Here is a 55,242-nt window from a genome sequence, read left to right as displayed (position 1 = left end):
GCAGCTTTTCGCCCTGGCCCAGGCCCGCATCGCCGCCGGCGTGCCGCGCCCGCGCATCGAGCAGATCATGCGCGACGCCGGTCCGGTGCGCCAATGCGACGGCCGCCCGACCAGCCGACGCTTCGCCGTCGCCTACGGCCCCCGCGTGCCGGAGAATGCCGGCATCGACCTCCTCGACGGCCTGGTCCGCGTCGTGATGAGCGCGCCGAACCAGACCGACGACCTGGCCCGCGCCGCGACCGTCGTCGTCACCGTCTTCGGCCAGGAGCCGGTGACCCTGACCGGCCTGCCGCAGCGCGTGGCGGTGACGCTGGGCAATGCCGAGCTGACCCTGAACGTGACCTCCGAGATCCGCGGCTTCGGGACCGCGGCGATCTCGACCTGCGGCTGATGCGCGCGCTGTTCGCCCTGCCGATCCTGCTCGCCGCCTGCGCGGGAGAGGATCGCGCGACCGTCGCGCAGGGCCAGCAGATCGCCGAGACCCGCTGCGGCGCCTGCCACGCCACCGGCCGCACCGGCACCAGCCCGCGGGCGGGCGCGCCGGCCTTTCGCGACCTGCACAGCCGCTATCCGGTGGACAACCTCGCGGAATCCCTTGCCGAGGGCATCGTCACGGGCCACCCGGAAATGCCCGAGCAATCCTTCAGCGCGGAGGAAGTGACCGCGCTGGTCGCCTACCTGAAGAGTCTGGAGCGGCCGGCGCAGTAGCGGCTGCTGGGAAAAGGCTGGCCCATTTCGCCGCTGTTGGTTGGAGAGGGGCCCTGCCCCTCTCCAAGCCTCTCCCCGCCAAAGGCCGAAAGGCCTTTGGAAACCTCCACTTGGCGCCGTGCGTCGCTGCCGGAATGGCGCCGAAAGCTGCTCATGTGCACGAAAGGCGCTTGGATGGGCCGGCAAGGACGCTGCGCCCAGCGCCAGAAGATTGCGTTCCAAATGCTCCAGGCACACCCATGGGCGTAGCGAAGCAATGTCAATGGGACCCCGGTGGTGGGGTGGTTTGGAGGGGCAAAGCCCCTCCAATTCTTCGCGCGTGGATAGGGCGCCTAAACCCCCAACTCCGCGAGCAGGATCGCCTCCACCTCCGTCCCTTCCGGCGCGGCGGGCGCGTGTGGCGCGCGCAGCACCAGCGCATCCGCTCGGGCGAGGGTGGCGAGCATCGACGAATCCTGCTTCGCCGCCGGCGTCACCAGCAGCCGGCCATGCGCATCGACCGATGCCGTGGCGCGCAGGTAGTCCGCGCGGCGGTCGTTCTGCCGCAGCGCCTCGGTGGTGAAGGCGCGGCGCGTCGGCGGGGCGGCGCCGGGCAGGCCGGACAGCTTCTCGATGGCCGGGATCAGGAACAGCACGCTGCACACCAGGGCGGAGACGGGGTTGCCCGGCAGCCCCAGCACCGGCGTCCGGCCGAGCCGCCCCCAGATCAGCGGCTTGCCCGGCCGCATGGCGATCTTCCAGAAGCCGAGCTCGAAGCCCTGCTCGCCGAGGGCGCTCTGGATCAGGTCATGCTCGCCGACGCTCGCGCCACCGGTCGTGACCAGCAGATCGAAGGCGTGGGCGGTGGTGGCGACCTCGGCGATGGCGTTGCGGTCGTCGGGGGCGATGGGCAGGACCAGCGGCTCACCGCCGGCGCCGCGCACCATCGCGGCCAGCGCGTGGGCGTTCGACGACACGATGCCACCCTGCGGGATGGGGTCGCCGGGCAGGGCGATCTCGTCGCCGGTCGCGAGGATGCCGATGCGCGGGCGGCGGTGCACCGCGAGCCAGGGATTGTTCGATGCGGCGGCGAGGCCGATGTCGCGCGGCGTCAGCCGTCGACCGGCGGGCAGCAGCGCGTCGCCCTCGGCGAAGTCGAGGCCGCGTCGGCGGATGTGCTGGCCGGCCCGCACCGCCTCGTTCACGCGCACCGATCCGTCGGCGGCGGTCGCGTCCTCCTGCAACAGGATGCCATCCGCGCCGGCGGGGATGAAGCCGCCGGTGAAGATGCGCACCGCCTCGCCGGGCCGGAGCAGGCCGGCGAAGGGCCGGCCGGCGGGGGCGGATCCCGTCACGGCGAGGCTCGCGCCTTCCACCGCGTCCGCCGCATGCACGGCATAGCCGTCCATGGCCGAGACATCCGCCGGCGGCTGGGTGAGCCGCGCGATGACGGGCCGCGCCAGGACGCGCCGCGCGGCCTCGGGCAGCGAGACGGTCTCGGCGGCGGTGGGCGTCAGCGCGGCGAGGATGCGCGCGCGCGCCTCGTCGACGGGCAGGAGGTCACTCGCCACGGAATTCGCCCGACTTGCCGCCGGCCTTGTGGACCAGGCGGATATCCTCGATGCGCATGCCGCGATCGACGGCCTTGACCATGTCGTAGACGGTCAGCGCGGCGACGGTGACGGCGGTCAGCGCCTCCATCTCGACGCCCGTTCGGCCGGACAGCTTCACCGTCGCTTCAATGGCCACGGCGTTGTCGCCCTCGGGTTCCAGGTCGACGGTGACCTTGGACAGCATCAGCGGGTGACAGAGCGGGATCAGCTCGGAGGTCTTCTTCGCGGCCATGATGCCGGCGATGCGCGCGACGCCGAGCACGTCGCCCTTGCCCGCACGGCCCTCGCGGATCAAAGCGAGGGTCGCGGGTTCCATGACGATGCGACCACGGGCGGTCGCGGTGCGGGCGGTCTCGTCCTTGGCCGAGACATCCACCATCGCGGCCCGGCCGGCCGCGTCGAAATGGGTCAGCGCCACGGGGCCGCGCTCAGCGCGCGTCCACCAGGGCGCGGGCGGCGGCGGTCACGTCGTCCTGGCGCATCAGATGCTCGCCGACCAGGATGCAATGCGCGCCGGCCATGGCCATGCGACGGACATCGGCCGGGGTGCGGATGCCGCTCTCGGCGACGGGCAGCTTGTCGGCCGGGACCAGGGGGGCGAGGTCCTCGGTCGTCGCGATGTTGGTCTGCAGCGTGCGCAGGTCGCGGTTGTTGATGCCGACCAGGCGCGTTTCGAGCGCCATGGCGCGATCAAGCTCGCGCCGGTCATGCACCTCGGCCAGCACGGCCATGTCGAGGGAGCGGGCGATGTCTTCCAGCTCATGCGCGCGCTCATCCGTCAGCGCGGCCATGATCAGCAGGATGGCGTCCGCACCCATGGCCCGGGCCTCGAAGACCTGCCAGGGATGGATCATGAAGTCCTTGCGCAGCACGGGCAGGGAACAGGCCGCGCGGGCGGCCTCGAGGTGCTCCCGCGCGCCCTGGAAGTACGGGCCGTCCGTCAGGATCGACAGGCAGGCGGCGCCGCCCGCCTCATAGGCCTTGGCCAGCGCCGGCGGGTCGAAGGGATCGCGGATCAGCCCGCCGGAGGGCGAGGCGCGCTTGATCTCGGCGATCAGGCCGGTGCGGCCCTCGCCGATGCGGGTGCACAGCGCGCCGATGAAGTCGCGCAGCTTCGGCGCATTGGCGGCGGCCTTCTCGATCTCGGATTGCGAGGTGGCCTCCATACGTTCGGCCACCTCCTTCTCCTTGTCGGCGAGGATGCGGACGAGCACGTCGGGGACCGAGGCGGTATCCGCCTGGGCGGTCAGGATGGTGGGCGCGTTCATGCGGCAGCGTCCTTGGGGGGGCAGGCGGCGCGAAGGCGGGTGAGGACACCCTGCGCGGCGCCGGAATCGATGGAATGGGCGGCGATGGCGGCCCCTTGGCGAAGATCGGCGGCTTTGCCGGCAACGATCAGGGCGGCGGCCGCATTCAGCAGCACGACGTCCCGATATGGGCCGCGGGCCCCCTGAAGCAAGGCTTCGAGGGCGGCCGCGTTATAGGCGGGGTCGCCACCCTTCACCGCCTCGGTTGGCGCGCGGGGCAGGCCGGCATCCTCGGGGGCCACGGTGAATTCGCGGAAGGAACCATCGGCTTCGAGCGAGACCACCTGGCTCTCGCCGGCCAGCGTCAGCTCGTCGAGGCCCTGGCCGTGGACCAGCCAGGCGCGCTCGGTGCCGAGCCGGGACAGGGTCTCGGCCATGGGGCGCAGCCATTCGGGCGAGAAGACCCCGGTCATCTGGCGCTTCACCCGGGCCGGGTTCGCCATGGGGCCGAGCAGGTTGAATATGGTCCGCGTGCCGAGCTCGACGCGCGGCCCTGCGGCATGGCGCATCGAGGCGTGGTGGCGCGGCGCCATGAGGAAGACCATGCCGGCCTCGGCCAGCACGGAAGGCAGGCGGTCGATCGGCACGTCGAGCGAAATGCCGAGCGTCGAGATCGCATCCGCCGCGCCGGATTTGGACGACAGGTTGCGGTTGCCGTGCTTGGCGACCGGCACGCCGCAGCCGGCGACGACCATGGCCGCCGCGGTCGAGATGTTCAGCGATCCCGAACCGTCGCCGCCGGTGCCGACGATGTCCATGGCATCCGCAGGGGCTTCGATGCCGGTCATGCGGGCGCGCATGGCGCGGACGGCGCCGGTCAGCTCCGCGACCGTCTCCCCGCGCACGCGCATGGCCATCAGCAGGCCGGCGATCTGCGCAGGGGTGGCCTCGCCCCCCATGATGATGCCGAAGGCCTCCTCGGCTTCGGATTCCGCGAGGCGCTCGGCATTGGCCAGGCGCGCGAGGATGGGTTTGAGGGACATCGGCTCAGGCCGCGGCCGGAGCCGCGACCCGGGCGCCGGCCAGCATCAGGAAGTTCCGCAGCAGGTCATGGCCATGGGCGGAGGCGATGCTCTCCGGATGGAACTGCACGCCCGAGATGGGCAGCGTCTTATGCTTCAGGCCCATGATGATGCCGTCCTCGGTCCAGGCGGTGGGTTCGAGGCAGTCCGGCAACGTCGCGCGGTCCACGATCAGCGAATGGTAGCGCGTGGCCGCAAACGGCGAGGGGATGCCGGCGAAGACGTCCGCGCCCTTGTGGTGCACCTGCCACACTTTGCCATGAACCGGCTCCGGCGCACGGATCACATCGCCGCCGAAGGCCTGGCCGATCGCCTGGTGACCGAGGCAGACGCCGAGGACCGGCAGCTTCACCTCGGCGGCCAGGTCGATCAGCGGCAGGCAGATGCCGGCCTCGTTGGGCGTGCAGGGTCCGGGGGACAGGACGACCGCGTCGGGCTTCATGGCGAGCACGCCCTGCGGGTCGATGGCGTCGTTCCGCCGCACCTCCACGCTCGCCCCCAGGTCACCCAGGAAGTGGAAGAGGTTGAAGGTGAAGCTGTCGTAGTTGTCGATCAGGAGGATCATGGCAGCCGATCCTTGGACCGGAGGGCGGGGGGAATCAAGGCCGCTGGGCAGGCGGTGTGGCATTGCTGCCGCGCGCAATCCGCTCGTGGATGGCGGCGCGGCCGCAGGCGGCACGGCGCTTCCCGTGCATGGGGGTGGTTCGCGGCGCCCACGCAAGCTGGTATCGCCCAGGCCTGACGACGATGCCATGCAGGGGATGTGGGCGATGATGAGGGCGGAACGGGACACGGTGGCCGGAAGACAGCGCGCATGATGGTCGCACTGGACGTGATGCCCTGGGCGGCGCCTGCGCTGCTGACGCTGTTGGTGGGCACCGGGGTGATCCTGCGGCGTGGGCGGCATGCGCGGGCGGCGTCGGTCGTCCTGGGCGCGGCGGCGGTGCTGGCCGCGGCATGGGTGCTCTCCTCCGTGGTGATGGCGCTGCGCGCCGTCGCATGACGGATGGCGCCGTGCTTGCCGCCGCGCTGGTCGCGGGGCTGGCCGGGCTGGCGCGCGGCTTTTCCGGCTTCGGCGCGGCGCTGATCTTCATCCCGCTGGCGAGCGCGCTGGTCGGGCCGCGGGTCGCGGCGCCGTTGCTGCTGGTGGTGGACAACATCCTGGCCGCCCCGCTGATCCCGGCGGCGTGGCGGCGGGCGTCGCGGCGGGAGGTCGCGACGCTCGCGGCCGGCGCGCTGGTGGGTGCGCCCCTCGGCGGCTGGGTGCTGCTGCATGGGGATCCGATCGCGCTGCGTTGGGGGATGAGCGGGCTGGCGCTCGCGATGCTGGGGTTGCTGGTTTCGGGCTGGCGGTATCGTGGGCGGCCTTCCGCCGCAGCGTCGCTGGGCGTGGGGGCGGCGGCGGGGCTGTTCTCCGGTGCCGCGCAGATGGGCGGGCCGCCGGTCGTGGCGTATTGGCTCGGCGGCGCCATCCCGGCGCAGCGGGTGCGCGCGAACATCGTGCTGTTCTTCGCGGTGAGCGGGGCGATCAGCGGCGTGGTCTATCTGGCGGGCGGGCTGCTGGACCAGGAAGTGCTGCGGCTGTCGCTGCTGGTCGGGCCGGCCTATGGGCTCGGGTTGTGGGGCGGCAGCCGGCTGTTCGGGCTGGCGAGCGACAAGGCGTTCCGGGGGATCTGCTTCCTGCTGATCGCGGTCGCAGCGGTGCTGGGGGCGCCGGTGTGGGGGTGAGGGGGGTTGGAGAGGGGCGCCGCCCCTCTCCAAACCTCTCCCCGCCAAGTGCTTGGAGCACTTGGAACGCAGGAACCTGGCGCTGGGCAGACAGGGCATGCCGTCGCCCTCAAAGCGACTTGCGGGCGCCAATGCGGGTTTCGACGCCTTTTCTGCCAATGGCGCACAGCGCCAGGTATCGGTTTCCAAAGGCCCTGTGGCCTTTGGTGGGGTGGTTTGGAGGGGCAAAGCCCCTCCAACGGCAACAGCGGAAGAATGAGAGCCGTCGTGCCCTACGGCCCCACGATCCCGAACAGCCGCGGGTCCCATTCGACCCGCACCGGATCGGTCACCGCGATCCGCGCCGCGGCCGGATGGGCAGGGTTGACCAGGTAGTTCGGTTCCTCCGGCACGATGGCCGAGGGCACGCGCAGCACCGCTGTCCGGCCGGAGACGGCCCATTCCGTGCCGGCCGCCATCGCCGCCGGGCTGTCGATCTCGCGCCAGCCTTCGGGCAGCGGGGAAAGCTCCTCGATCGCCACGGTGTCGGGGATGATCGCGGCCACGGCGTCGCGCGGCGCGGCCATGTCGCCGCCCTGGACCAGGACTTCCAGCATCGACAGGGCCTTGCTCGATGCCGCGTAGATCACGGGCACGCCGACCGCGTTCCAGCGGCCGCCGACCATCGCGGCGCCGATGCCCGACCACACCGGATGCGCTGCGCGCGCGATCCGCACGACGCGCAGGGGCACGTCAGGCCGGCAGGTCGTAAAGGATGTTGGTGAGCAGCCGTTCCACCTGCCGCGCGCCGATCTCGGTGCTGGCGAGTTCGAGCGGCGTGGCCCGGCCGAGCATCGGATGAGCCGTGGTCAGCCAAGCCACGCCCTTGTCCTGGTCGCCGAAGGCGCGTTCGGCGAGGGCCGTCAGCCGGGCGACGCGCTGCACGCGCTCCCCGGCCGCGAGGGGCAGCGGTCCCGGGCGCTTCATCGTCGAGACGGAGGTGAAGAGCGCGGCGAAATCCTGGCTTGGCATGACATCGGCGTAGAGCCGCCCAAGATGCGCCACCGCGGCCTTGGGCACGCCGCCCAGGATGACCTTGTGCAGGTCCAGCATCGAATGGACGGGCGTCTTCAGCACTGTCTCGCCACCCATGGCCTCGGCGATGGTGTGAGGGTCGATGAGGGTGGCTGCGGCGCTCATGTGAGCCAATATGGAAGTCCAGATGAGCTGAAGCAAGGACGATGGTCACGCCGCCGGCGGCAGGTTTCCCGTCCGCACCAGCAGCGCCGCCCGCGCCGCGGCCGCTGCCCAATCGGCCGTGCCGTCCGGGCAGCGCACCAGCCGCACCGAGGGATACCAGACCGGCACATCCGCCGCATTCAGCCAGCGCCAATCCACCGTGCGGCCATGGGTCAGCATCAGCGCCGGGCGGCCGAGCGCACCGGCCAGGTGCAGCACCGCCGTGTCGATGGTGACGACCAGGTCGAGTGCCTCGATCGCCGCGGCGGTGTCGAGGAACCAGTCGGGGCCGGTGTCCAGCTCCGGCCCCAGCCGGTCGAGCGGGAAGGGGGCGTCCTGCTCCTCGCCCGGGCCCTTCTGCAGGGCGAACAGCCGCACGCCGGGCAGGGCGGCGAGCGGGGCGAAGGCGGCGAGCGGCGCGGAGCGGTAGATGTCGACGGGTGCCTTCGGATTGCCCTGCCAGACGATGCCGATGCGCAAGCCCTGGTCGCCGATGCGGGCGCGCAGCCGGGCGACGCGCTCGCGATCCGCCGCGAGGTAGGGAATGCGCCCGCGATACTGCTGCGGCGTCAGGCCGAGGGCGCGCGGCAGGTTCAGCAGCGGCAGCCAGGCCTTGACCGCCACGCGGCCGGGCGTGGTGTTGGATCGCAGGTCGATGCCTTCGGTCAGCGGCGCGAGCAGTTTGTGCAGCCGCGGGTCCAGCACGGCATGGACGCGCATGCCACGCGCGGCGAGCAAGGGCAGGTAGCGGGCGAACTGGATGGTGTCGCCGAGGCCCTGCTCACCCATGACCAGCACCGCCTCGGGCCGGCCCTGGCCGCGCCAGATCGGCATGGGTTCGGGGCCGTTCGCTCCGGGGCGGGTCACGCGGGGGAAGGCGCTGGGCAGCAGGTCGAAGCGGACTTCGTAGGTGTCCCAGGCCTCGTTCCAGAGGCCGGCCTGGAACAGGGTGCGGGCGAGGGCGGCGCGAACCGCCGGATCGCCTGGGGCAAGCGCGGACAGCGTACGCAAGGCCGCCGCGGCCTCGAGCGCTTGGCCGCGGAAGCGGGCCTCCTCGACCACGGCGAGGAGGGGGGTGAGGTCAGGCGTTGCCGCGCTCACGCTTGCCGGCAGCGAAGCGTACCGCCTCCTCCGCGGCGCGGAACAGGGCGCGGGCCTTCTGCTTCGTCTCCTCGTATTCCGCCTTGGGGTCGGAATCGGCGACGACGCCGGCGCCGGCCTGGACATGCATGACGCCGTCCTTCACCAGCGCGGTGCGGAGCGCGATGCAGGTGTCCATGCCGCCATCGGCGCCGAAATAGCCGATGCCGCCCGCATAGAGGCCGCGGCGGGAGGGTTCGAGTTCCTCGATGATCTCCATCGCCCGGATCTTCGGTGCCCCGGTCAGCGTGCCGGCGGGGAAGCCGGCGGCATAGGCGTCGAGCGCATCGAGCCCGTCGCGCAGGCGACCCTGCACCTCGGACCCGATATGCATGACCTGGGAGTAGCGTTCGATCTGGAACTGCGCGGTGACCTTCACCGACCCGATGGCGGCGACGCGGCCGACATCGTTGCGGCCGAGGTCGAGCAGCATCAGGTGCTCGGCGCGTTCCTTCGGATCGGCGAGCAGTTCGGCTTCCAGCGCGCGGTCTTCTTCCGGCGTCGCGCCGCGGCGGCGGGTGCCGGCGAGCGGGCGGACCGTGACCGTGTTGTCGCGGCAGCGCACGAGGATCTCCGGGCTCGCCGCGACGACCGAGAAGCCGCCGAAATCCCCGAAGACGAGGAAGGGCGCGGGGTTGATCCGCCGCAGCGCGCGATAGAGCGAGAAGGGCGGCAGCGCGAAAGGCACCGAGAAGCGCTGGGACGGCACGATCTGGAAGGCGTCGCCGGCGCGGATGTATTCCTTCGCCTTCTCGACCGCCGCGATGAAGCTCGCTTCGGTGAAGTTGCTGTCGGGCTGGGCGAGCTTCGGCAGCACGGCGGGCGGCGCCGGGCGCGGCACGGGGCGATCGAGGGCAGCCTCGGCCTCGTCCAGCCGGGCCTCGGCGGCCTCGATCAGCGCGCCGGGCTCGCCGCCCGGCCAGACCGGGGCGCAGAGCGTCAGCGTGTCACGCACATGGTCGAAGACCGCCATCAGCGTCGGGCGCGTCAGCACCGCGTCGGGGATGCCGAGCACATCGGGATTGGTCTCGGGCAGCTTCTCGATCAGCCGCACCATGTCGTAGCCGAGATAGCCGAACAGCCCCGCGGCCATGGGCGGCAGGCCGGGCGGGACCGGCATGCGCGCCGCCGCGATCACGCGGCGCAGGCTGTCCAGCGCCGGGCCGGATTCAGCTTCGAAGGCGTGCGGGGCGGACAGGGCGTGGCGGTTGATCTCCGCCTTGCCGCCCTGGCAGCGCCAGACGAGGTCGGGTGCCATGCCGATCGCCGAATAGCGCCCGCGCGCGGCGCCGCCCTCGATCGATTCCAGCAGGAAGGCGTTGGCTTGCGCGCCGCCTGTCAGCTTCAGGAAGGCGCCGACCGGCGTGTCGAGGTCGGCGACACGTTCGCGCACCAGGATGGCGCCGTGCCCGGCCTCCAGCGCGGCGCGCGCCGCGGCGATGTCGGATCCGCTCATCGGCCGGTCACCTGGTCCAGAACCTGGGAGTTGATGCGCACATTCGCCCGATCCCGGATGGCCCGGGCGAACTGTTCCTCGAGTTCATCCTGCATCTGCTGCTCGACCTCGGCCCGCACGCGGCCGATCGCCGCCTCGTCGCTGGTCGCGTCGAAGGGCGTGATGGCGGTCAGGCGTGCGACAGCGAAGCCGGCCTGGGTCGGGGCCATGGTGACCTCGCCGACCTTCAGTTCGAAGATCGGGGCGACGAGTTCGCGCGGCAGTTCGCCCGCCAATGCCGGGTCGCGGCTGAAGGGACCGAAGGCCTGGACCGTGAGGCCGGCCTCGGTCGCGGCTTCCTCCATGGTCTTGCCGCCGCGTACCGCGGCCATCAGCGCGGCGGCGCGTTCCTCGGCCTCGCGCCGGCGGGCATCGACCACCCAGGCGTCGCGCACCGCGCTCTCCACGGCCTCGAAGGGGCGGAGCGCGGGGGCGATGACCTGGCGGATCTCGATGGCGACGAAGGCGTCACCCATCTCGCTCATGCGCGGCGGGTCGCCGGGGCGGGCGGCGAAGATGGCGCGCAGCAGCTCGGGCCGCTGGGCCTCGGGCACCGGCAGGGTGGCGGGCTGGCCTTCCTGGTCCTGGCCGGTCGCGCTCAGCGTGGCCGTCGCCAGGGTCAGGCCGAAGCGCTCCGCGGCCTCGGCGAGGCCGGCGCCGCCGGCGAGCGCGTCCTCCACCCGGTTGGCGCGCTCATAGGCGAGGTCGAGGGCGCGTTCATGGGCCAACTCCTGCCGGAGCTGGTCGCGCACCTGCTCGAAGGTCCGCGTCACGGCGGGCTCGATGCGCTCGACCCTGATGACGTGCCAGCCGAAGGGGGACTGGATCGGATCGGTCACGCCGCCCTGGGGCGCGGCGAAGGCCGCATCGCGCACCGCGGCATGCGGCATCTGGGAACGCTCCAGCGGGCCGAGATCGGCGGCGCCCCCATCATCGGCCCGCGCCTGGGCCTCGATGGCCGCGAGGTCGGCCCCACCGCGCCAGGCCTCGGCAATCGCTCGCGCCTGGGCTTCCTGCGGAACCACGGCCTGGTAGATGATGCGCTTTTCCGGCGTGTCGAACTGGGCGCGGCGGGCGTCATAGGCCGCCTGCAGCGCCGCGTCGTCCACCTGGACTTCGCTCGCCAGCGTCTCGGCGTTCAGCACCAGGACCGCGGCCTCGCGGTATTCGGGGGCGGAGAAGCGGGGCGCGTTGTTCTCCTGGAAGCGGCGGAGCTGCGCCTCGGTCGGTGCCTCGGGTTCGGGCATCGCGGCGCGGGCGATCTGCACCACCTCCGCGCTGCGGCGCTCGAAGGCCCAGGCGAGCAGCGGCCCGGACATCGCCTGGGGGGCCGCGGCACCGGAGCGGATGGCGCCGGAAAGCTGCTCGCGCAGGACTTCATCCGACATGACCCGGAGGAACTGCGCCTCCGACAGGTCGTTGTTGCGCAGGAAGCTGTCGAAGACGAGGCGCGAGAAGCTGCCATCGGCCCCGCGCAGGCCCGGAATGGCGAAGACCGCGTCGCGGACGACCGGGGCCGGGGCGGCAAGGCCGAGGTGATTCGCCTCGTTGCGCAGGGCGTATTGGGCGATCAGGCGTTCCAGCGCAGTCGCGGCGACGGCGCGGCGGATGTCCTCATTCGGCTCGAAGCGGTTGCCGAGCTGGCGGGCGATGCGCGCCATCTCCCGCCGCGCGGCGGCCTGGGCCTCGGGCAACTCGATGCTCTCGTCGCCCACGCGCGCGACGGCCGTGTCGCGGCCGAAATTTCGCACGATGTCCTCGATACCCCAAACCAGGAAGGAGGCGAGGAGGAGGAGGAAGAGGAGCCGGGCAGGCCAGGTGCCGGCAAGGCGGCGCATCGCGGTGAGCATGGGGCGCGTGCTTAGCCGGGGCGGGGCGGTGGCGGAAGGGGTGGCCGGGGTGGGTGGCGATCGTGGAGAGGCCCCGGGATCGGCCTCCGGTGTAGAATCGAAGGGGCTTTGCCCCTCCAAGCCACCCCAGCAAAGGCCGAAAGGCCTTTGCAAACCAATACCGGGCGCCGGGCGCCGGCGGCAGAAAGGGCGTCGAGCCCCGCTTCCGTGCACGAAATGGGCTTGGCGGGCGCAACGTGTATGGCGTGCCCGGGGGCAAAAGATTGCGGTCCAGGGGATCCAATCCCCTGGCGGGGTGGTTCGGAGGGGCGGCGCCCCTCCGATGTCCATCGCGGCGGATCCATCAGGTCGGCGCCCTGCGCCGCATCTCCACCGGGCTGGTTAGCTGCGGCCCCTTACCTGCGCGGCAGGCGGCCCGCATAGATGCACAGATTCGCATAGGCTGCCGCGGCGAGCGGTGTGTCGAGGCCATGGCGCTGCGCCCGTGCGACCAGGTCGCCCAGGATCTGGTCCGCTTCCACCGGCAAGCCGGCGACGAGATCGCGATACATCGAGGAGGCCATCGGCGACCCGGGCTGGGTGAGCTGCTTGGTGATCGTCTGCAGGAAGGCCGGGCTGGGCGCGACCCCGTCCGTCGTGATCACGCGCACGACCTCATCCAGAAGGCGCAGCACGAAGTCCCGACCGCCCGGGGCCGCCTCGATCTCGCCGATCGAGCCGCGCATCAGACAGCAGATGCCGCCCATGGTCGCGAGCAGCGTCCACTTCTCCCACATCTCGCGTTCGACAGTCGGCGTGAGCCGCGCCGTGAAGCCCGCGCCCTGCATGGCGGCGTCCAGCGCCGCGGTCCGCTGGGACGGGCTGCCGTCGAACTCGCCATAGGCCAGCTCCTGGAACGGCGCCAACTGCTTGATGCGGCCTTCGGCGTCGACCGTTGTTGCGACCTTGCAGACGCCGCCGATCAGGGCGTTGCCGAAGCGCGCCCGGATCCTGTCGACGTGGCGCATGCCGTTGAGCAGGGGCATCACCATCGTCTCGGGACCGACCGCCGGCGCCATGTCCTGCAACGCCTGATCGAGGCCGAAAGCCTTCACCGCGACGATGACGGCATCGTAGGCGCCGCCGATCGTCTCCGCCGTGACGAGCTTCGGCTGCAGCGTCACGTCGCCATGCGGGCTGAGCAGGGTCAGCCCGCTCCCGCGCAGCCGATCGGCCCGGCCGGCGCGCACCAGGAAGGTGACATCGCGGCCCGCCTGGGCCAGCCGGCCGCCGAAATAACCGCCGGTCGCCCCGGCGCCCACAACGAGAATGCGCATCAAACCACTCCTGTCAGTCCGGCGACGGGCCAGCTGGTTCCCAGTCAGGATGGAGCGTGTGGTCCGTTCCGCAAGTGGCCCGCAGGCGCGGTTCCCGGATGGCCCGCCGGAAAGCGGCCGAACCGCCCGGAGGGCGCCGATCCATCCGGCATGCCCCATGGACAGGCCCCATCCCCCCGGCTAACCCAACCGTCATCTTTCTGAGGGAGCCCACCGTGACGCCTGGACTGCGCCCGCTCATCGCCGGGAACTGGAAGATGCATGGCACCCTGCGCGAGGCCGCGACGCTGGCCGAAGGCGTGCGGGCGGGAGCCGACGGGCTGAAGGCGGAACTGCTGGTCTGCCCGCCCTTTCCTTACATCCATGGCGTTGCCGCGGCGATGCTCGGCCAGCCGGTCGCGGTGGGCGGGCAGGATTGCCACCTGGTGGTGAAGGGCGCCCATACCGGGGATGTCGCGGCCCCGATGCTGCGCGATTGCGGCGCGACCTATGTCATTCTCGGCCATTCGGAACGCCGTGCCGACCATGACGAAACCGATGCCGTGGTGAAGGCCAAGGCGGTCACCGCCATCGCCCATGACCTGATCCCGATCGTCTGTGTCGGGGAGACGCTGGCCCAGCGCGAGGCCGGCGAGGCGGAAGCGGTGGTCCGCGCCCAGATCGCCGGCAGCCTGCCCGACGGCTTCGCTGCGGCGGGTGGCGTCGTCGCCTACGAACCCGTCTGGGCCATCGGCACGGGGAAGACGCCGACCGAGGCCGACATCGCCGCCATCCATGCCGCGCTGCGGGCGGCAGTGGGGCCGGCGACCCGGCTGCTCTATGGCGGGTCCGTGAAGCCCGGGAATGCGGCCGCCATCCTGGGCCTGCCGAATGTGGACGGTGCGCTGGTGGGCGGTGCGAGCCTGGTCCCCGACGACTTCCTGGCGATCGCCAGGGCGGCAGGCTGACCCGTCGCCTCCGGCGCCACACTATGGATGCCGGGGGGGCTTGGGCCGGTTGGGTCCCCGGCGACATTGCATGGCAAGGGCCCCGGGGCCCATGGCGCGGTCATAGGGGGGGTAGCGGCCCTCCCGATTCAGGCATTCCCGTCCTGTTCCCGTTACGCTAGAAGCCGCCGCCATGACCACCGTCCTCCTCGTCCTGCATCTTTTCGTCGCCCTTGGCCTGATCGGCCTGGTGCTGCTTCAGCGCAGCGAGGGCGGCGGGCTTGGCATCGGTTCGTCCCAGGGCATGGGTGCCTTCATGGGCGGGCGCGGCACGGCGAATCTGCTGACGCGGATGACGGCCATTCTGGGCACGGCCTTCTTCGTCATCGCCCTCGCGCTGGCGCTGATGACGCGTGGCGCCGGGCAGCAGAGCCGGTCGATTCTCGATTCGCCGGCACCCGCGGCCGCGCCTGCCGCCCCGGCGGTTCCGGCTCTGCCGGCCGTGCCGAACAACTAAAGCCGTCCTTTCAACCACTTCCGGGCGCGTGGCTGCCCCGCCATCGGCGTGGGTAGCGGCCGCGCGTGCGACTTGTTATGGAGGCCGCCCATGGCGCGGTTCGTATTCATCACCGGCGGCGTGGTCTCCTCCCTTGGCAAGGGCATCGCTTCCGCCTCCCTCGGCGCGTTGCTTCAGGCACGCGGCTACAAGGTCCGGCTGCGGAAGCTGGACCCCTATCTCAACGTCGATCCGGGGACGATGTCCCCGTATCAGCATGGCGAGGTCTACGTCACCGATGACGGTGCCGAGACCGACCTCGATCTCGGCCACTATGAGCGCTTCACCGGCGTTGCCGCCCGCAAGGCGGACAACTGGACGACGGGGCGGCTCTATCTGGACGTGATCGCGGCCGAGCGCCGGGGCGATTACCTGGGCGGCACCGTCCAGGTCATCCCGCACATCACCGACAAGATCAAAGAAGTCATCCAGGCCGAGACGGACCCGTATGACTTCGTGCTGGTCGAGATCGGCGGGACGGTCGGCGACATCGAATCGCTGCCCTTCCTGGAAGCGATCCGTCAGCTCGCCAATGAACTCGGGCCGCAGCGCAGCCTGTTCATGCATCTGACGCTGGTGCCCTACATCCCCTCGGCCGGCGAGCTGAAGACCAAGCCGACGCAGCATTCGGTGAAGGAACTGCTCGGCCTGGGCATCCAGCCGCAGATCCTGCTGTGCCGCTGCGACCGGTCGATCCCGGAGAATGAGCGCCGCAAGATCGCGCTGTTCTGCAATGTCCGGCCCGAAAGCGTGATCCCGGCGCTGGATGCCAGCACCATCTACGAAGTCCCGATCAAGTATCACGAGGAAGGCCTCGACGAGGAAGTGCTGCGCCATTTCGGCCTGTCGGCCTATGGCGAGCCCGGCATGCAGCGCTGGAAGGACATCGTCCACGCGGTGAAGCAGCCGGAAGGCGAGGTCACCATCGCGGTGGTGGGCAAGTACACCAACCTGCTCGACGCCTATAAGTCGCTCGCCGAGGCGCTCGTCCATGGCGGCATCGCGCACAATGTGAAGGTCAATCTGGACTGGGTGGACAGCCAGATCTTCGAGGACGACGCCGAGGCGGTGAAGCGGCTCGAAGGCGTGAATGGCATCCTCGTTCCCGGCGGCTTCGGCGAACGCGGGTCCGAAGGCAAGATCGAGGCGGTCCGCTTCGCGCGCGAACGCAAGGTGCCCTTCTTCGGCATCTGCTTCGGCATGCAGATGGCGGTGATCGAGGCGGCGCGGAACCTGCTCGACATCAAGGGCGCGTCGTCCACCGAATTCGGCCCGTGCAATGAGCCGGTCGTCGGCCTGCTGACCGAATGGCTGCGCGGCAATGAGCTCGAACGGCGCAATTCCAGCGGCGACCTGGGCGGGACGATGCGCCTCGGTGCCTATCCGGCCAAGCTCGTCGAAGGCTCGCTGGTGCGCGAGGTCTATCACGGCGCGGCTGAGATCCAGGAACGCCACCGCCACCGTTACGAGGTGAACATCGCCTACAGGCAGCGGCTGGAAGAGGCGGGGCTGCGCTTCTCGGGCCTGTCACCCGACGGGGTGCTGCCGGAGATCGTGGAATACCCGGACCATCCCTGGTTCATCGGCGTGCAGTACCACCCGGAACTGAAGTCGAAGCCCTTCGACCCGCATCCGCTGTTCTCGGCCTTCATCGGCGCGGCGGTGAAGCAGGCGCGGCTGGTGTGACGCAAACGGGGAGGGGCTCTGCCCCATAAGCGCAAAATGAGGGTGCGGCGGGGGAATGGAGAGGGGCGCCGTCCCTCTCCAAACCTCACCCCGCCAGGCCATGGCATGGCCTGGACTGTCGGATTTTGGCGCTGGGCACGACTGACGTGAGGAACCCCGCCAAACGCGTGCCGTGCGCAGAGGTGGTTCCGGCATCTTTCCTCGCAGCAGCGCCCGGCGCCAGGTGACGGTTTCCAAAGGCCCTGTGGCCTTTGGCGGGGAGAGGTTTGGAGAGGGGCAGAGCCCCTCTCCATTCCCGTCACGGCCCCGTTCTCGCGCCTGTGGAACTGCGCCTCACGCACTCGCCGGATCGAACATCGCCCGCATCCGCGCGAGGTATTCCGTCTCCGAACTCGACCAACGCAGGGCGGCGAGCATCTGCGTGTCGGCGCCGGCGGGGTAGCGCAGCCGCCGGCCATCCTCGGTCGCCGCGGACAGCGTGGCCTGCGCGACCTCGGCCTCGGTACAGAAGGGTGTGGGGTAGGCGGCCATCTTCGCGAAATAGGCCTGGGCGAAGGCGCCGTATGCCTCCGGGATCAGGCCCTGCATGCGGGGCGCACCATTCGCGGTGAAGCGCGTGGTCGGCGCATAGCCGGGCTCGACCAGGCGTGCCGTGATTCCGAAGGGATGCAGTTCGTAGGAAAGGGATTCCGTGAATCCCTCGACCGCCGACTTGCTCGCGGCATAGGCGGCGACGAGCGGCATCGGGCCGATGGTGACGCTCGATGTCACATTGACGATGATGCCGTGCCCCTGTCGGCGCATCTGGGGAATGATGGCGCGGCAGGTGGCGAAGACGCCGAAGGTGTTGGTCTCGAAGAGGTCGCGGATCACGGCATCCGGCGTCACCTCGAAGGCGGAGGCGAGCCCGATGCCGGCATTGTTCACCAGCACGTCGATGGAGCCGAACTGCGCGACGCCTTCGGCGATGGCCGCGTCGATGCTCTGCGCCTCGGTGATGTCGAGCGGCAGGGTCCTGAGCCGCTCGCTGGGTGGGAAGGCCTCGGGATCGGGGCGGCGCATGGTGGCGAGGACGTTCCAGCCGCGTTCGAGAAAGAGCTCGGCCATCGCCTTGCCATAGCCGGACGAGGTGCCGGTGATCAGAACGGTCTTGGTCATGGGGGCCTCCTGTGGGTGCCCCGGTGATATCCAGACAGGACTGGATGGTCTATAATGAGCCAACCTGGATTTGTTATGGATCGTCCAGAATGGACCCACTCGCCACCGTCATCGACCTGCTGCGCCCGCATACGGCGGTTTCCAAGCCGATCACCGGCCGTGGCGACTGGGGGGTGCGCTACGCGGCCCATGACATGCCGGGATTCGCGCTCGTCCTCGACGGCGGCTGCTGGCTTGCCCCTGACGGCCATGCTCCGCTCCGGCTCGTCCGTGGCGATTTCGTGCTGTTCCCCTCGACGCCCGCTTTCGAGATGGTGAGCCGCCCGGGCATCGCCTGCGTGCCGACCGCCCCTTCGGATACCGCCATGCGGCATGGTGACGCCGAGGGCGAGCCGGATTTCCGCATGCTGGGCGGCACATTCGGGATCGAGCGCGTCAACGCGCCTGTGCTGCTCGCGCTGCTGCCGGGCATGGTCCACATCCGCGCCGCCGAGAGCGACACGACGCGCCTCGCCCGCATCGTCGGGCTGATCATGGAGGAATGCGCTGACGATCGGCCCGGCGGAGGCACCATCCTCACCCGCCTCCTCGAGGTGATGCTGGTCGAGGCCCTGCGCCGGGAGACGATCGGAGAGGCGGGATGGCAGGCGGGCCTGCTGGCCGGTCTGCGCGATCCGCCCCTGGCCCGGGTGCTGCGGGCCCTCCATGCCGATGTCGGCGCCGGCTGGACCGTGGGTGAACTGGCGCGCATCGCCGGCCTGTCGCGATCCGCCTTCGCGGTGCGCTTCACGCAAAGGGTGGGCTGCGCGCCGATGGAATACCTGGCGCGGTGGCGCATGGCGCTAGCGAAGGATGCGCTGCATCGCGGCGGCGTGTCGCTCGATCGCCTGGCGGCGGAGGTCGGTTACGAATCGGCCAGCGCCTTCAGCACCGCCTTCCGCCGCCGGGTCGGCTGCGCGCCGGGAGGCTTCGCGCGCGCCGCCCGGCGCGGGCATGGCGGCCCGCCAGTGGCCTTTGCGGCGCCGACGCCCTAAATCCTGCCCAACCTCGCAGCACCGAAGAGCCCCATGCACCACGTCACTGTCGGCCCCGTCACCATCGGCAACGACCTGCCGCTGGTCTTCCTGTCCGGCCCCTGCCAGATCGAAAGCCGCGCCCATGCGCTGGAAACGGCGGCCGCGCTGAAGGAGATGTCGGCCGCCGCCGGCGTGCCGCTGGTCTACAAATCCTCCTTCGACAAGGCGAACCGCACCTCCGTCAGCACGCAGCGCGGCATCGGGCTGAAGGAAGGCCTCGCCATCCTTGCCGAGGTCCGCGAGGTCACCGGCCTGCCCACGCTGACCGACGTGCACACCGCCGAGCAATGCGCGCCGGCCGCCGAGGCCGTCGATATCCTGCAGATCCCGGCCTTCCTGTGCCGCCAGACCGATCTGTTGCTGGCGGCTGGTGAGACCGGCCGGGCGATCAACGTGAAGAAGGGGCAGTTCCTCGCGCCGTGGGACATGAAGAATGTCGCGGCGAAGATCGCCTCCACGGGCAATGAGAACATCCTGCTCTGCGAGCGCGGTGCCTCCTTCGGCTACAACACTCTGATCGCCGACATGCGGTCCCTGCCGATCATGGCGCAGACCGGATACCCGGTCGTGATGGATGCGACGCATGCGGTACAGCAGCCGGGCGGGCAGGGCACGTCATCGGGCGGCCAGCGCGAATTCGCCCCGGTGCTGGCGCGGGCGGCGGTCGCGGTCGGCGTCGCGGCGGTCTTCATCGAGACGCATGAGGACCCGGACCATGCGCCGTCGGACGGGCCGAACATGATCCCGCTGCGGGAGATGCCGGCGCTGATCGCGCGGCTCAAGGCCTTCGACGCCCTGGCCAAGGCGGTCTGATGGCGCGGCCGCCCGGCCTGCCGCCGGTTCCGCGCCGGCCGGTGCCGGCGGCGCTGATCTTCATCATGCTGGCCGCGGTGCTGTGGTTCTCGGTGCCGGCCGGTTTTGCCGCCATGCGCAATTCCGGTTGGCACTGGGAGACGGTGCTGGTGGTGATCGGTGCGCATGCCGTGGTGGTCGGGCCGATCGGCTGGATCGCATGGCTGTTCTGGGCCGGGCGCCGGCCTGGCGATGGCGGCTAAGGCGGGTATGGAGCCGAGAGGGGCTTTGCCCCTCCCGGACCCACCCCACCAAAGGCCGAAAGGCCTTTGGAAACCTCAACCTGGCGCCGGGCGCCTTCGTCGGCATGAATGCCGGAACCCGCCTTTGCGCACGAAGCGCGCTGAGGGGGGAATGGGGCGCCCGTACCGCACGGCGCCAAGTATTGGTTTCCAAAGGCCTTTCGGCCTTTGGCGGAGTGAGGTTTGGAGAGGGGCAGAGCCCCTCTCCAACGGGCCACCCGTCGCCGCGATATCAGGTCCCGAGTTCGAAGCCCGAGCTGACCGCGCGCTGCAGGTCGGCCACCGATTCGGAGAAGCCTTCGCGCCGGGCGATGTTGGTGCCCACCAGCGTGCGAAGCCGGGCGGCGTCCGCGGCGCCGGCCACCGCAGGCACCGAGACGGCGCGCGTCTGGGACGGCGGGATCGAGAAGGTCGCGGCCCGGGCATAGCCCAGGCGCTGGCCGCTCGGCGTTTCCACCGCGACGAAGTCGGGGTTGCGGGTGGGCACGACCTGCACCGGCTGGCTCGCCGCCACCGGGGTCGCCACCGGCGGGGCGGAGGGCAGCGGCGCCGCCTGCAGGGCCACGGCCTGGCGGGGGCGCGTGACGACCGGCTGCGGGCGCGGCGGCGGTGCGGCGCGCGCCCCCGGGGCCACGGTGTCGAAGCCCGGGTCCATCTCTGCCGCGCGGGCCTGGATGCGCTGCTGCACCCCCTGGCTGATGGTGAGGTCGCGCTCCGCCTGCTGGCGCAGGGCGGCAAGGCGCTGCTCCGCCTCGCGGCGCTGGATCTCGCCGGCCTGGGCGGCGGCCTGGACGCGCTGGGCCTCGCGCAGGCGGCAATCGGTCACGGCGTCCAACGTCTGCTGGGACTGCGCGATATGGGCGTTTTCCTGGTCGAGGTCGGTCGCCATGGCGGCGGCCAGCGCGTTGGGGTCGTTGTTGGTGTCCCGCTGCCGCTGCTCGAGGTAGGAGGTGGCGGCAGCGGCCGCGGCGGCGGAACTTGCCGCCCAGACGAGAGCCCCGATGACGCCGGGACGCGTGCCCAGGATACCGCCGGCCCCGATCACGACGGCACCGGCGACGATGGGGGCGGCGAAATAGGCGGCGGTGCTGTCGAACTGCTCCGCCTGGGATCGGCAGGCATCGGTGCCGTCATCGCTTCCGAGCCGTGGCCCTGTCGGTGTCTGCTGCGCCGCGATCTGGGCCGCGACGCAGCCGTTGAGCAGCATGGCCGAGGCCATGGCGACACAGAGGGTGGACCTGAAAGACCGGCGGCCGGGGCGCTGAACGGGCAAGAGTCTCTCCTCCGGAGGCAGGCAAGGCGGGGGACGATACACCCTTCAATCGCGCGGCCAAGCTGGCTCTGGACGTCCATCCGCCCGGCCTAACGCACGCGTTGGCGGACATACGCCGAACGCCACCAATGGGTTGCATATCCGGGTCGTTCCGCGCCGTGCGCCAGCGCGCAGACCGATGGCCTTGGGTCAGATCATCTGGCCGCGCAGGAATCCCAGTGCTGGAAGTGGTGTCCATTTCCGCGGCAGCTCGGAACGGCGGATCGGTGTGACGGAGTAATGCGGCACGGGTTGCTTCGCCCGCACCAGCCAATCCGCATAGGCCTTCACCTGCTGGTCCCGCCAGGCGCGGTCATCGAGGGCCTGGGCGCGGGACCGGAAAACCTCGGCGACGCGGCTCTTTCGCCCGACCGTCGCCACGACGGCCCAGAGCGTATCGTCATCGCCGGCGCGGACACTGACCAGGATCCCCACGGGGTGAACGGTGGCAAATCCCGGGGTGCCGGGTCAAGCGCCGCCGCTTGCCGGTCGCGCTGCGCCGCGCTGTTCTGCACGGGGCAGCGAGGGGGAGATGCGCGTGATCGTGATCGGCCGGGGCAGCGTGCAGCAGGAGGAATGCGACGTGATGGGGCACATGAATGTGCGCCACTACGTCGCGAGGGCATGCGATGCGCTGCAATGGCTGCTGTTCGAGGCGGGGCTGCCGCCCTCCGCCGGCGGCTTTCGGCTGCACGACCAGCACATCCGGTTCCTGCGGGAGATGCCCCCGGGCACGCCCTTCACCATCCTCGGCGGCGTGCTGGAGCAGCGCGGGAAGGTCCTGCGGACCCTGGTTGAGATACGCAACAGCGCGACAGGCGAGCCGGCAGCGACGCTCGTCTCCGACATCGAGCCGGAAGGCCGGCCGCACAGCCTCGATGGGCTGGCGGTCACACTGCCGGACCACGCGGCGCCGCGCGGCCTTTCCTTCGATACGCCGCGACCCGTGCCCGACCGGACGGCCGCCCTCGCCATGGGGCTCGCCGAGGCCCATCGCGGTGTCGTCCGCCCGCAGGACTGCGACGCCCGGGGCGTGATGCGCCCGGAAGGCGTCATCGCCCGCGTCTGGGACGGCGTGCCGAATCTGCGCAACGGCGGCAAGGGACTCGGCGTGAAGGAGGAGGGCATCGGGGGCGCGGCCCTGGAATACCGGCTGCTCCATCTGCGGCCGCTGCGGGCGGGGCAACTCGTCACGGTGACCAGCGGGCTCCGCGCGCTGGGAAGCAAGACCGCCACCTGGACGCATCTGCTGCATGATGGGGAGACGGGCGCTCCGGTTGCGGCAGCGGAGGCGGTGGGTGTGGCGCTCGACCTCGTCGCGCGCAAGGCGATCGCGCTGCCGCCGGATCGGCGCGCGGCGCTGGAGGCCTTGTTGGTGCCGGACCTGGGGCTGTAGGGCCGGGTCCTGATCCTGGCCCGTGGAACCCGAAGAGGGGCGTTGACCCTCTCCGGACCTCTTCCCACCAAAGGCCCTGCGGCCTTTGGTGGGGTGGGGCTCGGGGAGGGGCGAAGGTCTTCCCCGGCCGACATTGCCCGTCTCGTCGTGCGCGCGGGGCGGAACCCCCCTCACGCCATCACAGCACCGGGCTGAACATCGTCAGCGTATTTTCCCACAACCGCCGGGGGATGGTCCGTCGTCGCAGCGTCTCGGGCAGCACTTCCGTCGCACTGCGCAGATAGGTGTCCTGGCGCTCGCGGATCTCGCGCGCGACCTGTTCCGAGCACAGCAGGATGTTGTTCTCGAAATTCAGGTCGATGCTGCGGCGGTCCATGTTCGCCGACCCGACCAGGGCCACCGCGCGGTCCGGTACCAGCGTCTTGGCGTGCAGCAGCCCGCCGTGGAATTCGAAGACCCGGACCCCGGCAGCAAGGAGCTCCGGGTAATACGCCTTGCTGATGGCGCTGACGGCCCAGGAATCGTTGCGGGCGGGCAGGATCAGTCTGGTCTCCACACCGCGCCGGGCACAGGCGACCAGTGCTGCCAGCAGCGGCGCATCCGGCACGAAATAGGGGGTGGAGATCACCACCTCCCGCTCCGCGCCGCCGAGCAGGGCGACGAAGACGTCGGACATCGCGCCCTTGGGTGAATTGGGGCCGGTGCCGAAGGCGATGGCGGGGAAGCCGGTCGGCTGGGACGCTGTGGCCGGCGCGGCGAGAAGCGCCGTCAGGTCCTCGCCGGTTTCGGCCATCCAGTCGGCGGCGAAGAGGAGCTGGTTCTGCACCACGACCGGCCCCTCGAAGGACAGCATGATGTCCACCCAGGGGGCGTACTTCGCTTTCACGCGGAATTCGGGATCGGCGCAGTTCTGGCTGCCGCAGAAGGTCAGGCGGTTGTCGATGACGACGATCTTGCGGTGATTGCGCAGATCGACCCGGTTGCCGAGGAAGACCAGCGGGCCGCGCGCGATGGGCAGGGCGCTCTGCATCCGCACCCCCGCTTCCGCCATGGCGCGCCAATGGCCGGAGCGCACCAGCGGGCGTGACCCGATCCCGTCCGCGATGACCCGGCAGGTGACGCCGCGCCGAGCGGCACGGCACAGCGCCTCGACCACGCGCAGCCCGTTGGTGTCAGCGAGCCAGATGTAGAAGGACAGATGGACCGTGTCGGTCGCCGCGTCGATCGCCGCGACCATGGCGGCGATGGCCGCATTGGAATCGGGGGCCAGGCAGGCCGTGTTGCCATCGACCGTCGGCCCGCGGGCCAGTGCCTCGCACAGGCGGAAGGCGGGGCGGAAGCGTTCCGGGATGGCCTCGCGCGGCGCGGCGGCGGGCAGGCTGGCGGCGCGGGCCTCGCGGGCGAGCAGGTCGAAGACGGCGACCGACCGGGCACGCAGCCGACGCGCCAGCCAGGGTTCGCCCACCAGCAGATAAACGCCGACGCCGATGCCCGGCAGCAGCAGCAGGGCGAGCACCCAGGCCGCGCGCGACATCGGATCCCGGCCATCCACCAGCAGCGCGCGAAGGATCACCAGGACATGAAGCACCGCGAAGGCGGCGGCCAGCAGGAATTCGGTCGAGGGCAGCATCGCGGTCGGGTTGTCCTGGATCGATGGCGTCGTCCATCCCAGCCGCCGCCGGGGGGCAGGATAGAGCGGATGGCCGCTCTCCGTCCCGCTCTCCCGGCTATGCCGGCCCGATCACCTCGTCCACCGTGCCATCCGCGGTGATGCGCCCGCCTTCCAGCCGGATCGCGCGGGTGCACCATTTCCGCACGACATGCATGTCGTGCGTGGCGATCATCAGGATCTCGGCGCCGGTGACAAGCTGGGTCAGGCGCTCCTCGGCCTTGCGCATGAAGTCCGCATCGCCGGCGAGGAACCACTCGTCCATCAGCAGGATATCCGGGGTCATCGCGGTCGCCATGGCAAAGGCGAGCCGGACGTTCATACCAGCGGAATAGCCGCGGATCGGCACGTCGAGGAAATCGCCGAGGCCGGCGAAGCCTGCCACCTCCTCGGCCAGGGCGCGGCCTTCGGCTTCCGACATGCCGCGGAACAGGGCGCGCAGCACGACGTTCTCACGCCCGGTCAGAAGCTGGTCCATGCCCGCCGCGGGGTCGATCAGGGACCCGATCTCGCCTTCCACCCGCAGCCGGCCGGCGACGGGTTCATAGACGCCGGCGATGGTGCGCAGCAGGGTGGTCTTGCCCGCGCCGTTGGGGCCGACCAGGGCGACGCGCTCGCCCCGGCCGATGGTGAAGGTCAGGTCGCGCAGCGCCGCGACGACGATGCGGTTGTCCTCGTCCTTCTTCAGCCGCAGCCCCGAGGAGGCGAGGATACGCTGCTTCAACGAGCGCGCGTTGTGGTGATAGAGCGGGAACTCGATGGCGAGGCCCGTGGCGTCGATGCTGGCCATGGCGATCAGACCCAGAAGGCGATGCGGCCGCGGAAGCGGACGAAGAAGACCCAGGAGATCCAGACCAGCAGCGCCGTCCAGACGATCGCCGCGAACCAGACGACGACGCCCCCCGTGGTGCCCATGATGGGCGCGCGGATCGCTTCCATCACCGCGAAGACCGGATTGATGGGCAAATAGGGTTCCCACCAGCCGAGCATGTCCGGCTTCCAGATCACCGCCGAGACGAAGAAGGCGACCTGCATCAGCGATCCCACGATGGGCGGGATGTCGCGGAATCGGGCGCAAATCATGCCGAGGAAGATCGAGGCGGCGAAACCGCCGATCGCCATCAGCACGAATCCGGGAATGGCGAGCACGACGGTCCAGTGCGGCGCCACGCCGAAGATGAAGAAGATGACTGCGATCAGCGGCAGGTTGTGGGCCGCGACGATGGCGTTGCGCATGACCACGCGCAGGGCATGGACGGTATAGGGCAGGGGCATCTGCCGGATGACGCCCTCGGCCCCCGTCAGGCAGGTGGTGGCGTCGGTGACCGTCTGATTCAACGTGTTCCACAGGATCAGGCTGACCGTCAGCCACGGCAGGTAGTCGGTCATGTCGATGCGGAACAGCTTCGCATAGAGAAAGCCGAGCGCGCCCAGCATCACGCCGGTCGACAGCGTCAGCCACAGCGGGCCGAGGATCGAGCCGCGATAGCGGTGCGTGATGTCGCTGCGCGCCAGGGCCCAGGCGAGCCGCCAGCGCGCCAGGCCGCCCGAGAGATCCTCGAGCGCGATCTCGCGCCGCCGCGGATCGGCGGCATCGAAGGCGTGGACGGGGGTGGTCGTGCTGGACATGGGCGCGGGCTTACACCGGCCGCGCCCGGGCCGGAAGGGCGCCGCGCGGAGCCTGTCCGGAATTCGCAGCGCCGACCCGCGCCCGGCCCGGCTATCCGGCGACAGCGTGCCGGACGGGCGGGCGGATCGGGTCGGCGTCGGCGCCGGGCGCGAAGATGCGCCGCAAGACGCTCTGTTCCGAAGGGGCGCCTACTTCCCGCCCATGGCGTCGACCGGGCCGCCGCCGTAGCCGCCGCGATAGGCTCCCCCGTAGTTGACCGGCGCAGCCCCACCGGCGCGAGACAGGCGCACCCGGTCGGTCTGCGTCATGATCACGCGTTCGCCGACGGCGAGGTTCAGCTCATTGGTCTGGATGACCGAGCGCATCTGCCCGTCATCGTCGCGGATGATGAATTCCATGGCGTTGCCGCGCGTCACGCCTTCCTCGATGGCGCCGCCCGCCAGGCCGCCGGCCAGCGCGCCGATCACGCCGCCCACGGTACGCGCCCGCCAGTCGCCGCCGATGGTGCTGCCGATCAGCCCGCCCGCCACCGCGCCGCCGGCCGCACCCACGCCGCTGCGGGTGCCCTGCACCTGGACGGGACGCATGCCGACGATGGTCCCGGCCGAGACATAGCCCGATGAGCCCAGCGCGCCGCGGCTCACCGTGGAATTGTCGGCCGGGGCGCAGGCGGCGAGTCCGCCGCCGAGGGCGACCACGATGCACAGGGGGGCGAGGCGGCGCAGATCGAACATCGTCTAACTCTCCAGGCGGTTGCGGGCGGCTCTACACGGGATTATCCGGCGATTCGCCATGCTTCGGCCACAGTAAGATGGGTTCCTTCCACCCGTGGCACGGGCGTCAGGCCAGGACACACCACATGCTGCGATGCGTCCGCAATGCTTGACCCGATGCCCGGCACTGGCCTACGCAAGGTTTCAGGATATTGCACTCACGCCCGCTTGGGGGGCTGCCCGGAGGGGCCGGAGGGGGAATTCCGGCATCTCGGCGTTACGGGCGGCGATTTCAGCGGGGTCATGGAGACCAGGGGGAATGACCGGACGCTTGAGGGACGGCGGGAGAGCCGTTCTGGTCGCCGCGGCGCTGTCGATGCTGGCAGCCTGCGCGCAGACGGGTGGCCGCACCGCGGCCAATAACGGTCCCTATTACAACCGTCCCGACAGCACCTCCCCGCCCGGTCCGCCGGGCGACCCTTGGGGGCCGTGGATTCGCGATGCCTCCCGTCGCTTCGACGTGCCGGAGCAGTGGATCCGTGAGGTTATGCGCCAGGAGAGCGGCGGTCGCGCCAATGCGACCTCTCCGGTCGGCGCGATGGGGCTGATGCAGGTGATGCCCGGGACCTATCGGGAGCTGCAGGCACGCTACAATCTCGGCTCCGACCCGTATCATCCCTATGACAGCATCCAGGCCGGCGCGGCCTATCTGCGGGAGATGTACGAGCTCTACGGCAGCCCGGCCTTCCTCGCCGCCTACAATGCCGGTCCCCGGCGTCTCGAGGACTACCTTTGGGGCGGTCGCGGCCTGCCGAACGAGACGCGCAACTACGTCGCCCGCATCGGGCCGCGCATCGTGGCCTACCACCCGAATCGCCGCGCGCCGGCCGAGGTCTATGCGGCGGCGGATATCGGCACGCGCATCGCCGCGGGGCCGCGCCCGATGAGCGCCGGCACGGCGATCGCCCTGCGTGAGCAGCGGGACGCCATGGCGCCGGTGCAGGTGGCGGCTGCGCCGCCCCCGCCGCCCGCCGCCCCGGCGGTGCAGGTGGCTTCGCTCGCGCCGATGGCACTGCCACCGCCGCCCGCTTCCGGCGCGTCTACCTACATGACGGGCGCCGAAAACCCGACCCTGACGGCGAGCGCCCGTGCGGCGCTGGCCGAGGCAGCCCGCCAGTCCGAGGCCGAACGCGCCATGCAGCAGTCCGACGAAGGACCGATGCCGCAGGCGACGCCGGCTGTGATGGCGACGGCGCTCGCCGCGCCGGCCGAACGGCGCGCGCCCTCGGCTTCGCCATTCCGGGGCTTCGGCATAGTCGGCACGGCCCATGCCGGCACGCTGCCGGCACCGTTGCCGACACCGCCGGTGCAGCAGGCGACGCCGGTCTCGGCGCCGGCCCGCACCCAGGTCCTGCCGACGCCGCCATCCTCCTCCGCCGGTGGCGGCAATGGCTGGGCGGTGCAGGTCGGGGCCTTCTCCTCCGAGAGCTTGGCCCGCACCAAGGCGAACCAGGCGCGCGACGTCACCGCCACCTTGGGCTCACGGCCGAGCGTGACGCCGGTCCGTTCCGGCAGCGCCACCCTGTACCGCGCCCGCGTGACCGGCCTGAGCCGGAGCGGCGCGGAGCAGGCCTGTGCCCGGCTGCGCGGCCGCGGCGACTGCACGATCGTGGCGCCGGGCGCCTGAGAGGCTGCTTGGACATGCGCCATCCGGCGCATGTCCAGGGCCGGTGCAGGCCGCTTCAAACGACCCCTCCATCACGAAGCGCTGAGCCACGGCGGTTCGATCTGTTATCGATCCGCGCTCATGCTGACGGATGCGACGGCCGCATCTCGCATCGCCCGGCGAATGTTCGGCGCCATCGGCGCTCTCGACATGCACATCGAAGCTGACAGCGACGCGGCGGTGGCCCTGGCGCCGTTGCGCATGGTCATGAGCGCCGAAGGCCAGGATGAGGACGGCGTCTCGGGCGAGTGGGTCCTTGCGACTGATGCGCGCTGTCTCCGTACCGTGCCCGGCGAGGAGCCGGTCGCCGCGGAAGGCGACCAGGACCAGGCCGACACGCACCCCTGACCGGCATCCGGCGCGGCTTGCCGCGCCGCCGAGCGTCGTCGACCCTGACATGATGGTGCCCCCCTTGCCGCCTGCGGGCCGGGGCGTCACCCTCCGGCTTCTGAACCGGAGAGGAAATGCCCATGCCCGCCGAAGGCGGTTACCCGCGAACATCGTCGTCCCCATCGGGTTTCGCCGCTCTCGACGCCATGATCCGCCCGTCATCCGTCGCCATCATCGGCGCTTCGGACGACCCGACGCGGATCGGCGGGCGGCCGATCGCCTATATGCAGAATCAGGGTTTCGCCGGGACGATCCTTCCCGTGAATCCCAACCGACCGGTCGTTCAAGGGCTGCCCGCCTTCGCCTCGGTCGCTGCGCTGAACCAGGTGCCGGACGTCGCGATCGTCGCCGTGCCGGGCGAGTCCGCCGTACAGGCGGTGGCCGATCTCGGCGCGAAGGGCTGCCCCGCCGCCATCGTCTTCACCGCCGGATTCGCCGAGGTGGACGAGGCCGGAGCCGCGATGCAGGACCGGCTGGTCGCCGCGGCGCGGCAGCACGGCATGCGCATCCTGGGGCCGAACTGCCTCGGGCTGTTCAACGCGGCGGTCGGCTTCTACCCGATGTTCTCGACCAGCTTCGAGCAGGGCTGGCCGCTGCCGGGGAATATCGGCATCGCGTCCCAGTCGGGCGCCTATGGCACGCATCTGTTCGCCACGTCGCGGGCGCGCGGGCTCGGGACACCGGTCTGTGTGACCACGGGCAATGAGAGCGACGTCTCGCTCGGCGAAGTGATCGGCTGGATGGCGCAGGCGCCGGAGGTCGAGGTGATCTGCGCCTATGCCGAGGGAATTCGCGAGAGTGCGCGCTTCATCGCCGCACTCGACCTGGCGCGGCGCAACCGCAAGCCGGTGGTGATGATGAAGGTCGGGCGGTCGGAGCTCGGCGGCCATGCGGCGAAGTCGCATACGGCGTCCATCGCCGGTGACGATGCGGTCACCGAGGCCGTGCTGTCCGAGTTCGGCGTGGTACGCGCGACGACGACCGAGCAGATGCTCGACATCGCCTATGCCGCGTCGCGGCGCATCTATCCGGCGAAGAACACCCTCGGCGTCATCACGGTGAGCGGTGGGGCGGGGGTGCTGATCTCGGACGCCGCCGAGGCCGCAGGCATCCCGATGCCGCCGATGCCGGAGGAGGCCCAGGCGCATCTGAAGGGCCTGATCTCCTTCGCCGCGCCGCGCAACCCGGTGGACTGCACCGCCCAGGCAGTCAACCAGACCGAGACCTTCGAGCATTTCCTCGAAGTCACGGCCGAGGCGGGCGGCTACCAGTCCATGCTGGTCTTCCTGACCCAGACGGGCGGGTCCACCACCATGGCACCGAAGCTGCGGCCGTACCTGAAGCAGGCTCGGGAGAAATTCGCCGACCGGCTCTGGGTGCTGTCGGTCATCGCCTCGCCCGACAAGGTGAAGGGGTATGAGGAGGACGGCTACATCGTCTTCGAGGACCCGACGCGGGCCGTGAATGCCATCCAGGCGATGGGGCGCTTCGGCGCGGCTTTCGCGACGCCGGCGGCCGGGGAATTCGTCGTGCCGCGCGTCACGCTGCCGGCGACGACGCCGACCGAGGCCGAAGGCAAGCGCATCCTCGCCGCAGCCGGCGTGCCGGCGGTGCCGGAGAAGGCCTGCGCGAGCGTGGAGGAAGCCGTGGCCGCGGCGGAATCCTTCGGCTTCCCGGTGGTGGCCAAGATCCTGTCGCCGGACATCCTGCACAAGAGCGAGATCGGCGGCGTGATCCTCGATCTCGCCTCGGCCGATGCGGTGCGGGAAGCGCATGCGACGCTGCTGTCCCGCGCGGCGGAACGCGCGCCGGGCGCGCGCATCGAGGGCGTGCTGATCGCGAAGCAGATCAAGGGTGCGGTCGAGATGGCGCTCGGCGTCGCGCGTGATCCGGTCTTCGGGCCGGTGGCGATGGTGGGCCTCGGCGGCGTCTTCATCGAGATCCTGAAGGACGTCGCCTTCCGCCGCTGCCCCTTCAGCGTGACGGATGCCGAGGTGATGATCCGCTCGCTGAAAGGCTTCCCGCTGCTCGACGGCGCGCGCGGGCGGCCCAAGGCGGATGTGAAGGCCTTGGCGGGGGCGCTCGCCGCGCTGTCGCGCTTCGCGGCCGGGGCAGGGGACCGCCTGCTGTCGGTCGATGTGAACCCGCTGCTGGTGCTGCCGGAAGGGCAGGGCGCCTTCGCCGCCGATGCGGTGATCGAGGTCGAGGAAACCCACGCGTGACCATCAATTACGAGCATCTGCTGAACTACCCGATCCCGGAGATCCGGCAGACCATCCGCTGGCAGGATACGGCGCTGTACAATTTCTCCATCGGCCTGGGGCAGGATCCGATGGACCGGAAGCAGCTCGGCTTCGTCTATGAGCCGGGGCTGAAGGCGATGCCGTCCATGGCGAACGTGCTGGGCTATCCGGGTTTCTGGCTGCGCAACCCGGATACCGGGGTAGACTGGACGCAGGTGCTGCATGGCGAGCAGTCGCTGATCCTGCACAAGCCCCTGCCGGCAGAAGGCGAGATCATCGGGAAGTCGCGCATCAGCGCGATCGTCGATCGCGGACCGGGCAAGGGCGCGCTGCTCTACAACGAGCGCGTCGTGGTCGATGCGAAGACCGGCGAGAAGCTGGCGACGCTGGAAGGGACGACCTTCGCGCGTGGCGATGGCGGCTTCGGCGGGCCGTCGGGGCCGGTGAAGAAGCCGCATGCGGAACCGGAGCGCGCGCCCGACCGATCGGTCGATCTGGTCACGCGGCCCGAGCAGGCGATAGTCTATCGCCTCAATGGCGACCACAACCCGCTGCATATCGACCCGGACGTCGCGGCCAAGGCCGGCTTCAAGCAGCCGATCCTGCATGGGCTCTGCACCTTCGGCGTGGTGTGCCATGCGCTGATGAAGGCGCTGTGCGACTATGATCCCGCGCGCTTCGGGCGGATGGATCTGCGCTTCTCCTCGCCGGTCTTTCCGGGGGAGACGATCCGCACGGAGATCTGGGACGAGGAAGGCGGGGCCGCCTTCCGCGCCCGGGTGGTGGAGCGCGACAAGGTGGTGGTGAGCAACGGGCTGTTCCGGCACCCGTAAGGACGAGAGAGAGACGTGATCAACAAGATCGTTCAGTCCATGGCGGATGCCATGGCAGGCATCAAGGACGGGTCGACCGTGCTGATCGGCGGCTTCGGCGCCGTGGGCCAGCCGGACCAGCTCATCGAGGCGCTGATCGAGCAGGGGGCGAAGGACCTGGTCTGCGTCGCCAACAATGCCGGCAATGGGCGCGTGGGGCTGGCGAAGCTGATGGAACTCGGGCGGGTGCGGAAGATCATCTGCTCCTTCCCGCGTTCCGCCGGGTCCGTGGTGTTCGAGGAACTGTACCGCGCGGGGAAGATCGAGCTGGAGATCGTGCCGCAGGGCACGATGGCCGAGCGCATGCGCGCCGCGGGCGCGGGCGTGCCGGCCTTCTTCACCGCGACCTCGGTCGGCACGATCCTGGCGAACGGCAAGGAGGAACGCGAGTTCAACGGCCGCCGCTATGTGATGGAACACGCGCTGAAGGGCGATGTCGCGCTGGTCGAGGGCTGGGAAGGCGATCGCTGGGGCAACCTGACCTATCGGGCCTCGGGGCGGAACTTCAATCCGGTGATGGCGATGGCGGCCGACCTGACCATCGCGCAGGTGTCGCATCTGCGCGAATTGGGGGAACTGGTGCCGGAGAATGTGCACACGCCGGGCATCTTCGTGCATCGCGTGATCCAGGTGGATCGCGGGCCGGACTGGGCATAGGCATCGGAACAGGAGGGCGAACACATGTCAGGCTTCGACCGCAAGGGCATGGCCGCGCGCCTGGCCCAGGACATTCCGGAAGGCTGGATCGTCAATCTCGGCATCGGCATTCCGACCATGGTCGGCAACTACGTGCCGACCGAGCGCGAGGTGATCTTCCACTCGGAAAACGGGATCCTCGGCATGGGCCCCGCACCCGCGCCGGACAAGGTGGATCCGTGGCTGGTGAATGCGGGCAAGCAGCCGGTGACGCTGCGGCCGGGCGGGTCCTACTGCCATCATGCGGACAGCTTCGCGATGATCCGCGGCGGGCATATCGACCTGTGCGTGCTGGGGGCCTTCGAGGTCGCGCAGAACGGCGACATCGCCAATTGGGCGACGAGCGAGAATGACAGCGCGCCGGCCGTGGGTGGCGCGATGGATCTCGGCGCAGGTGCGAAGCGCCTGTGGGTCATCATGGAACACACGACGAAGGATGGTCGTCCGAAGCTGGTGGAGACCTGTGGCTATCCGCTGACGACGCCGGGTGCCGTGAAGCGCGTCTACACCAATCTCGGCGTCTTCGACGTGTCGCCGGAGAAGGGCTTCGTGGTGGTGGACCTCGCCCCCGGCGTGACGCTGGAGGAGGCGCAGGCGGCCTCCGGCGCGGTGCTGCACACGCAGTGAATTGCTGCGCCTCGCCAGCGGCGGGGCGCCCAGTCAAAAGAAGGAGGGGGGTTCGGGGGGAGTTCATCTCCCCCCGACCTTTGGAAGCGATGAGCCAGGCCTTGGACGAACGATCCGAATCCATCCGCATGATCCGCGACAGCGCGGGCGCGGTCGCGCCGCGCGACGGCGACACCAAGCGCGTGCGCGCGCTGCGCTTTGTCGAACCTGGCTTCTCGCGCGAGGTCTTCGCCGAGATGGGTGCGCTCGGCTGGATCGGCCTGGCGGTGCCGGAGGCGGCGGGCGGTGCGGGCCTCGGCATGTCCGAGGCGGTGGCGCTGCAGGAGGAGATCGGTGCGGGCCTCGCGCCCGAGCCGCTGATCCCGGCGATGCTGTCGGCGCGGGTGCTGGCGGCGGCCGGGGACACGGCGCTGCTTGGCCCGCTGCTGGAAGGCGGGAAAGTCGTGCTGACCGCCTGGCAAGAGAAGGCGGACAGCATCGCCGTGCCGGGCACGGGCGATGCGCCGCGCGTCTTCATCCCGATGGCGGGCGGGGCGGATGCCTTCCTGCTGCCGGTGCGGGAGGGCAACCGCATCGCGCTGGTGTCGCTGGACGCGGCGGGGGCGGACCTCACGCTGGAAAAGGCGATGGATGGCGGCTTCGTCGGCACGCTGCGGCCCGACCTGTCGCGCGCGTCGCATGTCGCGGACGACATCGGCGCCGTGCTGGAACAGGCGCTGGACGAGGCGGCGCTGATGACCGCCGGCCACATGCTGGGGCTGATGGAGAAGGCCTTCGAGCTGACCATCGGCTACCTGAAGACGCGGCAGCAGTTCGGCCGGATCATTGGCACCTTCCAGGCGTTGCAGCATCGTGCGGCGGATCTGAAGATTCATCTCTCGCTGACGCGCGCGGCGGTGGAGAGCGCGGCGGCGGTGCTGGACGACGGTGCGACGGGTGCGGTGCGCCAGGCGGCGGTGTCGAAGGCGAAGCATCGCGCGGTGGAATCCGGGATGTATGTGCTGCGGCAGTGCATCCAGCTTCATGGCGGCATCGGCTACACCGACGAATATGATGTCGGGCTGTATCTGCGGCGCGGCATGGTGGTGATGAACCAGTATGGCTCGGCCGGGCTGCATCGCCGCCGCTTCATGGCGCTGGCGCCGGAGGATGTGGAATGAGCGAGGCCCGCCTTCGCGAGGAGAAGGACGGCGGCGTCCTCGTCCTCACCATCGACTATCCGGAACGCAAGAACGCCATCGCGCCGGCGGTGCGCGCGGCGCTGGAAGACGCGATCGAACGCGCCCATGCCGACCGCGCGGTGCGGTCCATCGTCGTGACCGGCGCGGGCGGCACCTTCTGCGCGGGCGGCGACATCTCGGCCATGGATGTGGGCGATGCGCTGGCGGGGCGGGAGCGCATGCGCCGCACGCACCGTCTGGTGCGGCTGATGGCGCGTGGCGGCAAGCCGCTGGTCGCTGCGGTGGAAGGTTGGGCGGCGGGTGCGGGCATGGCCGTCGCCTGCGCCTGCGACACCATCGTCGCCGCGGAGGACGCCCGCTTCGTCGCGGGCTTCCACAAGATCGGGCTGATGTCCGACATGGGGCTGCCCTATTTCCTGCCGCGCCGCGTGAGCGTTGGCCGGGCGCGGCGCATCCTGTTCTACCATGAGGTGGTGAACGCGCCGGAAGGCGAGCGGATCGGGCTGGTGGACTACCTCGCCCCCCCGGGCAAGGCGCTGGAAGTCGCGCTGGAGAAGGCGCACTTCCTCGCTGCCGAGGCGTCCGGCCCGATCGAGTTGACCAAGAAGATCCTGTCGGAAGGCCTCGACGAGGCGCTGGCCGACGAGCAGACCTTCCAGGGCCTGCTGTTCACCACATCCGACTTCCAGGAAGGCCGTGCGGCGTTCCTTGAGAAGCGCAAGCCCAAGTTCGGAGGCTGAGCCATGGCCGTGTCCATCGCACCGAAGGAAACCGCCGACCTCAACGCCATGGAGGACGAGGCCTTCCGCACCCATGTCCGCGCCTGGATCGAGGGCAACTATCCGGCGGAGCTCCGCAACCCCCCCAAGCGCCTGCATTGGGAGGAGAACAAGCCCTGGTACTTCATGCTGGCCGAGAAGGGCTGGCTCTGTCCCGGCTGGCCGCGCCAGTTCGGCGGGATGGGCCTGTCCCCGGCCAAGCAGATCATCTTCACCGAGGAGGTCGAGCGCTACGGCTGTGCGCGCACCAACGACCACGGCATCGTCATGGTCGGCCCGTTGCTGATCAACCACGGCACGGATGAGCAGCAGCAATACTTCCTGCCGAAGATCCTGAGCGGCGAGCACATCTGGTGCCAGGGCTATTCCGAACCCAATGCAGGGTCCGACCTCGCCGCGCTGCGCACCGAGGCGGTGCTGGACGGCGACGAATATGTCGTGAACGGCCAGAAGATCTGGACCACGCTCGCGATGGACGCGAATTGGTGCTTCCTGCTGGTGCGTACCGACAAGAATGCCAAGAAGCAGGAGGGTATCTCATTCCTGCTGGTGGATATGGCGACGCCGGGCATCACGGTGAAGCCGATCATCAACCTCGAATATCATGACGAGTTCTGCGAGGTCTTCTTCGACAATGTCCGCGTGCCGGCAAAGAACCTGGTGGGCACGCCGAACCGCGGCTGGGACATGGCCAAGGCGCTGCTGTCCTTCGAACGCATCTATCTCGGCTCGCCGCGCCTGTCGGCCTATGCCTTCACGCGACTGCGCCAGCTCGCCGAGCGCATGGGGGTGTGGGAGGACGTCGCCTTCCAGGACACCTACGGCCGCCTGCGGCTGGATCTGGAGGATCTGAAGTCGCTCTACGGATCTTTCGTCGACAAGCTTCGGCGGGGCAAGACGCTCGGTCCCGATGTGTCGATGCTGAAGGTGTTCCAGACCGAGCTGTTCCAGCGCATCACCGATACGATGCTGGAGATCGCCGGCGAGAACGCCGGGCTGCTGGAGCCGATGGAAGGCAACCGCAACCTCAACCCGACCGGGCTCTACATCCAGGCGCGACCGGCCACGATCTATGGCGGGTCGAACGAGATCCAGAAGAACATCCTGTCGAAGAACGTGCTGGGGCTGCCGGGATAGGGAAAATTGTAGAGAGACATCCTGGAGATATCCCGGCTGAGGAGACGCGCCAAAGGGTCAGGCGTATCCTCCGCGCAGCCTTCCGAATGCCGCGCGCCGTCGACATTCGGAGGGGGCGCCCCTTCGCCTGTCACCACCGCGCCCTGGTTCGGTCAGCAGCCGGCTGTCCCGGAGCATGTCGCTCTGCATTCTCCAGCCGGCGGCACGATCTGGTCGGCCTGAAGGCGGGCCTTCGTGGCGTTGTGCGCCCCGTCGCTGAAGTGTCCGTGACCCTGTGCGACATCTCCGCCCGCCTTTCGCGCAACCGAGCGCCGCTCTGCGGCGTTGGCGCAGTCGGCAAGGGAGATGTGGACCATGAAGACGATGCTCTCGCGCACTTCGTCGCCGCCGGATCGTCGGGCCGAAGTGGAAGTCTATTGGAAGGCCTGCGCCGAAATCCGCGACGGTGAGATCGCGATAGGCATCGCGGATATGCTTCTGCTCGCCGGGACTGGATCGCCCGTCCTCCGCAGATGCGTCCGGCGGGTGCTTGCGAAGCATGGCACCGTTCTCCATTGACGATGCTCACTGCATCCATCCAACCCTGACGCAACTATTTCTGAATTTGGCAACCACTGGTTCAATGTTTATTATCAATTCGGTCCGTTTTCCGATTGCTTACTTCTGTGAAGGCGATACTCGTTTCCTGAGTCGTCGAAGTGTGCAATACTTGTCAACCAGTAGATCCGATCCGGGAAAAATCCGATGTCAGAAGTGACCGCAAGACCGGCAATGCTGCAGCTCACGGCGTCTATCGTGGCCGCGCATGTCTCGAATAACCCCGTGCCGGCCGGGGATCTTCCGAGTCTCATTTCGGGCGTCTACGCGGCACTGTCCGGTATCGAACAGGCTGCCAAGGAACCGGCCGCGGTGAAGCAGGAGCCCGCTGTTGCCATCAGGAAGTCGGTCCAGCGCGACTATCTGATCTGCCTGGAGGACGGCCGGAAACTGAAGATGCTCAAGCGGCATCTGGCGACCGCCTACGGCATGACACCGGATCAGTACCGGGAGAAATGGGGCCTGCCGGCGGACTATCCGATGGTCGCCCCGGCGTACGCGGAACGCCGTTCGACGTTGGCAAAGGAGATTGGCCTTGGCACCGGCGAGGCGGGGCGCGCGAAGAAGCGGAGGAGCTGACGCGCCGACCGGCACGGCGCGTGGAGGGCAGGACGGCGGCGTACTCACGCGGTGCTGCGTTCGATCAGTTCGATCCGCACGCCGTCCGGGCCCTCGATGAAGGCGATGCGCGTGCCCGGCCGGGCCTCGCGCGGCTCGGTGACGAACCGCACACCGCGGGAACGCAGGTCCGCTGCGGCGGCATCCAGATCGGGGACGCGCAGACCGAGATGCTCGAGCCCGAGATAGGGCGGCTCGGGCGGATGCGGCGTCGCCGGGGGCACCGCCTCGATGAACAGCGTGAGCCCCCCAAGGTCCAGCACCAGTCGCAGCGCACCCCGGATCTCCGTGCGGCCGGTCTCGCGCGCGCCCAGTGCCTCCATGTAGAAGCGCGCGGCGGCATTGGGATCGGTGCTGCGCAGATGCACATGGTCGATGCCGTAGCCCTTCATAACCCGTCTCTCCACCTTGTCGTTGTCTGGTCTCAGCAGGAGCGAGAGACGCCGTCGTTTTCATGACGACGTCCTTCACCTCCATCGCCTGCCGAAAGCCGCGGCCCCGCGCCTCCGGTCGACGCCGTGTGGGCAGGTGCCGGCGAGATTGCTTACCCGGCGCGGCTTCCGGTGAGCCGGCCCTGCGCGGCCAGGGCTTCCCAGCGGCGCGTCTCGGTTTCCAGGTAGCGGCGATATTCCGCCGGACCGAGCGAGGCGGGCTCGATGCTGATCGTGAGCAGACTGCGGCGTGTCGCCTCCTCGCGCGACGCGGCGACCAGCGCGGAGCCGAGTTGTTCGATGATGACAGCGGGTGTGCCGGCAGGCGCCATGACGCCGAAGATGGACAGCATCTCCGCCGTGGGGAAGCCGGCCTCGCCGATCGTTGGCACGTCTGGCGCGGCATGCCAGCGGGAAGGGCTGGTGACCGCCAGCGCCTTGACCTTGCCGGCCGCTGCATTCGACAGGCCGTTGTCGAGATTGTCGAACATCATCGAGACACGGCCGGTCAGCAGATCGGTCTGCGCCGCGGCGGTGCCATTGTAGGGGACGTGGATCAGGTCGATATCCGCCGCCGCCGCGAACAGCACCCCGGCCAGATGGCTCGCCGTGCCGATGCCGGCCGAGGCGTAGCTCAGCGTGCCGGGGCGCGCCTTGGCCAGTGCGGCCAGATCGCGAACGCTGCCGGCGCCCAGCGACGGATGCACCACGAGCACGTTCGGTGCCGTGCCGACCAGGGCCACCGGCGCCAGACTGCGCAGTAGCGGTTCCCGCGTGTCCCCCTCGATCACCGGGCCGACCATGTCGGCCAGGACGTTGGTGAGCAGCGTGTACCCATCGGGTTCCGCGCGGGCGACGGCAGAGGCCGCGACCCTGCCGCTGGCACCTGGCCGGTTCTCGATCACCACCGTCTGGCCGAGCGCCGCCGACATGGTGCGCGCCGCGATGCGCGCGATGAGATCCGTCGGCCCGCCCGGCGCGAAGCCGACGACGAGCCGGATCGGGCGGTTCGGATAGGACTGCGCTCTCGCCGTTCGGGCGGCGAGGCCCAGCATCGTTGTGCCGGCGATGCCGGTCAGGATGTCGCGTCGTTGCATGGTACGTTACTCCCACATGGCCTGTCCCTTTGGCGGGACCTTGCCGGTACTGTTCTCGTGCTTGCTGGCGTCGGACGGTGCAGAATCGCCGGATCGGTGTCCGACCCGATGGGGTTGCCCTGCCTCGATCGCGCTGTGCTTAGAATGACGCGCCATGCCTTCGCGTCAAATCGACGGGTTGCGGCAGTGGTTGATAGGCGATCGCCCGTCGAACTGGCGGCTGCGCCGGATTTCCGGGAAGTGCGGGGTTACACGCCCGGCGCGGCTGTGCCGGCTACCAGGCGTTGAGGCGGCCGAGCCGCCACGCCCGCACCAGTGTCGCTGCCGCACGGGCTGTCATCCGTCTGGCGCGCAGCATGTCGGCCACGATTTCGCATGTTGCTGCGACAGTGGGCGCATCGTGGCGTTGCAGTGCACGGCCCAGCTCCTGCCAGAACGTCTTGCTCGCCGTCAGGGCGCGATACGCAGGATGAAATGCGAGATCTGCCATCGCCTGCTCCGCAAGCATCGCGTCGAGCACTGCGCGCCGCGCATGGGGCGGAAAGGTATAGAGATAGGCAGGATGCTTGCGAGCCACAGGCGCTTGCTTAGCAAAGTGTGGCGCCAGGAGGAGTCGAACCCTTTGTATCATGGCGCGGCCAGTGGTGGTCGCCTTGCTCGCTCGGCGGCGCGGGGCTTCCGAGCGGTTGGCACATGGCGGAGCACAGGCGCCGGGCATGCGGCTCACGAAGACGGGACTGGCTTCAGGCGGCTCACGGATTCAGCGTCGGGGCAGATCTTCGAATCGGGAGGCGCAGATGCGGGAAGCCAACGAGGTGTCGACACCCATCGCGCGTGGCGGCTGGACAATGCAGCCGGACATGGCCGTGTCTCGCGGCAAGGCGGGTGCGGCATGACATACAAGGCGAACCGCAAGCGGCGGCCGCATGTGCAACGTGGCGGCGACGGCCAGCGCAAGGCGAAGCCATCGGCCGCATCCACGGCACAGCAGACGGATAAGGATGCCGAAATCGCGCGCCTGACCCTGGACCTGGCCGACGCGCGGTCGAAATTGCAGGAGATCGAGGAGAAGGGCACCGACGCCTATTCGGCACGCAAGATCGAATCCCTGTTGGAGGCCGCGCAGATCGCACGCGGACAGGCTTTCGATGCGTCGGTGGCCCGGAACCGGGCGGAGGGTGAACTGCGCATCGTTCGACGGGCGATCCTGGAGGCGCGCGGGCCGTCCGGATGGCTCCTCCGCCGCGCCGCGCGGCGCGTGCTGGCGGCGGCCGCGGCCTCGCCCGGCGACTGACCGGCTTTCCCACGAACCGGCGCGGCACGGCGCCTTGCGGCCGCTCTGCCTGCGCGTGAGCAGGCAGATGTTCCGAGGCCCGATGATCCGATGGCCGACATGGTCGGTTTCTTCGGCACCGTCGGCGCCGCTGGATGGTGCGCTTACGGCCACGCTGAGCGCACCGGCGCTGCAGAAGCTGCGCAACGATGCCTCGGCCACACCCGGGGGCATGCCCGCGCCGGAAATCTGCCATTTCATCCGGGCGGAACTCGACCGCGACAAGCGCCTGCTGGCCGGCACGAACATTTCTCTGAACTGACGGCGCCGGACACGCAGGCGTCACCGGCCGGCGATTGACTCCGCCGGCCGGCGGGCGTGGATGGGGGCATGGCGCTCCCCTTCGAATCCACCGTCGATCCCGTCGCGCCGCCGGGGGCCACGGCCAGCCGGCTGTTCGGCAGCGCCGTCCCGTCCGACCCGCCGCCCTCGGGGTTGATCGCCTTCTACTGGTACTTCATCCGGCAGGCGAAGGCGCTGTTCGTGCTGCTGTTCCTGCTCGGCATGACGGTCGCCGTGCTGGATGCGCTGATCCCGATCTTCATCGGCACCGTCGTCACCTTGCTGAATGTTCACGGCCCGGACCGCATCATCGCGGAGGCCTGGCCGCAACTGGTCGGCATGGCGGCGGTGTTGCTGGTCTGCCGGCCGCTGGCCATCACGGCGCAGAACCTGGTCGCGCAGCAGGGCATCGGGGCGAACGTCACCAGCCTGATCCGGTGGCAGAGCCATTATCACGTCGTCCGCCAGGGCTGGGCCTTCTTCCAGGAGGATTTCGCAGGGCGCATCGCGACCCGCGTATTGCAGGCCGGACCGGCGCTGCGGGAATCCGTCGTCCAGGGCGTGAATGCGGTCTGGTACATCCTCGTCTATGGCAGCACGGCGGTGATCTGGCTGACCCAGGCGGATTGGCGGCTCGCCATGCCAGTGATGCTGTGGTTCGTCGTCTATCTCGCCCTGCTGCGCTTCATCGTGCCGCGCATGCGCGACCGGTCGCGCGCGGCCTCGGCGGAACGGTCGCTGCTGACGGGCCGCGTGGTCGACAGCTACACCAACATCCTCACCGTGAAGCTGTTTGCCCGGGCGGAGGAGGAGGACAGCTTCGTCCGCGAAGGCGTGACCCGGCTGACCGAGGCCTTCAAGCGCCAGATGCGCATGGTCACGCTGAACGGCCTGCTGCTGTCCACGCTGAACGCGCTGATGCTGACCGCCATGGGCGCGGTGTCCATCTGGCTGTGGCAGCGTGGGGAGATCGGCGTTGGCGTCGTTGCCGCCGCGCTGCCGATGGGCTGGCAGATCGCCAACATTTCCGGCTGGGTCGCCTTCAACGTCACCGGCATCTTCGAGAATGTCGGCGTGGTCCAGGAAGCCACCAATTCCATCGCCGTGCCGCCGACCGCACCCGATCCGGCCGGCGCGACGCCGCTGGTCGTGACGCGCGGCGAAATTCGCTTCGAGGACGTCCATTTCGGCTATGGCCAGGAACGCGGGGTGCTGAACGGCTTCGACCTCGCCATCGCGCCGGGCGAGCGCGTCGGCCTGGTCGGCCATTCCGGCGCGGGCAAGACGACGGCGATGAACCTGCTGCTGCGTTTCTTCTCCCCCGAGGCGGGGCGCATCACCATCGACGGGCAGGATATCGAGACGGTGACGCAGGAATCGCTGCGCGGGGCGATCGGCGTCGTCACCCAGGACACCGCGCTGCTGCATCGGTCGATCCGCGACAACATCCGCTACGGAAGGCCGTCCGCCTCCGAGGCCGAGATCATCGCCGCCGCACGTCGCGCCGCTGCGCATGACTTCATCGAACAACTCGGTGATTGGCGCGGCCGCACCGGATACGAGGCCCATGTCGGCGAGCGCGGCGTGAAGCTGTCCGGCGGCCAGCGCCAGCGCATCGCCATCGCCCGCGTCCTGCTGAAGGACGCGCCGATCCTGGTGCTGGACGAAGCGACCAGCGCGCTCGATTCCGAGGTCGAGGCGGCCATCCAGGAGCAACTCGCGGGGCTGATGGAAGGCAAGACGGTGATCGCCATCGCGCATCGCCTGTCCACGCTCGCCAGCATGGACCGGCTGGTGGTGCTGGAACATGGCCGTGTGGTCGAGACGGGCAGCCACGCCGATCTGCTGAAGCGCGACGGCACCTATGCGGCGCTGTGGAAGCGCCAGTCGGGCGGCTTCCTGTGATCAGGCGAGCTGCGGCGTGACGCTGGGGCCCTCGGGCGTCTGCCAGGGCAGGTGGAGCCCCGCCGAGCGGCAGAAGGTGCAGTGGAAGGTCGTCAGCGTGGGCATGACCTGTCGCACCTCGTGAATGACAGTCTCCAGCGGAATGCCGGTCCACAGGTCCCAGCGGTTCCGGATCGTCACCAGCGAGGCCACGCTGTCCATCGGCGCGCCGAAGCGCTGGGTCTGCCGCGTGCGGCGATCGTCCTGCGCATCCAGCATCGCTTCGGCACGGGCATAGGTGATGCGCTTGTCGTCCTCGTCATCGCCGAAGGTGTGCGTCCCCCAGGCCTTGGCGAGCAGGTAGTTGTGGCAGGGTTGGCCGCCGGTGATCTCTTCCGCGACCGTGTAGTCGAACTGCGCGACATTCAGCGCGAACTGCCCTTCGTCGATTACCGCGCTGCCATGCGGAGTGTAGAATTTCAGCGTGACGCCGGCGGGGACGGTGAAGGAGCGGTTCTCGAAGACGAAGCCGCCATGGGCGTCGATGACGCAGGTCTGGTCCTCGGTCTGGGCACGGAAGAGATAGATGTAGCGGCCGATTTCCTCGGCGCCTGCGGGTGTGGGCACGCGCAACCCTCCGTTGTTCCGGTCTGGGGTTTCTTCCCGCATTCAGTGTAGGGACATACGTCCCGGCATCGCAACGCCACGCCCCATTGGCGCGGCGGCGCGGGCATGCTGCGATCGGCGTCTTCCCACGCACGAGACCGTACATGACCGATACCTGGCGCCTTTCCGCTGCTGACCTTGCCGCCGCTATCCGCGCGAAGCGGGTTTCCGCCTCGGAGGCCGCGCGCGATGCGCTGGCGCGCCTCGATGCGGCGAACCCGAAGATCAACGCTGTGGTGGACCATCGCCCGGAGGAGGTGCTGGCCGACGCGGCCGCCATCGATGCTGCGATCGCGCGGGGCGAGGATCCCGGTCCGCTCGCCGGCGTGCCGGTGACCATCAAGGTGAACGCCGACCAGAAGGGCTTCGCCACCACAAACGGGCTGCGGTTGCAGAAGGACCTCATTGCCACACAGGACAGCCCGGTGGTGGCCAATCTGCGCAAGGCGGGGGCGGTGCTGCTCGGGCGGACGAACACGCCCGCCTTTTCCCTGCGCTGGTTCACACGCAATTCCCTCCATGGTCACACGAAGAACCCGCGCGATCCGTCGATCACGCCGGGTGGGTCCTCGGGCGGTGCGGCGGCGGCGGTCACCGCGGGCATCGGGGCCATCGCGCATGGCACGGATATCGGCGGGTCGGTGCGTTACCCCGCCTATGCCTGCGGCGTGCACGGGCTGCGGCCGACGCTGGGGCGCATCCCGGCCTGGAATGCCTCGGGCGCCGAACGGCATATTGGCGGGCAACTCATGGCGGTGTCGGGGCCTATTGCGCGGACCATCGCGGATGTGCGGCTCGGCTTTGCGGCCATGGCGGCGCGAGACACCCGTGACCCGTGGTGGGTTGGCGTGCCCTTCGACGGCCCCGCCGCGCCGAAGCGCGCGGCGCTGTGCGTCGCGCCGGACGGGATGACGGTGCAGCCCGCGGTCGAGGCCGCGCTGCGCGACGCGGCGAAGCGGCTGGAGGCAGCCGGTTGGACCGTGGAGGAAGCCGAGACCCCGCCGCTGCGCGAACCCGCCGCGCTGCAGGCCATGCTGTGGCTCGCCGAATCCCGCCGCGGCCTGAATGCCGCCTTGCGGAAGGAAGCCGACCCGGATGCGACCTTCGTCTTCGGCATCATGGAGGAGTTGTGCCCGGTGCCGGACCTTAACGCCTTCATGGACGGGCTGCAGAAGCGCGCGACCTTCGTGCGGCAATGGATGGAATTCTTCGAGCGCCATCCGGTCGCCATCACCCCGGTCTCGGGCGAACTGCCCTTCCGCGACCAGGAGGATGTCGACAGCCCCGAAGCCTTCCGGCGCATCATGGAGGCGCAGCTCACCCAGGTCGGCGTGCCGCTGATGGGGTTGCCAGGGCTGACCGTGACGACGGGGCTGGTCGGCACGGTGCCGGTGGGCGTGCAGCTTCTGGCCGGGCGCTATCGTGAGGATCTACTGCTCGAGGCTGGCGCGGCGATCGAGGCAGCGGGCGTTCCGCCCGCGCCGGTCGATCCGGCGTAAGGCGGGACGGTCGTAAACCGGCCATCATGACGGAACCGGCGTGGGGCTTTGCCCCTCTCCGGACCTTGGCCGCAGTGCCGCCAAGCCCAGCAACGGCCACAGGGCCTTTGCAGACCATCACTTGGCGTCGTGCGCCCGCTCGGCGTCGTGCGCCGCAGCTAGAAAGGTGCCGCAGCCCGCTCGTGCGCATGACGGGTGCCTGGGCAGAGCGGCAAGGGCGCAGCGCCCGGCACCAGAAAATTGCGTTCCGAGTGCTCCAGGCGCTTGGCGGGGTGGTTCGGAGGGGCGGCGTCCCTCCAACCGCAACAGCGGGAGCAGGCCGCTCGTCAGGAAGGCCTTTCGGCCTTTAGCGGGCAGAGCCCGAGAGGGGCGAAGCCCCTCCCGGTTCCATGGTCCAGGAGGAAGGCGCTCAATCCCGCCGCACCGGCGGCACGCTGCCCTGTGGCGGCTGCCCGTAGCCCGGCGGCGGGCCAGCAGGCGGCTGCCCGTACCCGGCCGGCGGCTGGCCGTACCCCGGGGGTGGCGCGCCCGGCCCCTGCGGCGGCGGGTAGCCCTGCGGCGGTGCCTGCCAGCCCTGCTGGGGTGAGGGTTGCCAGCCCTGGGCCGGCGGCGGCTGCCACTGCGGCGGCTGCTGCGGCTGCCATTGCTGCGGCTGGGGCTGCTGCCACTGTTGCGGCTGCTGTGGCTGCCATTGCTGCTGCGGCGGCTGACCCTGCCAGCCCTGCTGCTGCCATTGCGCCGCGGTCCCGCCCAGCGGGTCCGCCCCGAAGCGGTTGGGTCCGGCCGTGCCGCGCAGGAAGCCCAGTTCGATCAGCGCCCAGATCATGCCGATCAGCGGGATGAAGTTGATCAGCACCATCCAACCCGACTTGTCGCGGTCGTGCCAGCGCTTCACCTGCCCGGCGAGCCCGCCCCAGATCAGCGGGATCAGCGACAGCAGCCCGAACGGGCCGATGCCCGCGGTTTCGAAGCCGTAGCCATAGCCGTCGACCGGCGCCGCATCCTGGATCGTCACGAAGCCCAGCGCGATGTCGAGCACCGAGCAGATGATCGAGATCGCCGTCAGCGGCAGCACATAGCCGAGCCACCAGGTCTGTCGTCCGATGCGTCCCTGGAAACCGAACCATTGTCCGATGGTCATCCGCCCGATCCTTCCCGACGAAGCGCTTCACAGCACCATGGCCACGCGCGCCTGCGCAAGCCCGCGCCATCTTGCTCATGTAACCATCGTTGCATACCGTCATTTCATCGAATTACGGGCGGGCCGAGAGGTGCGCCTGCCAAACCCGGGAGATCGCCGTGACTATGCCGCGCCGCCTGCTGCCTGCCATTCTCGCCCTGCTGGGCGCTGCCGCCGTCAGTGCCTGCGCGCCGCAGACGGTCTATGTGCCGACGCCGGTCGGTGTCGCCCCGGTGCCGTCCGGCCCGGGTTGCGATACGCGCTTCCAGCTCGTCAACAACTCCTCCCGCACCATCCTTACCTTCCAGTACAGCCATGCCAGCCTGTCGAGTTGGGGCGTCGATCAGCTCGGCCAGAACGTGGTGGCGCCGGGGCAGGTGTGGAATGCGCGCGCGGCCAATGCCGGCGCCTACGACTTCCGCATCACCTGGGTTGGCGGCGGTGCGGCCGAGCTGCGCAACATCAACATCTGCGCCGCAAGCCGCATCTACGTGACCAACCGCGGCATGTACGCGCAGTAAGAGACTGCGCGGGAATGCGCCCTGCGGCGCATTCCCGGCGGCGGCAGCGGCCCGCACGCCGCCCGGTCCCCCAATCCAGCATGTTGTCGTTGGGTGACCGGGCGGCGTGCGGGGCGGTGCCGCGACCAAACAGCAACTCGTCGTATCCAACGGCGCGCGATAGGCTCCCCGGCGTCACCGACGTCGGGGAGCTTTCATATTATGGCCGAGGAACGCTTGGGCATTCTCCAGCAGCGCCGCATCGAGGCCGCCTTCGCCAAGGGCATCTATGAGGAGATGAAGGCCGAGATCGGCGAGGAGCACGCCAAGGCCATCCTGACCCGTGCCGTGGTCAAGCTCGCCAAGGCCACGGCGGCCGAGATGGCGAAGGATGGCCCCGGCGGGCAGCCCAGCCTCGACCATTTCATCGCCCTGCAATCGCTGTGGACGAAGGATGACGCGCTGCGGATCGACCCCGTGGCGCGCGACGCCACCCACTACGCCTTCAACGTCACCCGCTGCCGCTATGCCGAGATGTACAAGGAGATGGGCATCGCCGAACTCGGCGCGGTGCTGTCGTGCAATCGCGACGGCGCGTTCTGCGAGGGTTACGACCCGGCGCTGAAGCTTGAGCGGACCCAGACCATCATGGGTGGCGCGACGCATTGCGACTTCCGCTATCGCGTCGAGAAGTAGCCGCATGGCGGGCTATGTCGCGACGAGCGCGGAGGCCTATGAGCGCAGCATGGGGCGCTGGAGCGCGCGCCTGGCCGAGGCGATGCTCGATGCGCTGGCCCTGCCGCCAGCGGCGGCCGTGCTGGATGCGGGATGCGGCACCGGCGCGTTGTCGGCCGCCGTCGCCGCGCGCGACCCGGATGCGGGCATTACCGGAGTGGACCTCAGCGATGCCTTCGTCGCCGCCGCGCAGGCGCGCGTGCCGGGGGCGCGCTTCGCCACGGGCGACGTCACGCGGCTCGATCTGCCGGATGGCGCTTTCGATGCCGTGCTCTCCCTGCTCGTGTTGCAATTCGTGCCAGACCGCGCCGCGGCGGTCGCGGAAATGGCGCGTGTCGCCAAGCCCGGCGGCCTCGTGGCCGCGACGATGTGGGACCTCGTCGGCGGCTTCGCCTTTCTGCGCGCCTTCGCCGACACCGTCGCCGCGACGGAACCCGATGGCGAGGCCTTCCGCGCCCGCTACTGGGGCGATCCGGTGGGATCGCCGGGGCGTCTCGCGGCCCTTCTGACCGGGGCGGGGCTGCGCGACGTCGCGGAGCGCGACATCCTGATCCGGCAGGATTTCGTGGATTTCGCCGATTGGTGGGGGCCTTGGGCCAGTGGCGGGCAGGGCATCGCCGGCGCTTTCGTCGCCGCCCTGCCGGAGGATCGCCGCACGCGTGTCGAAGCGGCTGCGCGGCGTGCCTATCTCAGCGGCGGGCCTGACGGGCCGCGCTCTTTCGTTGCTGTTGCGCGGCTCGCGACGGGTCGCCGCGGGGCGTGACGCAGCGACGCGGCCGGGCGATAAGAGCGCCACGACCACAAGGGAAATGTCCGATGATCCGCCTGTCGCGCCGCGCCGCGCTGAGCCTGCCCGCCCTGCTGCCTACCGCCGCCATTGCCGAGACCTGGCGGCCCGGCCAGCCTGTCCGCATCATCGTGCCGGCGGCCCCCGGCGGTACCACCGACATCATGGCACGCCTGCTCGGCCAATACCTGCAATCGCGCTGGGGCACGCCGGTGGTGGTGGACAACCGCTCCGGCGCCGGCGGCACCATCGGCACCATGGAAGCGGTCCGCGCCACGCCCGACGGCCGCACCATGCTGATGGGCAATATCGGCCCGCAGGCCATTGCCTATTCACTGTTCCGCAACCTGCAATACCGGCCGGACAGCCTGGTCGCCGTGGCCAATGTCATCCGCGGGCCGAACGTGCTGGTGGTCAATCCCTCGGTGCCCGCGCAGACCGTGCCGGAATTCGTCGCCTGGCTGAAGCGGGAGGACGGGCGCGCCGCCTATGGCACTTCGGGCCTCGGGCAGTCGCCGCACCTGTCCGCCGTGTGGTTCACCCAGCTCACCGAGACCAAGGCCGAGGCGGTGCATTTCCGGGGCGCCGGCCCGATGCTGATCGACCTTGTCGGCGGCAATGTGCAGTTCGCCTTCGACAACCTGACCTCCTCAATGGAACACATCCGCGCTGGTCGGTTGCGTGCCCTCGGCGTGACCAGCGCCGACCGCAGCCCGGAACTGCCCGACCTGCCCGCGATCCGCGAGACCATGCCCGCGCTCGCGCCCTATGACGTCTCGACCTGGTTCGGGCTGTTCATGCCGACGGGCGTGCCGGCCGACGCGGTCAATGGCGTGAATGCCGAGGTTCAGACCATGCTCGGCCTGCCCGAGACGCGCACCCGCTTCGCCCAGATGGGCGGCGTGCCCGCGCCCGGTTCGCCGGAGGATTTCGCGAACTTCGTGCGCAGCGAGATCCAGAAATGGGGCGTGGTCATCCGGCGCGAAGGGCTGCAGATGGACGCGACCTGAAGGGAAAGGGGCGGGGGAGGGAACTCCCCCGCGCCCCCTCCTTTTTCTGACTGTCACCGAGGCGCGCGGGCGGCACGGTACGGCCCATCAGGGGGATGGGCTTTCGCGGCGTGCCGCGGCAGGCCATGCTCTCCTCCAAGGACGCAGATCCAAGGGAGGACAGGAATGGTCAGGATCACCCGCCGTGCGGCGCTTGCCGCACCGCTGCTCGCGCTGCCCGTCGCGGCCCGGGCGCAGGCTTGGCGTCCATCCGGGCCGGTGCGCATCGTCGTTCCCGCCGCAGCCGGCGGGACCACCGACATCATGGGGCGGCTCGTCGCGCAATTCCTGCAGGCGCGCTGGAACGGCGCTCCGGTGGTGGTCGAGAACCGCACCGGCGCGGGCGGCACCATCGGCACGCTGGAAGTCGTGCGCTCCCGGCCGGACGGGACGACGCTGCTGCTCGGCAATATCGGGCCGCAGGCGATCGGGTATTCGCTGTTCCGCAACCTGCCCTATCGGGCGGACCAGATCGTGCCCATCGCCGGCACCATCCGGGGGCCCAACGTCCTGGTGGTGAACCCCGCGGTCGAGGCACGCAGCGTCGCCGAGCTTGCCGCCATGCTGCGCGCCCGGCCGGGCGAGATCCCCTATGCCTCGACCGGCGTGGGGCAATCGACGCATCTCTCGCCGCTGCTGATGCTCCAGATGCTGCATGCGCAGGCCATCCACGTGCCACATCGCGGTTCGGCGCCCGCGCAGCTCGACATCCTGGCCGGCAATGTGACTTTCCTGATCGACAACCTCACCGGCATCATCGGGCACATCCAGGCCGGCCGCCTCCGCGCGCTCGCCGTCACCAGCGCGGAGCGCCACCCGCTGCTGCCGGATGTGCCCGCGATGCGTGAGACCATGCCGGAACTCGCCAATTACGAGGTGAACACCTGGTTCGGCCTGTTCGGCCCCGCCGGCCTGCCGCCGGCGGCGGTGGCAAGCCTGAATGCCGAGGTCATGGCGATGCTCGCCCTGCCTGAGACGCAGCAGCGCTTCACCGAACTCGGCGGCATGCCTATGCCGGGCGATGCGGAAGTCTTCGCCGCCTTTGTCCGTGCCGAGACCGCGAAATGGGCCGAGGTCGTGCGCAAGGAAGGCCTTCTGCTGGACGCCGGCTGAGAGCCTGCCCTGAGAGACCGTTTGAAAAGTCCGGCGCCGGCCCGCACCCCCACCCGGCCACTCAACGACAGTATGCTGAATTGGGTGGCCGGGTGCGGGCCGGCGCCGGACATGGACATGCGCCGATCGGCGCATGTCCAAACGGTCTCTGAGAGCCCGGCATCGGGACTGCGCCCGATGCCGGCGTCCCGAGCGGAGCCCGATCACGAGGGATGTGCGGCCGGCCTGCCCTAGTGCCGTCCGCACAATCCCGCATGGCAGGCATGACGGACCAGACGCGGGACCGGGGCGGCGCACGGCGTTGATGCGCGGCCGGCTTCGGGTCAGGCTGCGCGCGTCCCGGGAGGACCACCGCCATGTTTCATCGCCGAATCCTGATCGCGGCAGCCGCAGCCTGCGCCGCGCCGGCCTTCGCTCAGGCGCCCTGGCCGACCCGGCCGGTGCGCCTGATACTTCCCGATGCGCCGGGCAGCGGCAACGACACCACCGCGCGGCTGATCGCCCCGCTGCTGGAGGCCGCCCTTGGCCAGCCCTTCGTGCCGGATAACCGCGGCGGCGCCGGCGGGCGCATCGGGGTCGAGGCCGCCTTCCGCGCCGCGCCCGATGGCACCAATTTCCTGCTCGGCAATGCCGGGTCGAACGGTATCAACGCGGCGATCTACCGCGACCTGCCCTATGACCTGACCAATGCCTTCGACCCCGTCGCCCTGCTGGTGGTGGGGCCGAATGCTCTGGTGGTGAACACGCAGGTGCTGCCGGTCAGCGACGTCGCCGGGCTGATCGCGGCCATCAAGGCGCGGCCGGGGCAGTTGAACTACGCCTCCGGAGGGGTCGGGTCGTCCGCCCACATGTCGATGGAGCTGTTCAAGAACCAGGCGGGGCTCGACATCCAGCACGTGCCCTATCGCGGTACGCCGCAGCTCGCCCAAGCGGTGATCTCGGGCGAGGCGCCGGTCGCCTTCGCGAACCTGGTGAACGTGATGCCCTACATCGCCCGCGGCGAGATGAAGCTGCTGGCCGTGAGCACGCTGCAACGCCATCCCGACCTGCCCGAGGTGCCGACCGTCAGCGAAAGTGGGCTGCCGGGCTTCGAGACGGTCGCCTGGAACGGCATCCTCGCCCCCAAAGGCACGCCCGAGGCGATCCGCCAGAAGCTGTGGGAAACGCTCGTCGCGCTGCGCGACAACGCTACGCTGCAGGACCGCGTGCGGCTGCTGGGCGGCACCTATGTCGCCTCGACCCCGGCCGAGTTCCAGGCGCGGATCGAGGCGGACATCGCGAAATGGAAGCGCCTCGCCGAGGCCGCGAATATCGAGGCGCATTGAGCATGCGGATCACCGCCGTCGAGTATCTGGGCGTCAATGTCACGCCGAAGACCAACTGGTCCTTCCTGCTGGTGCGCACGGAGGACGGACGCTGCGGCCTCGGCGAATGCACGCTGGCCAATCAGGAAGCGCTGCTGGAGGCGGAGGTCGCGCGGCTCGCGGCCAATGTGACCGGCGAGGATGCGGCGAACCGCAACCGCATCGCGCGGCTGATCCCGCATGCGCCGGGCGGGCTCGTCGCGCATGCGGTGCTCTCGGCCTTCGAACAGGCCCTGTGGGATCTCGCCGGCCAGGCCGCGGGGCAGCCGATCCATGCGCTGCTCGGCGGTGCGCTGCGTGATGCGGTGCCGCTCTATGCGAACATCAATCGGGGGGCCAATCCGCGCACGCCGGAGGGCTTCGCCGCCGCGGCGACGCGCGCGGTGAAGGACGGCTTCCGCGCCGTGAAGCTCGCGCCCTTCGAGCCACTGGTGTGGGAGGACGCCGCCGATGCATCGCAGCGCGCGGCCTATGAGCAGGGCCTCGCGCGCATCGCGGCGGTACGCGGCGCGGTGGGGCGCGACACCGACATCATGGTCGATGCGCATTGGCGCTTTTCCCCCGGCGGGGCGGCGCGGTTGGTGCAGGATGTCGCGGAATACGCGCTGTTCTGGCTGGAATGCCCAGTCGCGGAAGCGAACCATGCTGCCATCCGCCGCATCCGGTCCATGGCGCATGATCGCGGCATGCGGCTCGCGGGCGCGGAGACGCTCGCCGGCATCGGCGCCTATCGCACCATCATCGAGGCCGGCTGCTACGACGTGCTGATGCCCGACATCAAATACGCCGGCGGGCATGAGGAGATTCGCCGCATCGCCGCCCTGGCGCAGACCGCCGGCATCGAGATCGCGCCCCACAACCCGACCGGGCCGGTGTGCCACGCGCATTCGGTGCATCTCTGCGCGACGCTGCCGAACCTGCTGCCGCTGGAAGTGCAGTTCGGCGAGACGGATCGCTTCTTCACCCTCGTCACCGGACACGATCTGCGCTTCGCGCGCGGCACGGCCACGCTGTCCGCCACGCCGGGCCTCGGTTCCGCGCTGGAGGAAGCCGGGGCGCGGCTGACACCCTGGCAACCCATGCCGAGGCCCTGGCTGGATCCGAGGCTCGGCTGATGCCCATCTGGGTTGCGGCGACGCTGTGCGCCGGCCTGTTCCAGACCTGGCGGACCGCCTTGCAGCAGAAGCTGCGCGGGCAGCTCAGCGTCAATGCGGCGGCCGTCGTTCGCTATCTCTATGGCGTGCCGGTCGGGGTGCTGCTGGTCACGCTGTATCTCACCTTCGTCGGTGGGCAGCTCTCGACGATCTCCTGGCTCTATCTGGTCTATGCGGCGCTGGGGGGGCTCGGGCAGATCCTCGGCACCAACCTGCTCATCATGTCCTTCGGCCATCGCGGCTTCGCGGTCGGTACCGCCTACTCCAAGACCGAGGCGGTGCAGGCGGCCTTCATCGCGCTGATCTTCCTGGGGGAGTCCTTCGCACCGCTGGCATGGCTCGGCATCGCCGTGTCGGTCAGCGGGACGCTGTACCTGTCGCTTGCAGGTCGCGTGTCGTCGTGGCGGGAGGTGATCGCGGCGACCATGCAGCCCTCCGCGATCTATGGCCTTGGCGCGGGCTTTGCCTTCGCGCTCTGCGCGCTGGCCATCCGCGCGGCGACGCAGTCGCTGGACGGGCCGGACCCGACGCTGCGGGCGCTGGAGACGCTGGTGGTGATCAACATGCTCCAGACGCTGATGCAGGGCGGCTGGCTGGTCGCGACGGAGCGGCGGTCCATCCCGCAGCTTTTCTCGACATGGCGGTCCTCCGCGCAGGTCGGGACGCTGTCCGCGCTGGGGTCGGCCTGCTGGTTCACCGGCTTCGCCTATGCCCCCGTCGCGTTGGTGCGCGCGGTGGGACAGGTGGAGATCCTGTTCACCCTTCTGTTCAGCCGCTTCTTCCTGAAGGAGCGGATGAAGCGCAGCGACGTCATCGGGGCGCTGACGGTGGTCGCCGGGGTGGTGCTGGTGCTGCTGGGGCGGTGAGGGGACTATCTCGCCAGGAGGGTTGGAGGGGCTCCGCCCCTCCAAGCCACCCCGCCAAAGGCCCGAGGCCTTTGGAAACCGTCACCTGGTGCTGTGCACCACAGGCATCTCGTCCCCTTCTCAGAGCGCTCGGTGCGCAAGAGTAGGCTTCGGCACCGATCATGACAGCGGCGCCCGGCGCCAGGTTGAGGTTTCCAAAGGCCCTTCGGCCTTTGGCGGGGTGAGCCCGAGAGGGGCAGGGCCCCTCTCGGTTCCACAGCCCAGAAAGGGGCGCGGCCCCTACTTCTTCAGCGCCGCGAAGAACGGCGCGGGCTTCACGATGCGATTCTGCATCTTCACCAGAATCCCGCGCTTCGCGACCTCGGCGAGGTAGGCGCCCCATTCCGGATCGGCGGCCATGGCGGCGCGGCGCTTCTCGCGATCGGCCTGGTCCTCGTAGCCCCACATATGGACCACGGTGTTCAGCTCGCCCTCGATCGTCGTGTACCAGCCGACGCAGTTGCCGAGGTGCTTCTGCTGCAGGGGCCAGCCCATCTTCTCGTAGAGCTCGACGAACTCCGCGACGCGGTTGGGCAGGCAGGTGTAGATGCGCAGATCGACGATCATGGTGTGCTTCCTGTGTTCAAGGCGCGCGCAGCATGTCCCGCCGCGCGCGCCCGGGGAAGCTATTGCAGGGTCACCGGCACCAGGTCAGTGAACCAGGACTGGGCGGGGACGAAGCCCGTCACCCGCCGGCTCATCGCGCGCGGATTGAGGTCATGCACGATGAAGAGCCAGGGCGGGTTGTCCACCACCCGCTCATGCGCGCGGGCATAGGCGCGGGTGTAGGCGGCGGGGTCGCGGGCCTGTTCGAGCTCGCTGAAGGCGGCCTCGAACTGGTCGTCGCTGAAGCCGGGCCAGTTGAAGCCGTTGGGCGGCTGGAAGGCACGCAGGAAGTACCGCGCCATCACCGAGGCATCCGACGATGGCGAGGACGGGTTCAGCGACTGGATATTCGCCACGACCGGCGTGTTCCAGGCGCTGCGCGTGGCGGTCAGCAGGTTGGACCAGTCGGTGACCTCGAAATCGACTTCGACGCCGCAGGCCTCGCGGAGGTTCTGCTGGAGGAACTCGTTCATCGGCAGCGGCAGCATCTGACCCGACCCCGAGGTCGAGATCATGACCCGGAAGCGCAGCGGGCGCTGGGCGTTGAAGCCGGCCTCGGCCAGCAGCGCACGGCCGCGCGCCGGGTCGAGCCGGTAGCGGTTCTGCGGATTGCCGAAGGCGGGGTCGGAGGGCTTGAGCCAGCCGACGGATGGTTCCGCCGTGCCGTTCAGCAACTGCACCAGCCCTTCGCGATCGACGCAGTAGTTCAGCCCCTGGCGCACGCGCACATCCTTGAACGGCGTGTTGTCACCGTTCATCTGGAAGAACCACGGCCAGACATGCGGGTAGGAGCCGGTGCTGATGGTGAAGCCCGCCGCGCGCAGGGACGGGATGGCGTCGGGCGGCGGCACCTCGATCCAATCGACCTGGCCGGACCGCAGGGCGGCCAGGCGGGTGTTCGCCTCCGGCATCGGCAGCAGCAGGATGCGGTCGAGCCGCGCGCGCCGCGCCGTGTCCCAGTAATTGTCATTGCGCGACAGCTCCGCCGATTGCCGCGGCACGAAGCGCGACAGGCGGAAGGGCCCGGTGCCGGCGGGCGCATTGGCGACGCGCGCCCAGTCCCGTCCCGCGCTCTCCCACGCCTGGGGCGAGGCGATCAGGTGATAGACCACCATGTAGGGGAAGTAGGAGGCGACGCGGTTCGTCGTCAGCGCGACGGTGTAGTCGTCGATCTTGCGATAGGATTCGAGGATCGGCGT

Annotated in this window: 59 protein-coding genes (2 of these 59 running past the window's edge); 34 read left to right on the top strand and 25 right to left on the bottom strand. The window is 69.9% G+C overall.

Translation table 11 applies throughout. The annotated features are described in order from the left end of the window. Both KPL78_RS18720 and KPL78_RS18715 read left to right on the top strand, forming a co-directional pair. A protein-coding gene (locus KPL78_RS18720) for a hypothetical protein (protein WP_219764495.1) crosses the window boundary here: on the top strand, window positions 1–391 show its 3' portion. 308 nt of this gene lie to the left of the window's left edge; the window shows 391 of its 699 coding nt (coding positions 309–699); the start codon falls outside the window, past its left edge; its stop codon occupies window positions 389–391. Next, on the top strand, window positions 391–708 hold the full coding sequence (locus KPL78_RS18715; RefSeq protein ID WP_219764494.1) for a c-type cytochrome: 318 nt from the start codon (window positions 391–393) through the stop codon (window positions 706–708). The genes KPL78_RS18720 and KPL78_RS18715 overlap by 1 nt, the downstream gene beginning before the upstream one ends. 332 nt (window positions 709–1,040) lie before the next feature. On the opposite strand, the gene KPL78_RS18710 is transcribed toward KPL78_RS18715, so the two are convergent. The 5 genes from KPL78_RS18710 to KPL78_RS18690 are packed head-to-tail and all read right to left on the bottom strand — an operon-like array spanning window position 1,041 to window position 5,194. After that, window positions 1,041–2,258, bottom strand: a complete 1,218-nt coding sequence (locus tag KPL78_RS18710) for a molybdopterin molybdotransferase MoeA (protein WP_219764493.1) — start codon at window positions 2,256–2,258, stop codon at window positions 1,041–1,043. Next, complete coding sequence (moaC, locus tag KPL78_RS18705; RefSeq protein WP_369412778.1) at window positions 2,248–2,718, bottom strand: cyclic pyranopterin monophosphate synthase MoaC; 471 nt, start codon at window positions 2,716–2,718, stop codon at window positions 2,248–2,250. Before moaC ends, KPL78_RS18710 begins: the two co-directional genes overlap by 11 nt. A 10-nt stretch (window positions 2,719–2,728) precedes the next feature. Beyond that, window positions 2,729–3,568 (bottom strand): indole-3-glycerol phosphate synthase TrpC, encoded by an 840-nt coding sequence (trpC, locus tag KPL78_RS18700; RefSeq protein ID WP_219764492.1) that lies wholly within the window; start codon window positions 3,566–3,568, stop codon window positions 2,729–2,731. Beyond that, entirely contained in the window at window positions 3,565–4,590 is a 1,026-nt protein-coding gene (trpD, locus tag KPL78_RS18695) for an anthranilate phosphoribosyltransferase (protein ID WP_219764491.1), read from the bottom strand. The genes trpC and trpD overlap by 4 nt, the downstream gene beginning before the upstream one ends. A gap of 4 nt (window positions 4,591–4,594) precedes the next feature. Then, window positions 4,595–5,194, bottom strand: coding sequence for an anthranilate synthase component II (locus tag KPL78_RS18690; RefSeq protein ID WP_219764490.1), 600 nt, complete (start codon window positions 5,192–5,194; stop codon window positions 4,595–4,597). A 249-nt stretch (window positions 5,195–5,443) separates the two neighbouring features. Here KPL78_RS18690 and KPL78_RS18685 point away from each other — a divergent pair, with 249 nt between their 5' ends. After that, on the top strand, window positions 5,444–5,632 hold the full coding sequence (locus KPL78_RS18685; protein WP_219764489.1) for a hypothetical protein: 189 nt from the start codon (window positions 5,444–5,446) through the stop codon (window positions 5,630–5,632). Beyond that, window positions 5,629–6,357, top strand: a complete 729-nt coding sequence (locus KPL78_RS18680; RefSeq protein WP_219764488.1) for a sulfite exporter TauE/SafE family protein — start codon at window positions 5,629–5,631, stop codon at window positions 6,355–6,357. Before KPL78_RS18685 ends, KPL78_RS18680 begins: the two co-directional genes overlap by 4 nt. A 272-nt stretch (window positions 6,358–6,629) precedes the next feature. On the opposite strand, the gene KPL78_RS18675 is transcribed toward KPL78_RS18680, so the two are convergent. The 6 genes from KPL78_RS18675 to KPL78_RS18650 form a co-directional block, all read right to left on the bottom strand. After that, complete coding sequence (locus KPL78_RS18675) at window positions 6,630–7,088, bottom strand: RES family NAD+ phosphorylase (protein ID WP_219764487.1); 459 nt, start codon at window positions 7,086–7,088, stop codon at window positions 6,630–6,632. A gap of 1 nt (window position 7,089) precedes the next feature. Next, window positions 7,090–7,536 (bottom strand): Xre family toxin-antitoxin system antitoxin, encoded by a 447-nt coding sequence (locus tag KPL78_RS18670; protein WP_219764486.1) that lies wholly within the window; start codon window positions 7,534–7,536, stop codon window positions 7,090–7,092. Between the two features lie 45 nt (window positions 7,537–7,581). Further along, a complete protein-coding gene (locus KPL78_RS18665) occupies window positions 7,582–8,676 on the bottom strand; it encodes a tetratricopeptide repeat protein (protein WP_219764485.1) in 1,095 nt (364 codons plus the stop codon). Then, window positions 8,657–10,171 (bottom strand): anthranilate synthase component I, encoded by a 1,515-nt coding sequence (gene trpE / locus KPL78_RS18660; RefSeq protein ID WP_219764484.1) that lies wholly within the window; start codon window positions 10,169–10,171, stop codon window positions 8,657–8,659. Before trpE ends, KPL78_RS18665 begins: the two co-directional genes overlap by 20 nt. Next, the gene (locus tag KPL78_RS18655) at window positions 10,168–12,060 is read right to left on the bottom strand and encodes a peptidylprolyl isomerase (protein WP_219764483.1); all 1,893 of its coding nucleotides are present in this window, start codon (window positions 12,058–12,060) and stop codon (window positions 10,168–10,170) included. Before KPL78_RS18655 ends, trpE begins: the two co-directional genes overlap by 4 nt. A 395-nt stretch (window positions 12,061–12,455) precedes the next feature. Next, window positions 12,456–13,376, bottom strand: coding sequence for a ketopantoate reductase family protein (locus KPL78_RS18650; protein WP_219764482.1), 921 nt, complete (start codon window positions 13,374–13,376; stop codon window positions 12,456–12,458). A gap of 227 nt (window positions 13,377–13,603) precedes the next feature. Here KPL78_RS18650 and tpiA point away from each other — a divergent pair, with 227 nt between their 5' ends. From tpiA to pyrG, 3 genes are all read left to right on the top strand, one after another. Next, window positions 13,604–14,323: a triose-phosphate isomerase gene (gene tpiA, locus KPL78_RS18645; protein WP_219764584.1), complete on the top strand. Its 720-nt coding sequence runs from the start codon at window positions 13,604–13,606 to the stop codon at window positions 14,321–14,323. A gap of 172 nt (window positions 14,324–14,495) precedes the next feature. Beyond that, window positions 14,496–14,819, top strand: a complete 324-nt coding sequence (gene secG / locus KPL78_RS18640; protein ID WP_219764481.1) for a preprotein translocase subunit SecG — start codon at window positions 14,496–14,498, stop codon at window positions 14,817–14,819. A gap of 90 nt (window positions 14,820–14,909) precedes the next feature. Next, a complete protein-coding gene (pyrG, locus tag KPL78_RS18635) occupies window positions 14,910–16,544 on the top strand; it encodes a CTP synthase (RefSeq protein WP_219764480.1) in 1,635 nt (544 codons plus the stop codon). Window positions 16,545–16,877: 333 nt separating this feature from the next. Here the strand turns inward: pyrG and KPL78_RS18630 are convergent, their stop codons facing one another. Further along, the gene (locus KPL78_RS18630; protein ID WP_219764479.1) at window positions 16,878–17,702 is read right to left on the bottom strand and encodes an SDR family oxidoreductase; all 825 of its coding nucleotides are present in this window, start codon (window positions 17,700–17,702) and stop codon (window positions 16,878–16,880) included. A gap of 89 nt (window positions 17,703–17,791) precedes the next feature. On the opposite strand from KPL78_RS18630, the gene KPL78_RS18625 reads away from it, so the two are divergent. From KPL78_RS18625 to KPL78_RS18615, 3 genes are read left to right on the top strand one after another with little or no spacing between them, the layout of a single operon-like run. Beyond that, window positions 17,792–18,736: an AraC family transcriptional regulator gene (locus tag KPL78_RS18625; protein ID WP_219764478.1), complete on the top strand. Its 945-nt coding sequence runs from the start codon at window positions 17,792–17,794 to the stop codon at window positions 18,734–18,736. A 33-nt stretch (window positions 18,737–18,769) separates the two neighbouring features. Further along, complete coding sequence (gene kdsA / locus KPL78_RS18620; protein ID WP_219764477.1) at window positions 18,770–19,591, top strand: 3-deoxy-8-phosphooctulonate synthase; 822 nt, start codon at window positions 18,770–18,772, stop codon at window positions 19,589–19,591. Continuing rightward, complete coding sequence (locus KPL78_RS18615) at window positions 19,591–19,833, top strand: hypothetical protein (protein WP_219764476.1); 243 nt, start codon at window positions 19,591–19,593, stop codon at window positions 19,831–19,833. Before kdsA ends, KPL78_RS18615 begins: the two co-directional genes overlap by 1 nt. A 271-nt stretch (window positions 19,834–20,104) precedes the next feature. Here KPL78_RS18615 and KPL78_RS18610 read toward each other — a convergent pair whose 3' ends face one another. Beyond that, on the bottom strand, window positions 20,105–21,079 hold the full coding sequence (locus KPL78_RS18610) for a hypothetical protein (RefSeq protein ID WP_219764475.1): 975 nt from the start codon (window positions 21,077–21,079) through the stop codon (window positions 20,105–20,107). Window positions 21,080–21,334: 255 nt separating this feature from the next. Beyond that, complete coding sequence (locus KPL78_RS18605; RefSeq protein WP_219764474.1) at window positions 21,335–21,619, bottom strand: hypothetical protein; 285 nt, start codon at window positions 21,617–21,619, stop codon at window positions 21,335–21,337. Between the two features lie 103 nt (window positions 21,620–21,722). On the opposite strand from KPL78_RS18605, the gene KPL78_RS18600 reads away from it, so the two are divergent. After that, window positions 21,723–22,580: a thioesterase family protein gene (locus KPL78_RS18600; protein ID WP_219764473.1), complete on the top strand. Its 858-nt coding sequence runs from the start codon at window positions 21,723–21,725 to the stop codon at window positions 22,578–22,580. Between the two features lie 178 nt (window positions 22,581–22,758). On the opposite strand, the gene cls is transcribed toward KPL78_RS18600, so the two are convergent. From cls to KPL78_RS18580, 4 genes are all read right to left on the bottom strand, one after another. Next, a complete protein-coding gene (gene cls, locus KPL78_RS18595; protein ID WP_219764472.1) occupies window positions 22,759–24,210 on the bottom strand; it encodes a cardiolipin synthase in 1,452 nt (483 codons plus the stop codon). Between the two features lie 97 nt (window positions 24,211–24,307). Then, on the bottom strand, window positions 24,308–25,039 hold the full coding sequence (locus KPL78_RS18590; protein ID WP_219764471.1) for an ABC transporter ATP-binding protein: 732 nt from the start codon (window positions 25,037–25,039) through the stop codon (window positions 24,308–24,310). Window positions 25,040–25,044: 5 nt separating this feature from the next. Further along, the gene (locus KPL78_RS18585) at window positions 25,045–25,878 is read right to left on the bottom strand and encodes an ABC transporter permease (protein ID WP_219764470.1); all 834 of its coding nucleotides are present in this window, start codon (window positions 25,876–25,878) and stop codon (window positions 25,045–25,047) included. A 189-nt stretch (window positions 25,879–26,067) separates the two neighbouring features. Next, window positions 26,068–26,613 carry an outer membrane lipoprotein gene (locus KPL78_RS18580; protein ID WP_255569171.1) on the bottom strand — a complete coding sequence of 182 codons (546 nt, stop codon included), beginning with the start codon at window positions 26,611–26,613 and terminating at the stop codon, window positions 26,068–26,070. A gap of 298 nt (window positions 26,614–26,911) precedes the next feature. On the opposite strand from KPL78_RS18580, the gene KPL78_RS18575 reads away from it, so the two are divergent. The 11 genes from KPL78_RS18575 to KPL78_RS18525 all read left to right on the top strand — a co-directional run bounded on the left by KPL78_RS18575 (window position 26,912) and on the right by KPL78_RS18525 (window position 37,419). Then, window positions 26,912–28,279: a transglycosylase SLT domain-containing protein gene (locus KPL78_RS18575; protein WP_219764469.1), complete on the top strand. Its 1,368-nt coding sequence runs from the start codon at window positions 26,912–26,914 to the stop codon at window positions 28,277–28,279. Window positions 28,280–28,309: 30 nt separating this feature from the next. Beyond that, window positions 28,310–28,666, top strand: coding sequence for a hypothetical protein (locus KPL78_RS18570; RefSeq protein WP_219764468.1), 357 nt, complete (start codon window positions 28,310–28,312; stop codon window positions 28,664–28,666). Between the two features lie 122 nt (window positions 28,667–28,788). After that, window positions 28,789–30,930, top strand: coding sequence for an acetate--CoA ligase family protein (locus KPL78_RS18565; protein WP_219764467.1), 2,142 nt, complete (start codon window positions 28,789–28,791; stop codon window positions 30,928–30,930). Next, window positions 30,927–31,784 (top strand): MaoC family dehydratase, encoded by an 858-nt coding sequence (locus tag KPL78_RS18560; protein ID WP_219764466.1) that lies wholly within the window; start codon window positions 30,927–30,929, stop codon window positions 31,782–31,784. Before KPL78_RS18565 ends, KPL78_RS18560 begins: the two co-directional genes overlap by 4 nt. A gap of 15 nt (window positions 31,785–31,799) precedes the next feature. Further along, complete coding sequence (locus tag KPL78_RS18555; protein WP_219764465.1) at window positions 31,800–32,480, top strand: 3-oxoacid CoA-transferase subunit A; 681 nt, start codon at window positions 31,800–31,802, stop codon at window positions 32,478–32,480. Window positions 32,481–32,504: 24 nt separating this feature from the next. Then, window positions 32,505–33,146 carry a 3-oxoacid CoA-transferase subunit B gene (locus KPL78_RS18550; protein WP_219764464.1) on the top strand — a complete coding sequence of 214 codons (642 nt, stop codon included), beginning with the start codon at window positions 32,505–32,507 and terminating at the stop codon, window positions 33,144–33,146. Between the two features lie 101 nt (window positions 33,147–33,247). Further along, on the top strand, window positions 33,248–34,306 hold the full coding sequence (locus KPL78_RS18545; RefSeq protein WP_255569169.1) for an acyl-CoA dehydrogenase family protein: 1,059 nt from the start codon (window positions 33,248–33,250) through the stop codon (window positions 34,304–34,306). After that, on the top strand, window positions 34,303–35,067 hold the full coding sequence (locus KPL78_RS18540; protein WP_219764462.1) for an enoyl-CoA hydratase/isomerase family protein: 765 nt from the start codon (window positions 34,303–34,305) through the stop codon (window positions 35,065–35,067). The genes KPL78_RS18545 and KPL78_RS18540 overlap by 4 nt, the downstream gene beginning before the upstream one ends. A 3-nt stretch (window positions 35,068–35,070) precedes the next feature. Further along, window positions 35,071–36,243 (top strand): acyl-CoA dehydrogenase family protein, encoded by a 1,173-nt coding sequence (locus tag KPL78_RS18535; RefSeq protein ID WP_219764461.1) that lies wholly within the window; start codon window positions 35,071–35,073, stop codon window positions 36,241–36,243. 354 nt (window positions 36,244–36,597) lie between these two features. Then, window positions 36,598–36,801 (top strand): hypothetical protein, encoded by a 204-nt coding sequence (locus KPL78_RS18530; protein WP_219764460.1) that lies wholly within the window; start codon window positions 36,598–36,600, stop codon window positions 36,799–36,801. Window positions 36,802–36,987: 186 nt separating this feature from the next. Next, a complete protein-coding gene (locus KPL78_RS18525) occupies window positions 36,988–37,419 on the top strand; it encodes a Ros/MucR family transcriptional regulator (RefSeq protein WP_219764459.1) in 432 nt (143 codons plus the stop codon). 44 nt (window positions 37,420–37,463) lie between these two features. On the opposite strand, the gene KPL78_RS18520 is transcribed toward KPL78_RS18525, so the two are convergent. The 3 genes from KPL78_RS18520 to KPL78_RS18510 all read right to left on the bottom strand — a co-directional run bounded on the left by KPL78_RS18520 (window position 37,464) and on the right by KPL78_RS18510 (window position 39,563). Continuing rightward, window positions 37,464–37,850 (bottom strand): VOC family protein, encoded by a 387-nt coding sequence (locus KPL78_RS18520; protein WP_219764458.1) that lies wholly within the window; start codon window positions 37,848–37,850, stop codon window positions 37,464–37,466. Window positions 37,851–38,002: 152 nt separating this feature from the next. Continuing rightward, entirely contained in the window at window positions 38,003–38,986 is a 984-nt protein-coding gene (locus KPL78_RS18515; RefSeq protein ID WP_219764457.1) for a Bug family tripartite tricarboxylate transporter substrate binding protein, read from the bottom strand. Between the two features lie 274 nt (window positions 38,987–39,260). After that, the gene (locus KPL78_RS18510; protein WP_219764456.1) at window positions 39,261–39,563 is read right to left on the bottom strand and encodes a hypothetical protein; all 303 of its coding nucleotides are present in this window, start codon (window positions 39,561–39,563) and stop codon (window positions 39,261–39,263) included. Window positions 39,564–39,878: 315 nt separating this feature from the next. Here KPL78_RS18510 and KPL78_RS18505 point away from each other — a divergent pair, with 315 nt between their 5' ends. The 3 genes from KPL78_RS18505 to KPL78_RS18495 all read left to right on the top strand — a co-directional run bounded on the left by KPL78_RS18505 (window position 39,879) and on the right by KPL78_RS18495 (window position 42,506). After that, a complete protein-coding gene (locus tag KPL78_RS18505; RefSeq protein ID WP_219764455.1) occupies window positions 39,879–40,280 on the top strand; it encodes a hypothetical protein in 402 nt (133 codons plus the stop codon). A gap of 82 nt (window positions 40,281–40,362) precedes the next feature. Continuing rightward, the gene (locus KPL78_RS18500) at window positions 40,363–40,581 is read left to right on the top strand and encodes a hypothetical protein (RefSeq protein WP_219764454.1); all 219 of its coding nucleotides are present in this window, start codon (window positions 40,363–40,365) and stop codon (window positions 40,579–40,581) included. Between the two features lie 68 nt (window positions 40,582–40,649). Then, on the top strand, window positions 40,650–42,506 hold the full coding sequence (locus tag KPL78_RS18495) for an ABC transporter ATP-binding protein (RefSeq protein WP_219764453.1): 1,857 nt from the start codon (window positions 40,650–40,652) through the stop codon (window positions 42,504–42,506). On the opposite strand, the gene KPL78_RS18490 is transcribed toward KPL78_RS18495, so the two are convergent. Next, complete coding sequence (locus KPL78_RS18490; RefSeq protein WP_219764452.1) at window positions 42,507–43,112, bottom strand: putative adhesin; 606 nt, start codon at window positions 43,110–43,112, stop codon at window positions 42,507–42,509. Between the two features lie 143 nt (window positions 43,113–43,255). On the opposite strand from KPL78_RS18490, the gene KPL78_RS18485 reads away from it, so the two are divergent. Further along, window positions 43,256–44,650 (top strand): amidase family protein, encoded by a 1,395-nt coding sequence (locus tag KPL78_RS18485; protein ID WP_219764451.1) that lies wholly within the window; start codon window positions 43,256–43,258, stop codon window positions 44,648–44,650. Window positions 44,651–45,059: 409 nt separating this feature from the next. On the opposite strand, the gene KPL78_RS18480 is transcribed toward KPL78_RS18485, so the two are convergent. Continuing rightward, a complete protein-coding gene (locus tag KPL78_RS18480; protein WP_219764450.1) occupies window positions 45,060–45,791 on the bottom strand; it encodes a DUF805 domain-containing protein in 732 nt (243 codons plus the stop codon). 158 nt (window positions 45,792–45,949) lie between these two features. On the opposite strand from KPL78_RS18480, the gene KPL78_RS18475 reads away from it, so the two are divergent. The 8 genes from KPL78_RS18475 to KPL78_RS18440 all read left to right on the top strand — a co-directional run bounded on the left by KPL78_RS18475 (window position 45,950) and on the right by KPL78_RS18440 (window position 53,398). After that, window positions 45,950–46,351, top strand: a complete 402-nt coding sequence (locus KPL78_RS18475) for a hypothetical protein (RefSeq protein WP_219764449.1) — start codon at window positions 45,950–45,952, stop codon at window positions 46,349–46,351. Window positions 46,352–46,552: 201 nt separating this feature from the next. Then, window positions 46,553–47,026, top strand: a complete 474-nt coding sequence (locus tag KPL78_RS18470; RefSeq protein WP_219764448.1) for an L-2-amino-thiazoline-4-carboxylic acid hydrolase — start codon at window positions 46,553–46,555, stop codon at window positions 47,024–47,026. A 4-nt stretch (window positions 47,027–47,030) separates the two neighbouring features. After that, window positions 47,031–47,828, top strand: coding sequence for a class I SAM-dependent methyltransferase (locus KPL78_RS18465; protein WP_219764447.1), 798 nt, complete (start codon window positions 47,031–47,033; stop codon window positions 47,826–47,828). A 53-nt stretch (window positions 47,829–47,881) separates the two neighbouring features. Continuing rightward, a complete protein-coding gene (locus KPL78_RS18460; RefSeq protein ID WP_219764446.1) occupies window positions 47,882–48,862 on the top strand; it encodes a Bug family tripartite tricarboxylate transporter substrate binding protein in 981 nt (326 codons plus the stop codon). Between the two features lie 165 nt (window positions 48,863–49,027). Next, window positions 49,028–50,014 (top strand): Bug family tripartite tricarboxylate transporter substrate binding protein, encoded by a 987-nt coding sequence (locus KPL78_RS18455; protein WP_219764445.1) that lies wholly within the window; start codon window positions 49,028–49,030, stop codon window positions 50,012–50,014. A 356-nt stretch (window positions 50,015–50,370) separates the two neighbouring features. Then, complete coding sequence (locus KPL78_RS18450) at window positions 50,371–51,339, top strand: Bug family tripartite tricarboxylate transporter substrate binding protein (RefSeq protein WP_219764444.1); 969 nt, start codon at window positions 50,371–50,373, stop codon at window positions 51,337–51,339. Window positions 51,340–51,341: 2 nt separating this feature from the next. Beyond that, window positions 51,342–52,493, top strand: a complete 1,152-nt coding sequence (locus KPL78_RS18445; protein ID WP_219764443.1) for a mandelate racemase/muconate lactonizing enzyme family protein — start codon at window positions 51,342–51,344, stop codon at window positions 52,491–52,493. Then, window positions 52,493–53,398 (top strand): EamA family transporter, encoded by a 906-nt coding sequence (locus KPL78_RS18440; RefSeq protein ID WP_219764442.1) that lies wholly within the window; start codon window positions 52,493–52,495, stop codon window positions 53,396–53,398. The genes KPL78_RS18445 and KPL78_RS18440 overlap by 1 nt, the downstream gene beginning before the upstream one ends. A 279-nt stretch (window positions 53,399–53,677) precedes the next feature. Here the strand turns inward: KPL78_RS18440 and KPL78_RS18435 are convergent, their stop codons facing one another. Then, window positions 53,678–54,004 (bottom strand): NIPSNAP family protein, encoded by a 327-nt coding sequence (locus tag KPL78_RS18435; RefSeq protein ID WP_219764441.1) that lies wholly within the window; start codon window positions 54,002–54,004, stop codon window positions 53,678–53,680. 59 nt (window positions 54,005–54,063) lie between these two features. Then, window positions 54,064–55,242, bottom strand: the 3' portion of a protein-coding gene (locus KPL78_RS18430) for an ABC transporter substrate-binding protein (protein ID WP_219764440.1). Its footprint extends 432 nt past the window's final position; 1,179 of the gene's 1,611 nt are visible here — the last part of the coding sequence; the start codon falls outside the window, past its right edge; its stop codon occupies window positions 54,064–54,066.

The organism is Roseomonas alba, from assembly GCF_019430885.1.
Taxonomy (GTDB): Bacteria; Pseudomonadota; Alphaproteobacteria; order Acetobacterales; family Acetobacteraceae; genus Neoroseomonas; species Neoroseomonas alba.
This window is presented reverse-complemented; position numbering and strand designations above follow the sequence as displayed.

Coding starts and splice junctions, on each gene's coding strand:
- KPL78_RS18615 (WP_219764476.1), top strand. CDS start 19,591: ATGGCGCGGCCGCCCGGCCTGCCGCCGGTTCCGCGCCGGCCGGTGCCG.
- KPL78_RS18650 (WP_219764482.1), bottom strand. CDS start 13,376: ATGCGCATTCTCGTTGTGGGCGCCGGGGCGACCGGCGGTTATTTCGGC.
- KPL78_RS18465 (WP_219764447.1), top strand. CDS start 47,031: ATGGCGGGCTATGTCGCGACGAGCGCGGAGGCCTATGAGCGCAGCATG.
- KPL78_RS18500 (WP_219764454.1), top strand. CDS start 40,363: ATGATCCGATGGCCGACATGGTCGGTTTCTTCGGCACCGTCGGCGCCG.
- KPL78_RS18580 (WP_255569171.1), bottom strand. CDS start 26,613: ATGTTCGATCTGCGCCGCCTCGCCCCCCTGTGCATCGTGGTCGCCCTC.
- KPL78_RS18590 (WP_219764471.1), bottom strand. CDS start 25,039: ATGGCCAGCATCGACGCCACGGGCCTCGCCATCGAGTTCCCGCTCTAT.
- KPL78_RS18505 (WP_219764455.1), top strand. CDS start 39,879: ATGACATACAAGGCGAACCGCAAGCGGCGGCCGCATGTGCAACGTGGC.
- KPL78_RS18485 (WP_219764451.1), top strand. CDS start 43,256: ATGACCGATACCTGGCGCCTTTCCGCTGCTGACCTTGCCGCCGCTATC.
- KPL78_RS18625 (WP_219764478.1), top strand. CDS start 17,792: ATGGACCCACTCGCCACCGTCATCGACCTGCTGCGCCCGCATACGGCG.
- KPL78_RS18460 (WP_219764446.1), top strand. CDS start 47,882: ATGATCCGCCTGTCGCGCCGCGCCGCGCTGAGCCTGCCCGCCCTGCTG.
- KPL78_RS18585 (WP_219764470.1), bottom strand. CDS start 25,878: ATGTCCAGCACGACCACCCCCGTCCACGCCTTCGATGCCGCCGATCCG.
- KPL78_RS18440 (WP_219764442.1), top strand. CDS start 52,493: ATGCCCATCTGGGTTGCGGCGACGCTGTGCGCCGGCCTGTTCCAGACC.
- KPL78_RS18715 (WP_219764494.1), top strand. CDS start 391: ATGCGCGCGCTGTTCGCCCTGCCGATCCTGCTCGCCGCCTGCGCGGGA.
- pyrG (WP_219764480.1), top strand. CDS start 14,910: ATGGCGCGGTTCGTATTCATCACCGGCGGCGTGGTCTCCTCCCTTGGC.
- trpC (WP_219764492.1), bottom strand. CDS start 3,568: ATGAACGCGCCCACCATCCTGACCGCCCAGGCGGATACCGCCTCGGTC.
- KPL78_RS18680 (WP_219764488.1), top strand. CDS start 5,629: ATGACGGATGGCGCCGTGCTTGCCGCCGCGCTGGTCGCGGGGCTGGCC.
- KPL78_RS18435 (WP_219764441.1), bottom strand. CDS start 54,004: ATGATCGTCGATCTGCGCATCTACACCTGCCTGCCCAACCGCGTCGCG.
- KPL78_RS18455 (WP_219764445.1), top strand. CDS start 49,028: ATGGTCAGGATCACCCGCCGTGCGGCGCTTGCCGCACCGCTGCTCGCG.
- KPL78_RS18570 (WP_219764468.1), top strand. CDS start 28,310: ATGTCCAGGGCCGGTGCAGGCCGCTTCAAACGACCCCTCCATCACGAA.
- KPL78_RS18470 (WP_219764448.1), top strand. CDS start 46,553: ATGGCCGAGGAACGCTTGGGCATTCTCCAGCAGCGCCGCATCGAGGCC.
- KPL78_RS18525 (WP_219764459.1), top strand. CDS start 36,988: ATGTCAGAAGTGACCGCAAGACCGGCAATGCTGCAGCTCACGGCGTCT.
- KPL78_RS18515 (WP_219764457.1), bottom strand. CDS start 38,986: ATGCAACGACGCGACATCCTGACCGGCATCGCCGGCACAACGATGCTG.
- KPL78_RS18445 (WP_219764443.1), top strand. CDS start 51,342: ATGCGGATCACCGCCGTCGAGTATCTGGGCGTCAATGTCACGCCGAAG.
- KPL78_RS18610 (WP_219764475.1), bottom strand. CDS start 21,079: ATGCTGCTCAACGGCTGCGTCGCGGCCCAGATCGCGGCGCAGCAGACA.
- trpE (WP_219764484.1), bottom strand. CDS start 10,171: ATGAGCGGATCCGACATCGCCGCGGCGCGCGCCGCGCTGGAGGCCGGG.
- KPL78_RS18575 (WP_219764469.1), top strand. CDS start 26,912: ATGACCGGACGCTTGAGGGACGGCGGGAGAGCCGTTCTGGTCGCCGCG.
- KPL78_RS18535 (WP_219764461.1), top strand. CDS start 35,071: ATGGCCGTGTCCATCGCACCGAAGGAAACCGCCGACCTCAACGCCATG.
- cls (WP_219764472.1), bottom strand. CDS start 24,210: ATGCTGCCCTCGACCGAATTCCTGCTGGCCGCCGCCTTCGCGGTGCTT.
- KPL78_RS18670 (WP_219764486.1), bottom strand. CDS start 7,536: ATGAGCGCCGCAGCCACCCTCATCGACCCTCACACCATCGCCGAGGCC.
- KPL78_RS18530 (WP_219764460.1), top strand. CDS start 36,598: ATGAAGACGATGCTCTCGCGCACTTCGTCGCCGCCGGATCGTCGGGCC.
- KPL78_RS18685 (WP_219764489.1), top strand. CDS start 5,444: ATGATGGTCGCACTGGACGTGATGCCCTGGGCGGCGCCTGCGCTGCTG.
- kdsA (WP_219764477.1), top strand. CDS start 18,770: ATGCACCACGTCACTGTCGGCCCCGTCACCATCGGCAACGACCTGCCG.
- secG (WP_219764481.1), top strand. CDS start 14,496: ATGACCACCGTCCTCCTCGTCCTGCATCTTTTCGTCGCCCTTGGCCTG.
- KPL78_RS18495 (WP_219764453.1), top strand. CDS start 40,650: ATGGCGCTCCCCTTCGAATCCACCGTCGATCCCGTCGCGCCGCCGGGG.
- KPL78_RS18690 (WP_219764490.1), bottom strand. CDS start 5,194: ATGATCCTCCTGATCGACAACTACGACAGCTTCACCTTCAACCTCTTC.
- KPL78_RS18630 (WP_219764479.1), bottom strand. CDS start 17,702: ATGACCAAGACCGTTCTGATCACCGGCACCTCGTCCGGCTATGGCAAG.
- KPL78_RS18540 (WP_219764462.1), top strand. CDS start 34,303: ATGAGCGAGGCCCGCCTTCGCGAGGAGAAGGACGGCGGCGTCCTCGTC.
- KPL78_RS18550 (WP_219764464.1), top strand. CDS start 32,505: ATGTCAGGCTTCGACCGCAAGGGCATGGCCGCGCGCCTGGCCCAGGAC.
- KPL78_RS18565 (WP_219764467.1), top strand. CDS start 28,789: ATGCCCGCCGAAGGCGGTTACCCGCGAACATCGTCGTCCCCATCGGGT.
- KPL78_RS18520 (WP_219764458.1), bottom strand. CDS start 37,850: ATGAAGGGCTACGGCATCGACCATGTGCATCTGCGCAGCACCGATCCC.
- KPL78_RS18480 (WP_219764450.1), bottom strand. CDS start 45,791: ATGACCATCGGACAATGGTTCGGTTTCCAGGGACGCATCGGACGACAG.
- KPL78_RS18655 (WP_219764483.1), bottom strand. CDS start 12,060: ATGCTCACCGCGATGCGCCGCCTTGCCGGCACCTGGCCTGCCCGGCTC.
- KPL78_RS18450 (WP_219764444.1), top strand. CDS start 50,371: ATGTTTCATCGCCGAATCCTGATCGCGGCAGCCGCAGCCTGCGCCGCG.
- trpD (WP_219764491.1), bottom strand. CDS start 4,590: ATGTCCCTCAAACCCATCCTCGCGCGCCTGGCCAATGCCGAGCGCCTC.